Genomic DNA, 57,671 nt, shown 5'->3' on the forward strand with positions numbered 1-57,671 from the left:
AGGGCACCCCCTCAGAACCCAAAGTGCACCCCCGCACGACCTGAAATCCTTCCGGGCGCACCGCAGTGCGCCATCGCGCCCGCCCAGCACCCTTTTCCGAGGGCACCCCCGCCCGACCTCAAACATTTCCGGGCGCACCGCCGGGCTCGCCGAAGTGCGTCATCGCGCCCGTCGGAAGACCGCAACCTCCAAGAACCCAACGGAAAGCCACCCGCATCGAGAAGCCCGGCTCAAAAGCCCAACCCTTTCAAGCCCCTTCCGGCACAAGGACGCCCACCGGGCACCCTCACCCCGCGGGAGCGAAAAGCGTTTCCTGGGCCGCCTCCATCGCCGTGATCACCGCACCGCGCAGAATCGCGCCGCCTTCGACCGCGGTGGGGACGACGTCCGTCCGCAGCGGGGAGAGCGTGGCGAGCCGTTCGCCGACCAGTACGGCCAGGCGCTCGCCGCCGGCTTCGCCGATCTCGCCGGCCAGGACGACCCGCCCGGGGTCGAGGACGGCGCAGACGGCGGCCGCTCCTATGGCGATGCGCAGGGCGAGTTCGGACAGGAAGGCCGTCCCGGCGGGCCCGGCGGTAAGGGCCGCGCGGACCATCGAGGCGGCGGCGGCCGCGTCGCCCGCGGGGTCGGGGGCGAAGCCGTTTGCGGCGGCGAGCGCGCAGACCGCCTCGCTGGCCACGAGCCCGTGGTAGCCGTCGTCGCAGTCGGCGGCGTTGGGCAGGTCGCCGCTCCGGGAGACGGGCAGGTAGCCGACCTCGCCGGCGCCGCCGGAATTGCCACGGCGCAGCCGCCCGTCGAGGACGACGCCGGCGCCGACCCCGCCGCCGATCCACAGCAGGACGAAGGTGTCGCCCTCGTCCGCGCCGCGGGCCGCCCGGATCCGCTGCTCGGCGACGGCCGCCAGGTTGACCTCGTTCTCCAGCAGCACCGGCACCCGCAGCCGGTGCCGTACCTCGTCGACCAGGTCGGCGTGCCAGCGGGGCAGCAGGCCGGCCGGGCGCAGCCGGCCGGTGGCGGGGTCGATCAGGCCGGGCGCGCCGCAGGCGACGGTGTGCAGGGGGACGTCGCCCGCGGCCCGCCGGGCCTCGCCGAGCACGCGCAGGCCGGACTCCACGACGCCGGCCGGGTCGGCACCCTCGGGGACCCGCACCGAGGAGCGGGCGACGGTACGGCCGAGGAGGTCGGCGATCTCCACGCCGATGCTCCCGACGCGTACATCGAGCCCGGCGACGTACGCTCGATGAGCGACGATGCCGTAGACCCGGGCGTTGGGACCGCGCCGGTCCTCGCCCGACTCGCCGACCACCTCGATCAGCCCGGAGACCTGGAGGCGTTCGACCAGGTCGGCCACGCTCGGCCGGGACATGCCGGTGAGTTCCTTCAACTGCCCAGCGGTGAGCGGCCCTTCCTCCTGGAGCAGGCGCAGGGCGAGCCGGTCGTTGATGGCGCGGGCGGTACGCGGTGACGCTCCCCGGCCGGGACGCTCACGGGTGACGGTCATGCGGTGATCCTCCCAGACCGCGCCGGGCGGACGCGGTCGACCGTCATCAGGGTCACGGTAAAAACCCCTAACTTTCAGGCAGGCTTCCTGTTAGTTTACCGGGCATGAGTCCGCACAGTGCCGGCGCCGCCGACGCGCCCGTCTTCGACGTCCGCCGCGCCCACCTCGCCCTGGCCGCGGCCTTCGCCGTGCACGGTTCGGTGACCGGCACGTTCGCCACGCGCATTCCGTGGCTCAAGGACCATCTGGGGCTCGGCGCGGGCGCGCTGGGGCTGGCCCTGGCCTGCCCCGCGATCGGCTCGTCGCTGATGATGCCGCTGGCCGGCCGGCTGATGCACCGGTTCGGCTCGCGCACCGCGATGCGGCTGCTGCTGAGCATGTGGTGCGCGGTGCTGGCGCTGCCCGCACTGGCGCCGGGCCTGCCGTGGCTGTGCCTGAGCCTGCTGGCGTTCGGCGCCAGCGCCGGGATGGCGGACGTGGTGATGAACGCCATGGGCGTCGCCGTCGAGGAGCGCAAGGGCAAGTCGATCATGTCCGGGCTGCACGGCATGTGGAGCGTGGGCACGCTGGTCGGCGCGGCGATCGGCGTGCCGGCCGCGCACGCCGGGCTGGACGGCCGGATCCACCTGGCGTCCATGGCGGCGCTGCTGGTGGTGCTGGCCGTACTGGTCTGCTCGCGCGTGCCGGACCTGCACCCCTCCCCCGGCGAGGCCGCGCCGCCGCGGTTCGCGCTGCCGCCGCGGGCGGCACTGGTGATCGGCGCGGTCGGCTTCTGCGCGGTGTTCGCCGAGGGCGGCAGCGCCGACTGGTGCGCGGTCTACCTGCGGGACGTCGCGCACGCCTCGCCGGCGATCGCGGCCGTGGCGTACACCGCGTTCTCCTGCACCATGGCCGGCGCCCGGCTGATGGGCGACTTCGTCGTACGCCGGTTCGGCGCGGCGCGCACCCTGCGGGTGGGCGGGACGATCGCCGCCACGGGCGGCCTGCTGGTGGTGCTGGCCCGCACCCCGGTCCCGGCCATCGCGGGCTTCGCGCTGCTGGGGGTCGGGATATCCGTCACCGTGCCGCTGTGCTTCGCCGCCGCGGGGCGGCGCGGACCGGTGCCGAGCCAGGCGATAGCGGGCGTGGCCACGGTGACGTACACCTCCGGCCTGGTCGCCCCGGCGGCCATCGGCGGCATCGCCGGCGCCAGCTCCCTGACCGCGTCCTTCTGCCTGGTCACCGTGCTGACCCTGGGCCTGGTCCTGGGTGCGGGTGTGGTCGATCCGAGCCGGGGCGAGGTGGCCGGTGCCAAGGCCGCGGTGCCCTCGGGTGTCCCGGCGGCGAGCACCGGCACACCGGCGGAATGACGGAGTCCGCCCGGCCTCGCCCGCGCCACCGGCGCCGGGCACGCCGAAGGGCGGACTCGGGAACGAAGAAAGGTCCGGCGGGCGCGCACGGGGGAATCGAGCCCGCCGGACCGTGTCTCCACGTTAGCGTTCCCTCACGCGGAGTGGAGTACGAACCCGGCCATTTCATCTCGCGGGATTACGCCATGGCACAGGCGCGCCGCCGTCCCGGTGTCCTGCGACGGACGCTCTGACGTCGGGACCCGGCCGCCGGCGGGCAGGTCGGGGGGCGGGTCAGCGTACCGTCAGGTCCTGCAGGCCCACCACGCGCAGCAGTTGGAGCCGCTCGTGGGCGTCCGTGCCGGGCCGGGCGGTGTAGATGATCAACCGCTGGTCGTGCTCGGCGCTCAGCAGCACCTCGCAGTCCAGTTCGAGGTGACCCACCACCGGGTGGCGGAACCGCTTGGTGTCCATCCGACGCACGGCGACCACGTGTTCGTCCCACAGCCGCGCGAAGTCCGGGCTCGTCGCCCGCAGTTCGGCCACCAGCGCGGCCGGGCGCGGGTCGTCCGGGCGGGCGGCCTGCAGGGCGCGCAGGTTCGCCACGTGCGCGCGCATCAGCGGTTCGCGGTCCTCGGGATAGAACACCTCGCGGGCCGCGGGGTCGGTGAACATCCGCCGGACCACGTTGCGCATGGCCGGCGGCCGGGCGGAGAAGTCGCCGAGCAGGGCCGCCGCCATGGTGTTCTGCGCGAGGACGTCACCGAAGTCGCTGAGCACCTGGGCGGGCGTGTCGTGCAGCCGGTCCAGCACCAGCAGCAGTCCGGGCCGGACGTGACCGCTCCCGGCGCCGGTGCGGCTCGGCGGCTCCTCGCCGGACAGGTGGAACAGGTGGTCCCGCTCGTCCTCGGTCAGCCGCAGGGCCCGGGCCAGCGCGGTGAGCATCTGCCGCGAGGGGCGCGGGCCGCGGGACTGCTCCAGCCGCGTGTAGTAGTCCACCGACATGCCCGCGAGCTGGGCCACCTCCTCCCGGCGCAGCCCGGGGGTACGCCGCCGGGCCCCCTCGGCCAGGCCCACATCGGCGGGGGCCAGGCGGGTCCGGCAGCGGCGCAGGAAATCGGCGAGTTCAAGGCGATTCACACCCTCCAGCATGCGGCCGGACCGGCCCCGTATCCAGGGAGTGGCACTCCCCGGATCAGCGGGTCTCTGCCGCTTCCTGGCCGGCCCGCGCAGCCTGGACCACGGGCCGCCCGGAGCAGGAGGCGGCACGACACCTACCCGTACGGAGAAGGAGCGCGGGCATGAGGATTCTGGTCACAGGGGCGACGGGACAGGTCGGACGCAGGTTCGTCCCCCGGCTGCTGCGGCGGGCGGTCGCGGCGAGCGGGGGCGGCAGCGTACGCGTGCTGGTGCGCGACGCGGCGCGGGCCGAGCCGTTCGCGGAGCTCGGCGCCGAGGTGATGGAAGGCGACCTGCGGGACGGCAAGGCGGTGCGGGCCGCGGTCGAGGGGATGGACGCGGTGGTCAATGTCGCCGCCGCCTTCCGCGGGGTGGCGGGCGACGAGACCTGGGCGGTGTGCCGCGACGCGGCCGTGGAGCTCGGCGAGGCCGCCCTGGAGGCGGGCGTGGGCCGCTTCGTGCAGGTGAGCACCACCTTGGTGTACGGCGCGGGGTACGGCCGCCCGGCCGTCGAGGACGACGAGCCCAAGCCGCTGGACACCCGGGGCGATTACCCCGCGGCCAAGCTGGCGGCCGAGCGGCACCTGCTGGGCCTGCACCGCGAGCGCGGCTTCGACGTGCGGGTGGCACGCCTGGCGTTCGTCTACGGCGAGGGCGACCCGCACCTGGCCCAGTCGCTGCGCTGGGCCGGGACCTGGGCCGCACACCACCGGCTCCACCTGGTCCACCACGCCGACGTCGCCCAGGGCGTGCTGCGGGTGCTGCTCGCGGACGGCATCGCCGGCCGGATCTACAACATCGCCGACGACGCGCCGGCCACCGCGGTCGAACTCCACCAACTGGCAGGCGTCGAACCCCCGGCGGACGCGCCCGGCCGTCCGCTGCCCGACCCGTGGGAGGGCATCGCCTCCACCCTCCGGCTGCGCGACGAACTGGGCTTCCGCCCGCTCTACCCGTCGGTGTGGACGGCGCGGGACGCGGGAGTGCTGTGACGGCCTGACCCGCGGGTCCGGGCGGGGTCAGTCCTCCGGCAGGCGGACCGGGGCGATCTCGTCGTAGGCGTCGCCCGGGCCGGGGTTGAGGGGGTCGGTGGTGCCGCCGAGGTGGTGCATGACGCCCCACACCGCGTTGAGGGCGGTCTGCACGGCGCCCTCGGCCCACCCGGCGGTCCAGGAGATGTCGTCGCCGGCCAGGAACAGCCCGCGCCGGCCGGCGGGCAGCGCGTCCTGCATGAAGTGGGTGAACAGCCGCCGCTGGTAGCGGTAGTGGCCGGGCAGGTTGGCCTTGAAGGCGCCCATGAAGTAGGGCTCGTTCTCCCAGGAGACCGTGACCGGGTTGCCGATGACGTGCCGGCGGATGTCCACCCCGGGGTAGATCTCACCGAGCGAGGCCAGCATGACCTCCATCCGCTCGTGGGCGCTCAGTGGCAGCCACTTGAGGCTGTCGTCGGACCAGGTGTACGACAGGCAGATCGCGGCGGGCCGGTCCGGGCCGTTCTCCAGCAGATAGGTGCCGCGGGTCATCCGGTCGGTGAGCGTCATCGACATCAGGTCGCGGCCGGTGCGCGGGTCCGTGTCCCGCCAGAACGGCCGGTCGACCGGGACGAACAGCTTGCTGGACGCCATGTAGTGGGTGCGTTCGATGGCCGTCCAGTGGTCGATCGGGAAGAGCGAGTCGTCGCAGGCGATCTTGGACAGCAGCATCCAGCTCTGCGCGGTGAAGACCGCGGCCCGGTACGTACGGATGTCGCCGGTGGCGTCCGTGACGGTGATCCGGTCGCCGGCGGTGCGGTGCAGGCCGGTGACCGCCGGGCGGTGCCGCCCCTCGTGCAGGGAGCGCAGCGAGGTGCCGCGCGGCCAGTGCACGAGCTTGTCCGGTTCGCGTTCCCACAGCCGCAGCGGGAGTTGCTGGCTGCCGCCGACGATGCCGCGGTGCTCGTCGTCGGCACCGGTGTAGACCACCCGCAGGATCTCCAGGATGGAGTTGGGGAAGTCGGTGTCCCAGCCGCCGGTGCCGAAGCCGACCTGGCCGAATATCTCCCGGTGCCGGAAGGAGGCGAAGGCCGGGGAGGCGCACAGGAAGCCGTAGAAGGTCTGGTTGTCCAGCTTCTCCACCAGGTCCGACCAGATCGCGCGGATCGCCGGCACGTCGCGCTCGCGCAGGGCGCGCTGCATCCGCGAGAAGTCCGCGCCCTCCTCCAGGCAGGCGTTCCAGGCGTCCATCACCTGGCGGTAGACGTCGGGCAGGTCGTCCAGGGTGGTGGCGTAGTGGCTGACGCCCTTGAGGTCGATCACCGTGGACGGGGTGACCGGGGCCAGCGGGTTGGGGAACGGCTCGGTGCGCAGCCCCACCAGGTCCACGTAGTGCTGGAAGGCGGTGGACGACGGCGGGAAGCGCATCGCGCCGAGTTCCGCGGTCAGTTCCGGGTCGCAGCCGTCGAAGCCGACCGTGCGCAGCCGGCCGCCGATCCGGTCGGCCTCGTAGACCACCGGCCGCAGTCCCATCCGCATCAGTTCGTACGCGGCCACGATCCCGGACAGCCCGCCGCCGATGACCGCGACCTCGGTACCGTGCTCGGTGGGCGGCACCGCGCCCAGCCCCGCCGGGTGGGCGAGGAAGTCGTCGTAGGGGAACGGGAAGTCCGGCCCGACCATGGTGATCGGCGGCTCGTGCCGTGCCTGCTCGTGCTGCTCGTCGTGGACGGCGGTGGGCACGGACGTCATGGCTCTCCTGCGGTACGGGGTCGTGCGGGGATACGGGGAGCGGGCGTAAAGGGGGTCGCGGGCGCCGGGGTCAGCCGAGGGCGCGGTACAACTCCGGGCGGCGGTCGGTCAGGTACGGGTTCGCCGCGCGGACGGTCCGGGTCAGTGCCGGGTCCACGTCGGCGACCAGCAGTTCGGCGCCCGCGCCGGCCCGGACCCGGGCGATGCCGTCGGGCCCGGCCAGGCAGCTCAGCCCGGCGAAGTCCCACTCCCCCTCCGGGCCGCACCTGTTGACGTACGCGATGTACAGGCCGTTCTCGTACGCCCGGGTGGGCACGAGGGTGAGCGGCACGAACTCCTGCGGCCGCATCAGCGCGGTGGGCACCAGCAGCAGTTCGGTGCCGGCCAGGGCGTGCGCCCGTACCGGCTCGGGGAACTCCACGTCGTAGCAGATCAGCAGGCCCAGCCGGACACCGTCCAGGGTCGCCTGGACGACCGTGGTGTCGCCCGGGGTGAACGCCTCGCGCTCGTAGGGGCCGTACAGGTGGGTCTTGCGGTAGTCGGCCAGCACGGCGCCGTCCGGGCCGACCAGCCGTACCGTGTTGAACACGTCGTCGCCGGCCCGCTCCGGCCACCCGTACGCGATGGCGATGCCGTGCCGTGCGGCGATCCCGGCGATCCGCTCCGCCGTCGGCCCGTCCGCCGGCTCCGCGGCCCGCGCCGCCCCGGCCGCGCCCAGCGCGTACCCGGTCACGAACATCTCGCTGGTCACCAGCAGCCGCGCACCGCGCTCGGCGGCCCGCCCTGCTGCCTCCGCCAGCACCTCCACACTGTGCGCCACGCTCTCCGGCACCCCGGCCGGCCCTTGCAGCAGGGCAGTGCGCAACGCCGTCATGAAGCCTCTTTCGCCTGGTCAACCGGTATGCGAGCGACTTCATCGAAGGTAAGGCCGCCCGCGACCGGCGGACAAGACGCCTTCATTGCGTCCGCGGCCCCGATTCATTGCGTCGTACGAGGCCGCGACGGCGATTCATTGCGCACCCAGCGCCCCACCCGGGGCGCGGGCGTTTTCGGACGGCTCAGGGGCGGTCCTCCGGCTTGGTCTCGGAGCCCTCGGGGTGCTGCTCCTCCGGCGGGCGGCGGGTCCGTCCGGGCGCGATCCGTTCGGCGTCGCCGCCCGAGCCCACGGCGAAGGTCGCGCTGCCGGGCGAGCGGTCGGCAGGCGGCGTCGCGGGCCCGGGTTCGCTCCCCGTCTCGTCGGCAGCCTTGCGCTCGATTCCGCCGCCCGTGGCCGCCTGCTCCGCCGTCCCCCGCGTGTTACGACCGGGAGCGTCGCGGGTGCTGCAGGTGCCGGACCAGTTGATCCCCTCCGGGTCGCTGCCGGCCTTCGGTCCCTTGTCACGGCGGGGTTCCGCCTGCGCGCCGGAGCCGGTGCCGGTGTTCGGGCTCCGGGCGCCGCTGGGGCCGGCCGCCGTGCCGCTGCCGGCCCTCGGGCCCTGGTCGCTGCCGGCCGGCGGGGCCTCCGTGCCCGTGCCGGCTTCCGGGACCTGGCCACCGGGCTCCGCCTCCGTACCGGTACCGGTTTCCGGACCCTTGTCGCCACCGGCCTGCCGAGGCTCGACGCCGGGCGTCGTCCCGGTCGCGGGCTGCGGTTCGCCGGGGCCGCCGCCGGTCCCCACGCCCGCCTCGCTGCCGGACATCCCCTGCTCCGGGCCCTTCCCGGTATCCCCCTCGGTGCCGGCCGCGCGCCCGGGTGCGCCCGCCGCGCCGACGCCCTCGGAGTCCGCCGGGGCCTGCTCGCGCGTCTCCAGCCCGTAGTAGCCGTACAGCCGCCGCTCCTGGTCGGCCGACAGGTGCCCTTGATCGTCCAGCGCCACCGTGGGCGCGCTCTTCACCTTCCCCTTGTTGAACGGCACCTCCAGGTGATCCTCGACCAGCCGGGCCCCGCCGATCGGCACGAACGTCTCATGGGTGCCGAAGAAGCCCGCCCGCACCGTGACCCACACCGGCTCCCCCGTCACGTCGTCCAGATACATGTGCTTGGCCGGCCCGATCTTCCGCCCCTGCGGGTCGTACACCGGATGCCCCACGATCCGGGGTATCTGCTCGCGCGTGATCATGTCGCCTCCTAGGCCGCAGCTGCCTCCGGCCTCACCCGCCCCCCTAACCGCCGACCGACGGTACAAAACCTGACATTCACGACCAATTGAAGGTGAGGGGAGGGGGGACGCGCCCCGTCAGGGGCGCGAGGCTGCGATTGATATGCGGCTGGCGCCGCGTGGGCGCGAGCAACCACAACGGCGCGGCACCCGGCAACGTACGAGTCGTCCCGAGCCGGTTGCCGCCCCCGGCGTGGGGGCGCGCCCCGTCAGGGGCCGCAGGCCCTGGCACCGGACGGGGGCGCCCCGCAGGGGCGCGGGGAACTGCGCGACCAGCCACAACGGCGCCGCACCCGGCAACGCACAGCCCCACCCGAGCTGGAAGCCGCAAGAGCCCAACCCGGCACAAGCAAGCTCACCCGGGAGAACCCGCACCGTACCGCCGCACCAAAGGCGAAAGCACAAGCACCGACTTCGTCCTGGTCACGAACGGCTCTCCGGCGATCCGCTCGAGCACCTGCTCGAAATGCCGCACGTCGGCCGCGAAGACCTGCACGACCGCGTCGGCCTCACCGGTCACCGTGGAGGCGGCGGCGACCTCGGGGTAGCGGGCGAGCCCGCGCCGGATGTCGGAGGGCGAGGTGTTGTGCCGGCAGTAGAGCTCAACGAGCGCCTCGGTGTGCCAGCCGAGCGCGGCCGGGTCGACGCGGACGGTGAAGCCGGTGATCGCCCCGGCCGCCAGCAGCCGGTCCACCCGGCGCTTGACGGCGGGCGCGGACAGCCCGACCTCGGCCCCGATGTCGGCGTAGGAACGCCGGGCGTCGGCGGCGAGAGCCTGGACGATGCGTTCGTCGAGTTCGTTCAGCGGCACAGCGGGCGGGCCGCCCTTTCTGCTCGTACGGGGAAGGCGTGGGCCGCCGCGGACCGGCCGCGACGGCCCGAGGCTACCTCCCGCCGGGCCCGGATCAGGTCCAGCTCACGTGCAGCGGCTGGCCCTCGGCGTAACCGGCGGCGCTCTGCACACCCACCACCGCGCGCTCGGCGAACTGGTCCAGCGTCTCGGCGCCCGCGTAGGTGCACGAGCTGCGCACCCCGGCCACGATCGAGTCGATCAGGTCCTCCACGCCGGGCCGGACCGGGTCCAGGTACATCCGCGAGGTGGAGATGCCCTCCTCGAACAGCGCCTTGCGGGCCCGCTCGTACGCGGACTCCTCGCTGGTGCGGTTGCGCACCGCGCGGGCCGAGGCCATGCCGAAGGACTCCTTGTACAGCCGGCCGTCGGAGGCCTGCTGGAGGTCGCCGGGCGACTCGTGGGTCCCGGCGAACCAGGAGCCGATCATCACATTGGACGCGCCCGCGGCCAGGGCCATGGCGACGTCCCGGGGGTGGCGCACCCCGCCGTCGGCCCAGACGTGCTTGCCGTGCCGGCGGGCCTCGGCGGCGCACTCCAGGACGGCGGAGAACTGCGGGCGGCCCACCCCGGTCATCATCCGGGTGGTGCACATCGCGCCGGGCCCCACCCCGACCTTGACGATGTCGGCGCCGGCCTCGATCAGGTCGCGCACGCCCTCGGCGGACACCACGTTGCCCGCGACGACCGGCACCCGCGGGCCGAGCGCGCGCACCGCGCGGACCGCGCGGACCGCGGCGAGCATGCTGTCCTGGTGGCCGTGCGCGGTGTCCACCACCAGGGTGTCCACGCCTGCGTCGAGCAGCAGCTTGGTCCGGCCGGACACGTCGCCGTTGATGCCGACGGCGGCGGCGATCCGCAGCCGGCCGCGGTCGTCGACGGCCGGGTCGTACAGCGTGGCGCGCAGCGCGCCGGTACGGGTCAGGATGCCGGCCAGGCGGCCGTCCGCGTCCACGGCGGGGGCGAGCTTGCGGTGGGCCTCCTCCAGGACGTTGAAGGCGTCCCGCGGGTCGCTGGCCGCGTCGAGCAGCAGCAGATCGCGGGTCATGACCTCGGACAGCTGGGTGAAGCGGTCCACGCCGGTCAGGTCGGACTCGGTGACCACGCCGACCGGGCGGCCGTCCTCCACCACGACCCCGGCGCCGTGCGCCCGCTTGGGCAGCAGCGCGAGCGCGTCCGCGACGGTCTGGTGCGGGGCGAGGGTGATCGGGGTGTCGAGCACCAGGTGGCGCTGCTTGACCCAGCCGATCACCTCGGTGACCACGTCGATGGGGATGTCCTGCGGGATGACCGCGAGCCCGCCGCGGCGGGCCACCGTCTCGGCCATCCGGCGGCCGGCGATCGCGGTCATGTTGGCCACCACGACCGGGATGGTGGTGCCGGAGCCGTCCGGCGAGCGCAGGTCGACCGCGTGCCGGGAACCGACCCCGCTGCGGCTGGGGACCATGAAGACGTCGTCGTACGTCAGGTCGTACGGCGGCTGGACGTCGTTGAGGAAACGCATGTTGACTCTCTCACCTGCGGTAATACCGGACAGCGGGCGGGGAGTCAGCCGGCCGGTGTCAGACGGCCTCGCGTCGGTCGGACTGCGGCTCCTCCTCCCATGATCCCCGATCTCCGCCCGTTCCGGCCCGGCCGCGGCGCATGTCTGTGTCTTCGGCCGATTCCGGGCGCACGCCACCGTGGTTTCGGCCGAACGGCCGTACGCATCCGGCAGGGCCGGAAAGCGCCGGGAAGCGCCGGGGACGGCCGGGAAAGGCCGCCGCCCGGCCGGGGCCTCACGGCCCGGCCGGGTCCACGCGCTCCAGGGCCGGGCGGGCGGCCGGTTCGGTGGTACGCAGCAGGTGCTCGGCGGCGGCGATGTCGGTGACCAGGCTGGTGACCAGGCCGGAGCGCAGAACCGCGTCGATGGCGGCGGCTTTGCGCTTGCCGCCGGCGATGGCCAGCACCTCCGGGATGCGGCGCAGCCGGTCCGTGTCGATGGTGATGCACCGCTCCCCCAGGTCACGGCCGACCAGGCGGCCGCGGGCGTCGAAGAGGTGCGAGGACATCTCCGCGGCCGCGCCCAGCCCGGCGTAATGGGCGCGCTCCTCGTCGGTGAGGGCGTCGTGGACGGTGGAGATGCCCGCCTCCCAGGAGCCGACGGACACCACCGCGACGGTCACCTTGTCGAAGTAGCTCATGGCGGCGGCGATCTGGCTCTGCGCGCGCAGGGCCGCGGCGGTCGCCGGATCGGCGAGCACCATGGGCGCGTACAGCGGGTGCGCCTCGCCGCCGGAGACGGCCGCGGCGGTGCGTACCGCCTCCACCGAGCCGCGTTCGGCGGTGCCGACGTCGTACACGCCGGTGAGCTGCACCACCGTGCAGGGCGCGAGCCGTTCCAGGGCGTTGGCCATGGTGATGATGGACCGGCCCCAGGCCAGGCCCAGCACGTCGCCGTCGTTGACCAGCTCGCCCAGCAGCCCGGCGGCGACCGAGCCGAGGTTCTCCGGGTCGGGCGCGTCGGCCTGGTCGGCGGGTGTCTCGACGACGACGGCGTGCCGCAGCCCGTAGTGGGCGCGCAGCGCGTCGGAGCGCTCGGCGTCGAGTTCGGCCGGGACCCGGATCTCGATCCGTACGAGGTCCCGTTCCAGCGCGGTCTCCAGGACGCGGGCCACCTTGAACCGGCTGACCCCGAACTCCTCGGCGATCTGGATCTTGGACTTGCCCTCCAGGTAGAAGCGACGCGCCATCGCCGCCGCCTGGACCATCTCGCCGGGGCCCATGCGCACCTGAGTGCGGCCAGTGCTCACGTCACGTCTCCCCAGTTGCCGTCCGATCCGCCGCCAGCCCTCGCCGGCGGCACCGCCGCCCCCGCCACCGCGGGAGCCACCGCGGGCGCTCATCCTCGCAGACACCCGCGGTTACGGTCGGGTAACTTCATGCCCGCCGCCATGCCGTCGCTCATCGGCGTCCGCCGGCCGCGGCGGCCTGCTCGCGCAGCGACCGGACGGCCGCCGCGGGGTCGTCGGAGCCGTACACCGCCGAGCCTGCCACGAAGACGTCCGCGCCTGCCTCGGCGCACCGCTCGATGGTCTCGGCGGACACCCCGCCGTCCACCTGGAGCCACAGGTCAAGCCCGTACTTGTCGATCAGCGCCCGGGTCCGGCGGATCTTCGGCAGCATGACGTCGAGGAACGCCTGCCCGCCGAAGCCCGGCTCCACCGTCATGATCAGCAGCATGTCGAGTTCGCCCAGCAGGTCCTCGTACGGCTCTATCGGCGTGGCGGGCCGCAGCGCCATCGAGGCGCGGGCGCCCTTGGCGCGGATCTCCCGGGCGAGCCGGACCGGGGCCTGAGCGGCCTCGACGTGGAAGGTGACCGACCCGGCCCCGGCCTCCACGAAGGCCGGCGCCCAGCGGTCGGGCTGCTCGATCATGAGGTGGCAGTCCAGCGGGATGCCGGTCGCCTTGTGCAGTGCCTCGACCACCGGGACACCCAGCGTCAGGTTCGGTACGAAGTGGTTGTCCATGACGTCGACGTGGAGCCAGTCGGCGCCCTCCACCGCGGCGGCCTCATCGGCCAGCCGGGCGAAATCGGCGGACAAGATGCTCGGGCTGATCTGCACACTCATATGCCCAGCAAACCAGATTCCCGGCCGGTGTTGGGCATGCGCCCGGCCACGACCGGGTGCACGATCGGCCACGGTCCGGCACACTGCCGGTTGCCGCTCGGCGCGGCGTGGGACACCAGGGAAGTACAGGGGGCATCACCGGCGGATCCGGGGGACGCATCATGGCGGGCGGAACACGAGGCGTGGCGCACCTGGTGTGCGGGCGGCGCGGCAAGTGGGTGGTGCTCGTCGTCTGGGTGATCGTGCTGGTCGCGCTCTCCCCGCTGGCGCAGAAACTCAGCGGGGCGGAGAAGAACGACTCGGCGAGCTGGCTGCCCGGCAACGCGGAGTCCACCAAGGTGCTCGAACTGCAGAAGAGCTTCGTGCCGGAGACCGCGCCCGCGGTGATCGTCTACAGCCGCCCGTCCGGCCTGACCCCCGCGGACCGGGCCGCCGTGCGGCGGAACGCGACCGCGGTGCGGGGCACCACCGCCCACGGCATCATCGGCGCCCGCACGGTCGGCCCGCTGTTCAACCGGCCGGCCGCCCCGCAGGCCGCCCTGATCGTCGTGCCGATCACCGTGAACAGGAGCGGCTGGAACTCGGTGTCGGACGCGGTCGACCTGCTCCGGGGCATCACGGGGACGAACGTGGCCGGGATGACGGTGCACATCACCGGTCCCGGCGGCTTCGCGGCGGACTCCAACAACGCCTTCAAGGGCATCGACGGCACCCTGCTGCTGTCCGCGCTGGGCGTGGTCGTGGTGATCCTGCTGATCACCTACCGCAGCCCGAGCCTGTTCGTGCTGCCGGTGATCGCCGTGGTCGGCGCGCTGTTCAGCGCCGAGGCGGTGGTCTACCTGCTGGCCCGGTACGCCGGTCTGGTGGTCAACGCGCAGAGCGCCGGCATCCTCACCGTCCTGGTGTTCGGCGCCGGTACGGACTACGCGCTGCTGCTGGTGGCCCGCTACCGGGAGGAGCTGCGGCGGCACGAGGACCGGCACGAGGCGATGGCGCTCGCCCTGCACCGCGCCGGCCCCGCCGTGATCGCCAGCGCCGCCACGGTGGCACTGAGCATGCTGTGCCTGCTGGCCGCGGACATGAACTCCACCTCCGGGCTCGGCCCGGTCGCCGCGGTCGGCGTCACCGTCGGCCTGATCGCGATGATCACGCTCTTCCCAGCGCTGCTGGTGATCTTCGGCCGCTGGGTGTTCTGGCCGGTGATCCCGCACGTGGGCACCCCCGATCCGACCCGGACCGGGCTGTGGTCGCGGATCGGGCGGCGGATCGGCAACCGGCCGCGCACCGTGTGGGTGAGCACCGTGGTGGTCCTCGGCGCGCTCGGCTGCGGCCTGCTCGCGCTCAGCGCCAACGGGCTGTCCCAGGCGGACAGCTTCACCAACCACCCCGACTCGGTGGCCGGGCAGCGGGTCCAGGACACGTACTTCCCGGGCGGCGGCGGCCAGCCCATGGTGGTCGTCGCGAATGCGGGCACGGCGGCCCGGGTGCGGTCGTCGCTGGCCGCGCTGCCGGGGGTCGTTCCGGCCTCGGTCGGCACGCCGCCCGGCGTGACCCCGGTACGCGGCGGCAAGGTCTATCTGGAGGCGACGCTCACCGACCGGCCGGACAGTACCGCCGCCAAGGCCACGGTGGACCGGGCCCGTACCGCCCTGCACGCCATCCCCGGGGCCGACGCGAAGGTCGGCGGCGGGACGGCCGTACTCAAGGACACGGCCGCCGCCTCCGCCCGGGACGACAAACTGCTCATCCCGTTGATCCTGGTGGTGGTGCTGCTCATCCTCGGGGTGCTGCTGCGGGCGGTGGTCGCGCCGCTCGTGCTCATCGCCACCGTCGTGCTGTCGTTCGCGGCCGCGCTCGGGGTGAGCGCGCTGGCCTTCGAGCACGTCTTCCACTTCAAGGGCGAGGACACCGCGTTCCCGCTGTTCGTCTTCGTCTTCCTGGTCGCGCTCGGCATCGACTACAACATCTTCCTGATGACGCGGATCCGTGAGGAGAGCCGGCTGCACGGGACGCGGGACGGGGTGCGGATCGGGCTGGCGGCGACCGGCGGGGTGATCACGTCCGCGGGGCTCGTGCTGGCCGGTACGTTCGCCGCGCTCGGCACGCTTCCGGTGGTGGGGTTCGCCGAGATCGGGTTCGCCGTCGCCTTCGGGGTGCTGCTCGACACCTTTGTCGTCCGCTCGGTTCTGGTCTCGGCGATCACCTTCGACCTCGGTGACCGGGTGTGGTGGCCCAGCCGGCTCGGGCAGCCCGGGCATCCGCCGCGGGTGCGGACGGGTGGCGGGACCGGGGAGGACGCGCGGGTCGAGCCGCACTGAGCGGTGGCCGCTGCACGCGTGCGGACGGCCCGCCGGGGATCCCGGCGGGCCGTCCTGTCAAGCGTGTTCAGTCGTCGTCGACCGGTGTTCGGGTCAGCCGTCGGTGTCGAGCCCCGGGATGGCGGCGCCGGGCACCTGGCCGGGAGCGTAGATCTCGGGGTCGCCCGGGTACGGCTTGGTCCACCCGTACGACTCGTACCACTCGAGCCGCTTCATCTGCTCGGGAGCCGCGGTGTCGGGCTTGGCGTTCGGCCCGGTGAAGGGCTGCTGCGCCTTCCACGCCTGCCACTGGGCCGCCACCTGCTGCTCGGCCGCCGGCGCCTTCGCCGTGGTCGGCGCGGGTGCGGCGGTCGGGTCCTGCGGCGCCGGGGTGTCCTCGCCGCAGGACGGCGGGGTGGACAGGCCCAGGGTCAGCGAGGTCCGGTTGGGCTTCGCGGTGAACGGCGTGTCATCGGGCGTGCTGGTGAACGCCTGGGTCATCGGGGTGGCCGCGGCGTCCATCTGGTTCATCGGGTGGATCCCGAGGATCTGCTCGATGGTGCGGACCATGTTGATCTGCGTGTAGTAGTGGCTGTCGACCGTGCCGGTCCGCTGCGTCCAGGGGCTGATGACCTGGACCGGAGCACGGTGGCCGTCGACGTGGTCGACCCACTGCTGGGAGTCGTCCTCGACGACGAAGATCGCCGAGTCCTTCCAGTACTTGCTGTGCGAGATCTCGTCCACCATGCGGCCGACGGCGAGGTCGTTGTCGGCGACCTGGGCGGGCGCGGTGGTCGATCCGCCGGTGTGGTCGTTGGACAGCCAGAACATGTTCAGGTTCGCGGGACCGTTCTTCTCGAAGTCCTGCTGCCAGATCTGCTCCTTGTAGATGTCCGGCACGCTGGTGTCGAACTGCGGGAAGCCCTGCACCGACACCTTGTTCAGGGACGGGATGTCCGAACCGACCTTGATCGGGTAGGCGGTCTGCGCACCGGTGGCCCGCATGTTCTTGGTGTCGCAGTACAGGTTCTGCCACGACGCGCCGGCCGGCTTGGTCTCCGAGGACTGGAACTCGCCGAAGTCCTTCACCGACTTGCCCGCGGCCTGCGCACCGCTCCAGATGAAGCCGGAGGACTGGTGGCCCAGGACGTCGTTCTCGGTGTCGTAACTGCGGGTGTACTCACCGGCCGAGGACTCGGTGTACTCCGGGTCGTCGGACTGCATCAGCCAGTTGTGGCCTTCGGCGGAGTTCGTCGCCGGGTCGTAGAAGTTGTTGTACAGGCCGAACTGCTGCGCCAGCGCGTGCTGGTTCGGCGTCACGTTGTCGTTGTAGACCTCCAGCCTCGGGTCGCCGCCGGGGCCGCCCTGCTGCATGTCGCCGAAGATCTGGTCGTAGGTGACGTTCTCCTTGACGATCAGGAAGACGTGCTTGATCGTCGAGGGGTCGCCGATCTGCACCGGGACCGGCACGGGCTTCTTGTTGCTGTGCCCTTGGCCGCCCGCGATCTTGACCGAGCCCTTGGTCCAGCCGTTCAGCTTGAAGACCTCGGCCGTGTCGGCCCGGATGGTCTTGTCGTCCGGCAGTTGGAACGTCTCCACGCTGGACGTGGTGTCGTGGGTGCCGTGGTACCAGGCCGGCGGCGGGTAGTTGACCGGGCTGCGGGCGTCGATGCCCCGGGTGTTGGAGACCACCACGTTCTTGCCGACGGTGGTCACCTCCGCCGGGAAGTACCCCGTCGGGAGCAGGCCGACGTAGGACGCGGGCTGCTGCGCGGACTTGTACCTGTAGACGGCGACGGCATTGGCCCGGCCCAGCGTCACCAGCAGGTGGCCGTCGTCGGTCAGCGTCACCGCGTCGGGCTCGTAACCGACCGACGCCTCCGGCCACGGCTGGGTGGCGATGGTCTGGACGACCTTGTCCTTCTTGGTGTCGATGACCGACACCTCGTTGCTGGCGGTGTTGGTGACGAACACCGTCCCGTTCTTGGCGTAGACGGCGGTCGGGTGCAGGCCGACGTTGATGGTGCCCACGGCGGCGGACGGCTGGGCCAAGTCGATGACGCTGACCGTGCCCGTGGTGGCGGCGCCCGTGTCCGGGTCGGCCGGCACGTCGGTGCCGTACGAGTTCATGGTGGTCTCGCCCGGCTTGGCCGGACGCCCGCCCTCGTTGCTGACGTACAGCTTGCTGCCGACCTGGACCATGCCGCGCGGGGCGGTACCGGTGGTCCAGCTCCGCTTGACGGTGCCGGTCGCGGTGTCGATGGCCACCACGCGGTTCTGGCCGTTGACCGCGGCGAACAGGGTGGAGCCGTCCGCGGAGAAGACGGCCGCGCCGGTCAGGGCCTGCTTGGAGCCGTCCGCCGGAATCGTGACGTCCTGGGGGTCGGCCACGGAGCCGTCGGCGTTCACGGTGAACTTGGTGAAGCCGTTGGCGCGGCTCAGCCAGAGCTGCTTGCCGTCGGGCGAGTAGACGGGGCCTTCCTGGCCGATGTCGTTCCCGCTGATCTTCAGGTCCACCCCGGAGTGGGTGCCGATGTACTGCTGGACCTTGTTGTTCCCCAGGTCCACCATCACCAGCGACACGCCGTACGAGTCGGTGACCGCGGCGGCCATGTGCGTGCCGTCCTGGCTCACCGTGGACGACATGATCTTGCCGGTGTTGATGACCAGGCTGCTGCCGATGGGGTCGATGTGCTGGTCGTCGGCCAGGGTCAGGCCGTTGGCGGTGGTCTGGCCGACCTGCTCGAAGCCGAACTGCTGCGTCGAGGCCACAGCGGTGCCCGTGACCGCCAGGGCGACCGTGATACCCGCCGTGACCAGACCGGTCCGCCGGCCGGCCTGTCGGCCGAAAAGGCTGATCCGGTCGTTCTCGACACGTCGTCTGCGACGCGCTACGTGCATGAAGCTGTCCCTTCGCGAGCGCGGCCACGCCCTCGCAACTCAGGGCGGTCCCGCGTGCCCTGACTGCGCGTGGTGCGTGCATGGATCTCTTCCCGTGCGTTGACTCGCGGAAGAACCTAGGCATGGCACATGACGCGGCCAGCGGCCCGCAGTGAACGTTCATGCAACGCGAAACGACCGTTGCTCGCAGCGACTATTCCGGCATCGCCGACCGGAATTGCCGGCAGCCCGAGGCGGCACGTAACGCCTGGTCACATGGTGTCGGCGCGCGCGAATTCCGCACCCGGCGCAGCGGTGTCGACAATTCCCGGAAAACAGCCGCACCCGACTCCGACGCACTGCCGGGCATTACCGCCCTCGCCGATGTTCCCTCAAGGGACGACCGCATCAAGATGTCGTCAGGGAAATCGGCCCGACGGCTGCGCGGGACAGCCGACGGGCCGTCAGGCGGTGCGGCGGAGCAGGGCGAGATACATCGCGTCGGTGGAGTGGAGGTGGGGCCAGAGCTGGATGTCGGGGCCGGAGCCGAGGTGCGGGAGGGCGGGGAGGAGGGGGCGGGCGTCGATGGGGGTGGCGGCCGGGGCGTTCGGGGAGTCGAGGACGTCCTCGACGACGGCGCGGGTTTCGGCGAGGTGCGGGGAGCAGGTGGCATAGGCGACCACGCCACCGACGCGGACGGCGTTGAGGGCCTCGGTGAGCAGGGCGCGCTGGAGGGGAGCGAAGGCGGCGAGGTCTTCGGGGCGGCGGCGCCAGCGGGCCTCGGGGCGGCGGCGCAGGGCACCCAGGCCGCTGCAGGGGACGTCGACCAGGACGCGGTCGAAGGAGCCGGGGGCCCACGCCGGGCGGGTGCCGTCGGCCACGACGACCTGGTGGGGGCCGGGGTTGCCGGACAGGGCGCGGGCGACCAGGCGGGCGCGGTGGGGCTGCTTCTCGGCGGCGACGAGTTCGGCGCCGCGGCCGGCGGCGAGTGCGGCCAGGAGAGCGGCCTTGCCGCCGGGGCCGGCGCAGCCGTCGAGCCAGCGGCGGTCGGGGCCGTCCAGCGGGGCCGCGGCCAGGGCGAGCGCGACGAGCTGGCTGCCCTCGTCCTGCACGCCGGCCCGGCCCTCGCGTACCGCGTCGACCGCCGCCGGATCGCCGCCCTCGGCGAGTCGCAGGGCGTACGGCGACCAGCGGCCGGGCAGGACCGCGCCCGCGGGCAGCGATTCCTCGATCTCCGCCGGGGTGGCGCGGCCGGGCCGGGCCACCAGCGTCACTTCCGGCCGTTCGTTGTCGGCCGCGAGCAGGTCCTCGATGCCGGCCCGGTCGCCGCCGAGGGCGTCCCACAGCGCGGACACCACCCAGCGCGGGTGGGAGTGCACCACCGCGAGATGGTCCTCGGGGTCCTCGTCCCATGGCGGGGCGACCTCGCCGAGCCATTCGGTCAGGTCGCGCGCCGCGACCTTGCGCAGCACCGCGTTGACGAAACGGGCCCGCCCGTCGCCCAGGACGACCCGGGCGAGTTCCACGGTGGCCGACACCGCGGCGTGGCTGGGGATACGGGTACCGAGCAACTGGTGCGCGCCGAGGGACAGCACGTCCAGCACCGGCGGGTCCACCTCGCGCAGCGGCCGGTCCACGCAGGCGGCGATCACCGCGTCGTACGTGCCCTGGCGGCGCAGGGTGCCGTACACCAGCTCGGTCGCCAGGGCCGCGTCCCGCCGGTCGAAGCGCTCGCCCTTGCGGACCGCCTCCTCCTCGGCGGCCCGCAGCAGCCCGGGCAGCACCAGGTTGGCGTACGCGTCGCGCTCCGCCACCGCCCGCAGCGCCTCGAACGCCAGGATCCGCACCGGGTCCTTGCGCGGCCTGCGGTACGGCTTGCCCTGGGAACGGCCGTGGTGCTGCTCTTTGACGTCTTTCACGGTGGGAATGTGCTCCGGATCGCGTGGGGACGGCGGTACGTACGACCGCTCCAGCGTACGGCGGCGCCGCCCGGACTCGAACGGACGGCCGTACAGGGCCTGATCATCGGTGCCCGGGCGGGGCGGCTGAAGGCGTCGGTGGGCTGTCGCGGGGCGGCCCGGGGGTCACTCCCCGCCGGCGCCGAGGCGTACGCCCGCGTCGAGGCGGACACCGCGCGCCCAGGCCGCCGCGGGCATCCGCTTCTTGCCGACCGCCTGGACCTCGCCGAGTTCCACCGCGTGGCTGCCGGTGCCGGCCAGGACCGCGTTCTTGGTGACGTCGAGTTCGCCGGGGGCGAGGTCGGTGCGGTCCGGGACGAGACGGACCGGGCCGAGCTTGAGGCGTTCGCCGCCGATCAGCGTCCAGGCGCCGGGGGCGGGGGTGCAGCCGCGGATCAGCCGGTCGACGCGCAGCGCGGGAGCGGTCCAGTCGACGGCCGCGTCCTCGACGTTGATCTTGGGGGCGAGGGTGATGCCGTCGGTGGGCTGCGGGCGCGGCACCAGGGTGCCGTCCTCGATGCCGTCCATGGTGGCGGACAGCAGCCGGGCGCCGCTGCGGGAGAGGCGTTCCAGCAGGTCGCCGCTGGTGTCGGCGGGCCGGATCTCCTCGGTGACCACGCCGTAGACCGGCCCGGAGTCCAGGCCCTGTTCGATGAGGAAGGTGCTGGCGCCGGTGACCTCGTCGCCGGCGGTGACCGCGTGCTGCACGGGCGCGGCGCCGCGCCAGGCGGGCAGCAGCGAGAAGTGCAGGTTCACCCAGCCGTGCCGGGGCACGTCGAGCGCGACCTTGGGCAGCAGCGCGCCGTAGGCGACCACCGGGCAGCAGTCGGGGGCGATCTCCCGCAGCCGGGCGAGGAAGTCCTCGTCGCGGGGGCGCTGCGGCTTGAGCACCTCGATGCCGGCCTCCGCCGCGCGCCGGCCGACCGGGCTCGCGGCCATCCGCCGGCCGCGGCCGGCGGTCGCGTCGGGCCGGGTGACCACGGCGACCACCTCGTGCCGGTCGGAGTCGAGCAGGGTCTCCAGTGCGGGTACGGCGGCCTCGGGGGTGCCGGCGAAGACGAGCCTCATCGTGCGGGGTGCTGCCTCTCGGTGGGCGGGTGTGCGCTGGGTGGGCGGGCGGCGGGCCGCGGCTCGGGGGCGCGGTGAACGCGGGGGGGTGCGGCGCCGGGGCTACAGGGCGCGGCCGAAGGTGTCGTGCGGGGAGACCTTGACCTGGGTCGGCGCCTGGTCGGCCCAGTCGGCCTCGCGGATCGCGCGGATCGCGGCCTTGCGCTGCTCGGCGTCGAGCCGGTCGATGAAGATGATGCCGTCCAGGTGGTCGGTCTCGTGCTGGATGCAGCGGGCCAGGCGCTGGGTGCCCTCGACGGTGATCGGGTCGCCGTACATGTTGAAGCCTCGGGCGACGACACCGAACGCGCGCAGGCAGTCGTACGTCAGGCCGGGCAGCGACAGGCAGCCCTCGGGGCCGTCCTGCTCCTCCTCGCTGAGGGTGAGTTCGGGGTTGATCAGGTGGCCGAGTACGCCGTCCACGTTGTACGTGAACACCCGCAGGGAGACGCCCAGTTGCGGCGCGGCGAGGCCCGCACCGGGGGCCGCCTGCATGGTCTCGGTCAAGTCGTTGACCAAGGTGCGCAGTTCGGCGTCGAAGGTGGTGACCGGCTGCGCCTTCATGCGCAGCACAGGGTCGCCGAACAGGCGGATGGGCTTGACGGACACGTAGCGTCTCCTGGGTGCGGTCGGCGGGAGCATCAATTCTAGGGCGTGCCCGGGGCCGTCCGGGGCGGGTACGGCTCGGGCACAGGGCCGGTACATGGCGGTACGCGGCTGGTACGGGGCTGGTACCGGGCGGCGCGGGGCGCGGGGGCACGCGAGCGGGCGCGCGCCCCCTGGGAGGTGGCCGCACTCCGCGGGGCGTGACCCAGCGGGGTCGTGACGCGTTGGTCAAGTGAGTTTGACTCGTTTGACCGTTTGGCTCCTTGTGACGCCGGTTGGAAAGGCTTGTTGGATGCCCGACCACGCAACCCCCGATGCCCAGGCACGGGCAAGCCTGCACCTGCTGGTGCGGGACATCGAAAGAGTCCGCCGCCAGGTGGACGCGCTGCGTACGCTCACCGCGCAGCTCGGCAACGTGTACCGGCCGCGCCGCGCCGGGCCCGCCGCCGGTTTCGTCGTCTACGGCCGCGCGCCCGCGCCCACCGTGCGGCTCGCCCAGGAGCTGCGCGACAGCGTGGAGACCCTGGTCACGGCCGCGGTGGAGTTCGACCGCTCGCTCGGCTTCTCCTGGGACGCGGTGGGCTCCGCCCTGGGCGTCACCAAGCAGGCGGTGCACCGCCGCTACGGGGGCCGGCGCGCCGGTGCGGCGGCCCCGGCCGACGAGGACGGCACGGTCCCCCGCCCGGCCACGGTGCCGGCGGCCCGCCCGATGCCCGAGGCGCGTCCGCTGCCGGACGCCCGGCCGCGGCCCGAGGCCCGCGTGCTGCCCGACGTCCGCACCGCGCCCGGGGCCCCTTCGCTGCCGGCGCCGCGCAACGGCTGACCGAGGCGGAAGCCGGGCCCGCGTCGGCCGGCCCGGCCCGGCTCAGCCCGGTTCAGCCCGGCTCAGCCGATGTCCGGGGGGTCCATCCGGACCAGGACGGGTTCGGCGCCACCGCGGGTGGCCCGCAGGACCTGGGCCTCCTTGAGCGCGGCGGCCAGCGCGGCGCCGTTCCCCGGGGGCACCCGCAGCAGGAGGCGCTGGCGGGGCTCCTCGCGGTCCGCGCCGGGAGCGGTCGAGCGCCGGGCGCGGGCGGGCTGCGGCAGCGGGACCGGTCCCAGCACGTCGGTGGCCGGCGGCAGCCGTACGGTGTCGGCCATGTCGGCCAGTGCCCCGGGCGAGCCGGTGACCGAGGCCATACGGGACACCGGCGGGAAGCGGAGTTCGGCGCGTTCGGCCAGCTCCCGGCGGGCGTGACCGGCCGGGTCCCAGCGGACCAGGGCCTGGACCGGCCGCAGGGTCGGTTCGGCGAGCACCACCACGGTGCCGCCCTGGTCGGCGGGCCGTACCAGGGCCGCGGCCAGGGCCCAGCGGCGCAGGGCCTCCTCCCCCGCCCGCAGATCGGGCCGGTTGAGCAGGGCCCAGCCGTCCAGCAGCAGGGCGGCGGCGTAGCCCTCGTCGGCCACCGGTTCGGCGCCCGGAGTGGCGATGACCAGCGCCGGGGCGGCGCCGACCGTGGCGAGTACGGTGTCCCGGCCGGAGGTGCGCACCGGCACCCGCGGAAAGGCCCGGCCCAGTTCCTCGGCGGTGCGCCGGGCCCCGACCACCCGCGCCCGCAGCCGGGTGCCGGCGCAGTTCGGGCAGGACCAGTCGACGGCCGGCCGGCCGCACCAGCCGCAGGCCGGGCTGCCCTGCTGGTCGGGCAGTTCCAGCGGCCCGGCGCAGGTGGCGCAGCGGGCCGGTTCGCGGCAGTGGTCGCAGGCGAGCCTGGGTACGTAGCCGCGCCGCGGGACCTGGACCAGGACCGGGCCGCGGGCGAGCGCGTCCCGGGTGACCTGCCAGGCCACCGAGGGCAGCCGGGCGGCCCGGGCGGCCTCGTCCCGGGCCTGGTCGGCGTCGCCGACGGTACGGATCAGGGGCGCGGCGGCCCGTACCTCCTCGCGGGGGGCGGCCAGCGGGAGTGCCCAGCCGCTGTCCACGAGCTGGGCGCCCTCCACGGTGGTGGTGATCCCGCCGAGCAGGAAGGCGGTCTGCTCCTGGCGGGCGCGCAGCAGCAGGACGTCCCTGGCGTGCGGCTGCGGTGCGTGCGGCTCGGCGTGGCTGGAGTCGCCGTCGTCCCACAGGGCCACCAGGCCGAGGTCGGCGACCGGGGCGAACATCGCGGCGCGGGTGCCGACCACCGCCCGGACCGAGCCGCGGCTGACCGCGAGCCATCTGCGGTACCGCTCCTCGGGGCCGGCGTCGGCGGTGAGCACCACATGGTGGCCCTCGCCGATGAGCGCGGTCAGGGCGGCGTCCACCCGGGCGGCGGCCCGGCCGTCGGGCACCACCGCCAGCGCGCCCCGGCCGGCGGCGAGCGCGGTGGCCATGGCGGCGGCCAGCTCCTGCGGCCAGTGCGGGCCGGGCAGGGCGAGCCAGACCGCGCGGGGTGCGTCGCCGCGGGCGAGGGCCTGGAGGAAGGCGGGGCCGGTTGCGTAACGCGTCCAGGTGCCGGGCGGCGGCGCGGCGGGGGCGGGCAGCGGGTCCGGGGACGGGTCGCGTTCGGCCCGGGCCATCCGGGGCGGGACCGCGAGCTGCACGACGTCCGCGAGGGCGCCCGCGTAACGGTCGGCGACCTGGCGGCACAGATTCAGCAGGCCGGGGCCGAGGACCGGCTCGGCGGACAGCACCTGTGCCAGCGGCGCCAGCGGGCCGTGGAAGTCGGTGTCGGCCCGGCGCTCCACCACGAAGCCGTCGTGCAGGGTGCCGCCTTCGCGGCGGCCGCCGACCACCCGGGCGCCGAACCGTACGCGGACCCGCACGCCCGGGCGGGCGTCGGCGTCCATGGCCGCGGGCACGGCGTAGTCGAAGTACTGGTCCAGGTGCAACAGCCCCTTGTCCACCAGCACCCGCGCCACTGGCAGCCCCTCGGCAAGAGCCGCACCCCGCCACGTCCGGGGCTTCGCCCGCGGCCCCTTGGACTTACGCGCGCTTTCCTTGATGAGCGCGAGCTGCTCCGCCCCCTTCGATGGCTCCCCGAATCCGTTCTCGCTCACCCTTACTTCCTACCAGGTGGGTCCGACGAGGGTGCGGCTCGCCTGAGCGATGGGCGGCAACCAGCTCGGGAGGGTGCGTTCGTTGCCGGGTGCCGCGCCGTCGTGGCTGGTCGCGCAGTTCCCCGCGCCCCTAAAAAAGTGCGGGTACTCCGCAGGCGACGGCGTACCCGCACCAATCAGGGGCGCGGGGAACTGCGCGAGCAACCGACTCGGACCGCAAGGTCCGGAGAAGACAGCAAGGGGCAGCCCGGACGGTTCCGGGCCACCCCTCAGACGCTGAGTGCTGTAAGGGGACGCGAGCCCCTACAGGCCGGCGGCAGCCTTGAGCGCGGGCACGCGGTCCGTGCGCTCCCAGGTGAATTCGGGGAGCTCGCGGCCGAAGTGACCGTAGGCCGCGGTCTTGGCGTAGATCGGCCGAAGAAGATCGAGGTCACGGATGATCGCGGCCGGGCGAAGGTCGAACACCTCACCGATGGCCTGCTCGATCTTCTCGACGTCGACGGTTTCCGTACCGAAAGTCTCGACAAAGAGGCCGACGGGCTCGGCCTTGCCGATGGCGTAGGCGACCTGGACCTCGCAGCGGGCGGCGAGGCCGGCGGCGACGACGTTCTTGGCGACCCAGCGCATGGCGTAGGCGGCGGAGCGGTCCACCTTGGACGGGTCCTTGCCGGAGAAGGCGCCGCCACCGTGCCGGGCCATGCCTCCGTACGTGTCGATGATGATCTTGCGGCCGGTCAGGCCCGCGTCGCCCATCGGGCCGCCGATCTCGAACCGGCCGGTGGGGTTGACCAGGAGCCGGTAGCCCTCGGTGTCGAGCTTGATGCCGTCCTCGAGGAGGGCCTTGAGCTCGACCTCGACCACGAATTCGCGGATGTCGGGGGCGAGCAGCGAGTCCAGGTCGATGTCGGAGGCGTGCTGGGTGGAGACCACGACGGTGTCCAGCCGGACCGCCTTGTCGCCGTCGTACTCGACGGTGACCTGAGTCTTGCCGTCCGGGCGCAGGTAGGGGATGGTGCCGTTCTTGCGCACCTCGGTGAGCCGCCGGGACAGGCGGTGGGCCAGGGTGATCGGCAGCGGCATCAGCTCGGGGGTCTCGTCCGAGGCGTAGCCGAACATCAGGCCCTGGTCGCCGGCGCCCTGGCGGCCGATCTCGTCCTCGGCGGAGTCCGTGCCGGCCACGCGCTTCTCGTAGGCGGTGTCCACGCCCTGGGCGATGTCGGGCGACTGCGAGCCGATGGACACCGAGACGCCGCAGGAGGCCCCGTCGAAGCCCTTCTTCGACGAGTCGTACCCAATGTCCAGGATCTTGTTGCGCACCAGGGAGGCGATGTCCGCGTAGGCGGCGGTGGTGACCTCGCCCGCGATATGGACCTGGCCGGTGGTGATCAGCGTCTCGACGGCGACGCGGGAGGTCGGGTCGGCCTCCAGAAGGGCGTCGAGAATCGTGTCGCTGATCTGGTCAGCGATCTTGTCTGGGTGACCCTCGGTGACGGACTCCGAGGTGAACAGGCGGCGGGACACATCGCTCCCTGGGGTTGCAGCGGCTGCTGGCTGAAAGGTGTCGGAGCACGCGGGGCTGCGCCCAGCACTCCGCGGCCAGTTTATCCTTCGGGTCGGCCGGACGGGCACGACATCTCGCTCTTTGGATATGGCATGGCCTGGGTCACTGTGTCCGACCGTCCGATCATCACATCCGGTCACCTCCCCCGCAGGGGGGATCGGATGCTGTGACCAGGAACACCTGGTCATCCGGGTGGTGACTTGTGCTCCTTTGGAGTGACTTCAGGCCAGCCGGGTGACGACCAGGTCCCAGATCCGGTCGGCGAGCGCCTCCTTGGGTCCGTACGGCACCGCTGTCTCACTGCCGTCCGCGCCGAGGATCACCGCCTCGTTCTCCTCGCTGCCGAAGGCCCGGTGCTCGCCGACCTCGTTGACCACCAGCAGGTCGCAGCCCTTGCGGACGAGCTTGGCGCGGCCGTTGGCCAGTACGTCGTCGGTCTCGGCGGCGAAGCCGACCACGACCTGGCCGGGGCGCGGCCGGGCGGCCGACAGTTCGGCGAGGATGTCGGGGTTGCGGACCAGGGCGAGCGGGGCCGGGTCGGCGCCCTCCTGCTTCTTGATCTTGCCGGTGGCGTAGACGGCGGGGCGGAAGTCGGCGACGGCGGCGGCCATCACCACCGCGTCCGCGTCGGCTGCGGCCTTGAGCACCGCCTCCCGGAGCTGCTCGGCGGTGCCGGCGGTGCGCAGGTCGGCGCCGGCCGGGTCGGGCAGCGCGGTGTTGGCCGCGATCAGGGTGACCCGGGCGCCGCGGGCGACGGCGGTACGGGCCAGCGCGTAGCCCTGCTTGCCGGAGGAGCGGTTGCCCAGGTAGCGGACCGGGTCCAGCGGCTCGCGGGTGCCGCCGGCGCTGATCACCACGTGCCGGCCGGCCAGGTCGGCCGGCTGCGGGCCGCGGGCCAGCATCCGGCGGCACACCTCGAAGATGTCCGCGGGGTCGGGCAGCCGGCCCTTGCCGCTGTCGGCCCCGGTGAGCCGGCCGACCGCGGGCTCGATCACCACGGCGCCGCGGCGGCGCAGGGTGGCCACGTTCTCCCGGGTGGCCGGGTGTTCCCACATCTCGGTGTGCATGGCGGGGGCGAAGACCACCGGGCAGCGGGCGGTGAGCAGGGTGTTGGTGAGCAGGTCGTCGGCGAGGCCGTGGGCGGCCTTGGCGAGCAGGTCGGCGGTGGCCGGGGCGACCACGACCAGGTCGGCGCCCTGGCCGATGCGCACGTGCGGCACCTGGTGGACGTCGTCCCAGACCCGGGTGCTGACCGGGTTGCCGGACAGCGCGGACCAGGTGGCCTCGCCGACGAAGTGCAGCGCGGACTCGGTGGGCACCACGCGGACGTCGTGCCCGGACTCGGTCAGCCGGCGCAGCAGCTCGCACGCCTTGTACGCGGCGATGCCGCCGCTCACCCCCAGTACGACCTGTGGCCTGGCCATCGTCTCTCCCGCGGCTGTCGGTGACCGGTCCCGGGCCGGGACCGCCGGTGCATCCCCCATGACATGCATCCCCCATGACACACCACGGGCCCGGCGCCTGCGGCGCCGGGCCCGTGGTCGGCCGGATCGGTGAGCTGTCCACCGAGGGTCACTGCGTCGGCGGGGCCTCGATGGCCTCGGAGGTCAGCAGACCCGCGTTGATCTCGCGCAGCGCGATCGACAGCGGCTTCTCGTGGACGTGGGTGTCCACCAGCGGGCCGACATACTCCAGCAGACCCTCACCGAGCTGGGAGTAGTACGCGTTGATCTGGCGGGCGCGCTTGGCCGCGTAGATCACCAGGCTGTACTTGGAGTCCGTGGCCTCCAGCAGCTCGTCGATCGGCGGGTTGATGATGCCCTCGGGCGTGGTGATGGAAGAGGACACGCTCTACCTACCCCTACTTGTGGACGACAGGTGATTGCTGACACGTCCACTCGCGCGGCGGCCCGCCCCTGCGGGGGGCGGCACGGGTACGAGTGGATCAGTCAATCTGCATCAAGGCTAGCAGTTCGTGCGCTACCGCCTCGACGGAGGTGTTGACAAGGGTTTCGTCGAACTCGGACTCGGCGGCCAGCTCGACCCGTGCGGTGGCGAGGCGTTCCTCGATCACCTCGGGCGACTCGGTGCCCCGGCCGGTGAGCCGGCGCACCAGTTCCTCCCAGCTCGGCGGGGCCAGGAACACCAGCCGGGCCTCGGGCATGGTCTGGCGCACCTGCCGGGCGCCCTGCAGGTCGATCTCCAGCAGGACCGGCTCCCCCGCGGCGAGCTTGTCGAGCACGGCCCGGCGCGGGGTGCCGTAGCGGTTGCCGGCGAACTGGGCCCATTCCAGGAGTTCGCCATTGGCGACCAGCTTGTCGAATTCGTCGTCGTCGACGAAGAAGTACTGCACGCCGTGCTGTTCGCCGGGCCGGGGCCGGCGGGTGGTCGCCGAGACCGAGAGCCAGACCTCGGGATGCACGGTGCGCAGGTGGGCGACGACCGTGCTCTTGCCGACCCCCGAGGGGCCGGAGAGCACGGTCAGCCGCGGGCGTCTGACCGGGTGGGCCGGGGAAGCCCCCTGCGAAGCGAGGGGACTGGTCGCCCCCCGGGAGACTGCAGAGCTCATGGAGCGATTATCCCTGGTTCCGGGGCGTGCCGGGACCGTGGGCCCGGCACGCCGGAGGGATCTCAGGCGGCCGTGCCGCCGAACTCGCGTTCCAGGGACGCGATCTGGTTCGACCCCAGGCCGCGCACCCGGCGGCTCTCGGAGATGCCGAGCCGCTCCATGATCTGCTTGGCGCGCACCTTGCCGACGCCGGGGAGGGATTCCAGCAGGGCGGAGACCTTCATCTTGCCGATGACGTCGTTCTCCTGGCCCTGCTTGATGACCTCGTGCAGGGAAGCGCCGGAGTGCTTGAGCCGGTTCTTGACCTCGGCGCGCTCCCGGCGAGCCGCAGCGGCCTTTTCGAGCGCGGCAGCGCGCTGTTCAGGGGTAAGGGGCGGAAGAGCCACGCCTACGTCACCTCGGAAGTAGAGCAATCGGATATGGACCGTGTGGAACTTGAGCCGCCCCGCGTCAGCGGGACGACCAGCGGCGCCTGTGGACGGCCGCTGTAGTCGGAGACTAGCGGTCCGAACGGCTCAAGTCAGCGAGAACAGTCGAAAAGTCCTGGTCAGCCTTGATCCGAGGGGATAATTGGGGCAAAGCGGAACAGGTTTCGGGCTCATTGCGGTCGGTTGTTGAATCCGGCCCTTTTCCTGGCCGTTTTCCCGTCGTATTACCGGAGGGGATTGCCGGTGGCTTTCCCCGCCCCGGCGACCGCCGCGCGTACCCGATCCGCATATGCCACTGCCGCATTCCGCAGAGCCGCCGGATCGGGACCGTGCCGCAGTACGTCCCGACTGACGCTCGGCAACGCATTGGCCAATGCCGGGCCGAACAGCGCCGGCAGATCCTCCGGGGTCGCGCCCTGCGCGCCGACGCCCGGGGCCAGCAGCGGGCCGCCCACCCGCAGGTCAACGCCGGCCTCGGCCAGGGTGGCGCCGACCACCGCGCCGACCGGGCCCAGCGGATCGGCGCCCGCGTTCTCCTCGGCGATGTGGTCCAGGATCACCTGCGCGACCTGCCGGCCGTCCGGCGTCACCGCCCGCTGTACCTCGGCGCCCTCCGGGTTGGAGGTCAGGGCCAGCACGAACACCCCGCTGCCCGCGGCCCGGGCCGCCGCCAGGGCCGGCCGCAGCGAGCCGAAGCCGAGGAAGGGGCTGACCGTGACCGCGTCGCTGAACAGCGGGGCGTCCCGGTCCAGGTAGGTCGCGGCGTAGGCGGCCATGGTGGAGCCGATGTCGCCGCGCTTGGCGTCCATCAGCACCAGCGCGCCCGCCTCCCGGGCCGCGGCCACCGCCCGTTCCAGCACCGCGACGCCGCGCGAGCCGAAGCGCTCGAAGAACGCCGACTGCGGCTTGAGCACCGCGACCCGGTCGGCCAGCGCCTCCACCACGGTCATCGCGAACCGCTCCAGGCCGGCCGGGTCGTCGGCCAGCCCCCAGGCGGTCAGCAGCGAGGCGTGCGGGTCCAGCCCGACGCACAGCGGCCCGCGGGTGTCCATGGCCCGGCGCAGCCGGGCCCCGAACGGCTCGGGGGCGGCGTCGCCGGGAGCCGTGGCAGCCGAAGGTGTTGTTGGGCTGCTCATACGGCGGCCTTCCGGGTGTCGGCGCCGACCGCGTCGGCGAGGGTGGCGTACGGGCTCGCGTCCAGCCTGGCGGCCAGGCCCTTGTGGACCGCGCGCATCCACAGCGGCCCGCGGTAGATGAAGGCGCTGTAGCCCTGGACCAGGCTCGCGCCGGCCAGGATCCGCCGCCAGGCGTCCTCTGCGTCCTCGATGCCGCCGACGCCGACCAGGGTGATCCGGTCGCCGACCCGTTCGTACAGCCGCCGCAGCACCTCGATCGAGCGGTCCTTCAGCGGCGCCCCGGACAGCCCGCCGGTCTGGCCGGTCAGGTCGGGGGCGGCGGTCAGGCCCAGGCCCTCGCGGGCGATCGTGGTGTTGGTCGCGATGATGCCGTCCAGGCCCAGTTCCAGGGCGAGGTCGGCGACCGCGTCCACGTCCTCGTCGGCGAGGTCGGGGGCGATCTTGACCAGCAGCGGCACCCGGCGGTCGGGCACCGCGCGGTCGGCGGCCTCGCGCACCGCGGTCAGCAGCGGCCGCAGCGCCGAGGTCGCCTGGAGGTCGCGCAGGCCCGGGGTGTTGGGCGAGGAGACGTTGACGACCAGGTAGTCGGCGTGGGCGGCCAGCCGCTCGGCCGAGGTGACGTAGTCCGCGACAGCGTCCTGTTCGGGTACGGCCTTGGTCTTGCCGATGTTGACGCCGAGCGTGGTGCGGAAGGCCGGGCGGCGGGCGGCGAGCCGGGCCGCGACCGCCGCCGAGCCGTCGTTGTTGAACCCCATCCGGTTGATCAGGGCCCGGTCGGGGACCAGCCGGAACAGCCGGGGCGTGGGGTTGCCGGGCTGCGCCCGGCCGGTGACGGTGCCGATCTCGACGTGGTCGAAGCCGAGCATCGCCAGCCCGTCGATCCCGGTGGCGTTCTTGTCGAAACCGGCCGCCAGGCCGAACGGCCCGGGCATGGTCAGCCCCAGCGCCCGGGTGCGCAGCCGCGGGTACCGGGGCGCCAGCACGGCGAAGGCCAGGGCGCGCAGGCCCGGGACGCGGGCGGCCAGCCGGATCCAGCCGAACGCCAGCCGGTGCGCCCGCTCGGGGTCCATCCGGCGGAAGAAGAGCCGGAAGAAGACCTGGTACACGCTCAGCCCTCCCGCGCCGCGGTGAGGAAGCGGGCGTGCTCCTGGAGGGAGCGCACCCCTATGTCGCCGCGGGTGAGGGCGTCGACGCCCTGCACGGCGGCGGCCAGCGCCTGCACGGTGGTCAGGCACGGCACTCCGCGGGCCACGGCGGCGGTACGGATGTCGTACCCGTCGAGCCGGCCGCCGGTGCCGAACGGGGTGTTGACGATCAGGTCGACCTCGCCCTCGTGGATGAGGGTGACCACGGTGGGCTCGCCGTCCGGGCCGACGCCCTCGCTCTGCTTGCGCACCACCCGGGCCTGGATGCCGTGCCGGCGCAGCATCTCGGCGGTGCCGGAGGTGGCCAGCAGCTCGAAGCCGTGCTCGATCAGGGCGCGGGCGGGGAAGATCAGCGCCCGCTTGTCGCGGTTGGCGACCGACACGAAGGCCCGGCCCTTGGTGGGCAGCGCGCCGTAGGCCGCGGACTGCGACTTGGCGTAGGCGGTGCCGAAGACCGCGTCGATGCCCATGACCTCGCCGGTGGAGCGCATCTCCGGGCCGAGGACGGTGTCCACGCCGCGGCCCTGCGGGTCGCGGAACCGGCTCCAGGGCAGCACGGCTTCCTTCACCGAGATCGGCGCGTCCAGCGGCAGGGTGCCGCCGTCGCCGGCCGCCGGCAGCAGGCCCTCGGCGCGCAGTTCGGCGATGGTGGCGCCCAGCGAGATCCGGGCGGCGGCCTTGGCCAGCGGCACCGCGGTGGCCTTGGAGGTGAACGGCACGGTGCGCGAGGCGCGCGGGTTGGCCTCCAGCACGTAGAGGATGTCCCCGGCCAGCGCGAACTGGATGTTGATCAGGCCGCGTACGCCCACTCCGCGGGCGATCGCCTCGGTGGAGGCCCGCAGCCGCTTGATGTCGTGGCCGCCCAGGGTGATCGGGGGCAGCGCGCACGCCGAGTCGCCGGAGTGGATGCCGGCCTCCTCGATGTGCTCCATCACTCCGCCGAGGTACAGGTCCTCGCCGTCGAAGAGGGCGTCCACGTCGATCTCGATCGCGTCGTCGAGGAACCGGTCGACCAGCACCGGGCGGTTCGGGGAGATCTCGGTGGACTCCGCGATGTACGACGCCAGGCGCGCCTCGTCGTAGACGATCTCCATGCCGCGCCCGCCGAGCACGTAACTGGGCCGGACCAGCACCGGGTAGCCGATCTCGTCGGCGATGGCCTTGGCCTCGGGGAAGGAGGTCGCGGTGCCGTGCTTGGGCGCGGGCAGGCCGGCCTCGGCGAGCACCCGGCCGAAGGCGCCGCGGTCCTCGGCGAGGTGGATGGCCTCGGGCGAGGTGCCGACCACCGGCACGCCGTTGTCCTTCAGCGCCTGGGCCAGGCCCAGCGGGGTCTGGCCGCCGAGCTGGACCACGACGCCGGCCACCGGGCCGGCCTGGGACTCGGCGTGCACGATCTCCAGGACGTCCTCGAGGGTGAGCGGCTCGAAGTACAGCCGGTCGGAGGTGTCGTAGTCGGTGGAGACCGTCTCGGGGTTGCAGTTGACCATCACGGTCTCGTACCCGGCGTCGTGCAGCGCGAAGGAGGCGTGCACGCAGGAGTAGTCGAACTCGATGCCCTGGCCGATCCGGTTGGGGCCGGAGCCGAGGATGATCACGGCGGGCCGCTCGCGCGGGGCGACCTCGGTCTCCTCGTCGTAGGAGGAGTAGAAGTACGGCGTGCGGGCGGCGAATTCGGCGGCGCAGGTGTCCACCGTCTTGTAGACCGGGCGGATGCCGAGGGTGTGCCGCACCTCGCGGACCACGTCCTCGCGCAGGCCGCGGATGCCGGCGATCTGCGCGTCGGAGAAGCCGTGCCGCTTGGCCTCGGCGAGCAGGCCGGGGTCGAGCCGGTCGGCGGCGGCGAGGTCGTCCGCCAATTCCTTGATCAGGAAGAGCTGGTCGGTGAACCAGGGGTCGATGGCGGTGGCGGCGACGACCTCCTCGGCGGTGGCGCCGGCCCGGATGGCGGCCATCACGGTGTTGATCCGGCCGTCGGTGGGGATCGCGGCGCGCTCCAGCAGTTCGGCGCGGTCGCCGGGGGCCGAGGTGAAGTCGAACTGCGAGCCCTTCTTTTCCAGCGAGCGCAGGGCCTTCTGCAGGGCCTCGGTGAAGTTGCGGCCGATCGCCATGGCCTCGCCGACCGACTTCATGGTGGTGGTCAGGCGCGCGTCGGCGGCCGGGAACTTCTCGAACGCGAACCTGGGCACCTTGACCACGACGTAGTCGAGGGTGGGCTCGAAGGACGCCGGGGTCTGCTCGGTGATGTCGTTGGGGATCTCGTCCAGGGTGTAGCCGACCGCGAGCCGGGCGGCGATCTTGGCGATCGGGAAGCCGGTCGCCTTGGACGCGAGCGCCGAGGAGCGGGAGACCCGCGGGTTCATCTCGATGACGATGACCCGGCCGTCGGCGGGGTTCACGGCGAACTGGATGTTGCAGCCGCCGGTGTCCACCCCGACTTCGCGGATGACCTCGATGCCGATGTCGCGCAGCACCTGGTACTCGCGGTCGGTGAGCGTCATCGCCGGCGCGACGGTGATGGAGTCGCCGGTGTGCACGCCCATGGGGTCGAGGTTCTCGATGGAGCAGACGACCACGACGTTGTCGTGCTTGTCGCGCATCAGCTCCAGCTCGTACTCCTTCCAGCCGAGGATGGACTCCTCCAGGAGCACCTCGGTGGTCGGCGACAGGGCCAGGCCCTGGCCGGCGATGCGGCGCAGCTCGTCCTCGTCGTGGGCGAAGCCGGAGCCGGCGCCGCCCATGGTGAAGGACGGGCGGACCACCACCGGGTAGCCGCCGAGGATGTCCACGCCGGCCAGCACATCGGCCATGGAGTGGCAGATCACCGAGCGGGCGGACTCGCCGTGGCCGATGCGCTCGCGCACCGCGGCGACGACGCCCTTGAACCGGTCGCGGTCCTCGCCCTTGTGGATGGCGTCCACGTTGGCGCCGATCAGCTCCACGCCGTAGCGGGTCAGGACACCGCCCTCGTGCAGGGCGATCGCGGTGTTGAGCGCGGTCTGGCCGCCCAGCGTGGGCAGCAGGGCGTCGGGGCGCTCCTTGGCGATGATCTTCTCGACGAACTCCGGGGTGATCGGCTCGACATAGGTGGCGTCGGCGATCTCCGGGTCGGTCATGATCGTGGCCGGGTTGGAGTTGACCAGGATCACCCGCAGGCCCTCGGCCTTGAGGACCCGGCACGCCTGGGTGCCGGAGTAGTCGAACTCTGCGGCCTGGCCGATGACGATCGGGCCGGAGCCGATGACCAGGACGGACTGGATATCGGTGCGCTTAGGCACGCTGGCCCTCCATGAGCGAGGCGAAGCGGTCGAACAGGTAGGCGGCGTCGTGCGGACCGGCCGCCGCCTCGGGGTGGTACTGGACGCTGAAGGCCGGCCGGTCGAGCAGCCGCAGCCCCTCGACGACGCCGTCGTTCAGGCACACGTGGCTGACCTCGGCGCGGCCGTACGGGGTGTCGCTGACCCGGTCCAGCGGGGCGTCCACGGCGAAGCCGTGGTTGTGCGCGGTGACCTCGACCTTGCCGGTGGCGCGGTCCTGCACCGGCTGGTTGATGCCGCGGTGGCCGTACTTGAGCTTGTAGGTGCCGAAGCCCAGGGCGCGGCCGAGGAGCTGGTTGCCGAAGCAGATGCCGAACAGCGGGGTGCCGCGGTCCAGCACCTGGCGGATCACGGTGAGGTCGGCGGTGGCCGGGTCGCCCGGGCCGTTGGACAGGAACACCCCGTCGGGCGCCTTGGCGTACACCTCGTCCGCGGTCGCGGTGGCGGGCAGGACGTGCACCTCGATGCCGCGCTCGGCCATCCGGTGCGGGGTCATGCCCTTGATGCCGAGGTCGAGGGCGACCACGGTGAACCGCCGGGTGCCGATGGCGGGGACGGTGTACGGCTCGGTCGTGGCGACCTCGGCGGACAGGTCGGCGCCGGTCATCTCCGGGGCGCTGCGCACCCGGCTCAGCAGGGCGGCGTCGTCGGCCAGGGCGGCGCCGGAGAAGATGCCGACCCGCATCGCGCCGCGTTCGCGCAGGTGGCGGGTGAGGGCGCGGGTGTCGATGCCGCTGATGCCGACCACGCCCTGGGCGGTGAGCTCGTCGTCCAGGGAGCGGCGGGAGCGCCAGTTGGACGGCACGCGGGCGGGGTCGCGCACCACGTAGCCGGCCACCCAGATGCGGGAGGACTCGGGGTCCTCGTCGTTGACGCCGGTGTTGCCGACGTGCGGGGCGGTCATGACGACCACCTGGCGGTGGTACGAGGGGTCGGTCAGCGTCTCCTGGTAGCCGGTCATGCCGGTGGAGAAGACGGCCTCGCCGAGGGTCTCCCCCACCGCTCCGTAGGCCCGGCCGCGGAAGGTGCGGCCGTCCTCCAGGACGAGTACGGCTGGCCCGGCGGCCGCCCGGGTGGAGGTGGTCATGGTGCGCCTTCCTTGTTGTGCTGGTCGGCGAGCGCCGCGGCGCGCTCGGGGTCGCGCGGTGCGGGCGGCTGCCTGCGGTCGGTGGCGGCGACCGCGAGGTCGCCGGTGGTGCCTTCGGCGGCGGCCCCGGAGCCGGTGGCCTCGGAAGCGGTGGCGCCGGTCAGGGCGTCGATCCGGGCCACCCAGGCCGGGTGGTCGGCGGCGTGCTCGCCGCGGAAACCGGAGTCGATCAGGGTGCCGCCGTGCTCCCAGGTGACCACCAGCAGGCCGCCCTCGGGCAGTACCTTGCCCGCGATCGCCCGGTCCAGCCGCGCCCCGCGCAGGGCGGCGACGGGCACGAAGAAGCCGGGGGCGCCGATGCGGTCCACGTCCAGGCCCCGCTCGGTCAGCGTGAGGCGGACCTTGCTGCGTACGCCCAGGCCGTGCGCCACGATCCGGTCCAGCCACTGCCCGGCGGTGGTGCTGCCGTGGTAGCGGCCGTCCAGGACCAGGAGTTCGGCGCCGGGGTCGGCGGGGGCCTGCGGGAGGGCGGGCAGGCCGCCCTGGAGGGTGCGGCGCCACTGCCAGCCCTGCCGCATCAGCCAGTAGATCAGGCCGACCACCAGGGCCAGGCCCACGATCCAGCCGATCCGGTCGGTCCAGTCGGTCACCTTCGCGGAGTGCTTGCCGCTCTCGGCGAGGGCGGCGGCGAGGACCGCCGGAGGAGTCGGAGCAGTCGCAGGTGTCACGTGAGCTTCCCGTCCATGACCGTGGCGTGGCCCCGCAGGAAGGTGGCGATCACCCGGCCCGGCAGCTCGCGGCCCTCGTACGGCGTGTTGCGGCTGCGGGAGGCGAAGTCCGCGGGGTTGACGACCCCACGGTATGCCGGGTCGAGCAGCACCAGGTTGGCGGGCTCGCCGGGGGCCACCGGGCGGCCGTGGCCGGCCAGCCGGCCGATCGCGGCGGGCCGGGCGGACATCCGGTCGGCGACGCCGGTCCAGTCCAGCAGCCCGGTGTCGACCATGGTGTGCTGCACCACCGACAGCGCGGTCTCCAGGCCGACCATGCCCATGGCCGCGGCCGCCCACTCGCAGTCCTTGTCCTCGTGCGGGTGCGGGGCGTGGTCGGTGGCGACGCAGTCGATGGTGCCGTCGGCCAGTGCCTCGCGCAGCGCGACCACGTCCGCCTCGGTGCGCAGCGGCGGGTTGACCTTGTAGACCGGGTTGTACGTACGGACCAGCTCGTCGGTGAGCAGCAGGTGGTGCGGGGTGACCTCGGCGGTGACCGCCCAGCCCTTGGACTTGGCCCAGCGGACGATCTCCACCGAGCCGGCCGTGGACAGGTGGCAGATGTGCACCCGGGAGCCGACGTGTGCGGCCAGCAGCACGTCACGGGCGATCACCGACTCCTCGGCGACCGCGGGCCAGCCGGTCAGGCCCAGCTCGCCGGAGACCGTGCCCTCGTTCATCTGGGCGCCCTCGGTCAGCCGCGGCTCCTGGGCGTGCTGGGCGACAACGCCGTCGAACGCCTTCACGTACTCCAGCGCCCGGCGCATGATCACCGCGTCGTCCACGCACTTGCCGTCGTCGGAGAACACCCGCACCTGGGCCGCGGAGTCGGCCATCGCGCCCAGCTCGGCGAGCTGCCGGCCCGCCAGGCCCACGGTGACGGCGCCGACCGGCTGCACGTCGCAGTAGCCGGACTCCCGGCCGAGCCGCCAGACCTGCTCGACCACGCCCGCGGTGTCGGCCACCGGGAAGGTGTTGGCCATGGCGTGCACCGCGGTGTAGCCGCCGATCGCGGCGGCCCGGGTGCCGGTCAGCACCGTCTCGGAGTCCTCGCGGCCCGGCTCGCGCAGGTGGGTGTGCAGGTCGACCAGGCCGGGCAGCAGCACCAGGCCGTCCGCCTCGACCACCGCCGCCCCGGCCGCGTCCAGCCGCGCGCCCACCTCGGCGATCCTGCCGCCGCTGACGAGCACGTCCTGCGGGCGGCCGCCGAGGACCTTCGCCCCGCGGATGAGGGTCTTGCTGTCGGTCACTTGCTCTCCTGGGTGCGCGGGGCGTGGGTGTCGGGGGTGAGGGCGGCGTCGGTACGGGGCGCGTCGTCGGCGGGTGCGCCGTTACGTACTTCGGTGCGCGTGTCGGTGCCGGCGGACAGGGCGGGCTCGGAGCCGCCGAGCATCAGGTAGAGCACGGCCATCCGGGTGCTGACACCGTTGGCGACCTGCTCGACCGCGGTGCAGCGCGGGGAGTCGGCGACCTCGGCGGTGATCTCCATGCCGCGGTTCATCGGCCCGGGGTGCATCACGATGGCGTGCTCGGGCAGCGCGGCCATCCGGATGCCGTCCAGGCCGTAGCGGCGCGCGTACTCCCGCTCGGTGGGGAAGAACGCGGCGTTCATCCGCTCCCGCTGCACCCGCAGCATCATCACCGCGTCGGACTTGGCGAGCACCGCGTCGAGGTCGTAGCTCACCTCGCACGGCCAGTGCTCGACGCCGATGGGCAGCAGGGTGGGCGGGGCGACCAGGGTGACCTGGGCGCCCAGGGTGGTGAGCAGCAGCACGTTGGACCGGGCGACCCGGCTGTGCAGCACGTCGCCGACCACGGTGATCCGCCGGCCGGACAGGTCCCGGCCGGGCCCGGACAGGTGGCGGCGCATGGTGAAGGCGTCCAGCAGCGCCTGGGTGGGGTGCTCGTGGGTGCCGTCGCCGGCGTTGACGACCGAGGCGTTGATCCAGCCGGAGGTGGCCAGCCGGTGCGGGGCGCCGGACGAGTAGTGACGGACCACCACCGCGTCTGCGCCCATGGCCTCCAGGGTGAGGGCGGTGTCCTTCAGCGACTCGCCCTTGGAGACGGAGGAGCCCTTCGCCGAGAAGTTGATCACGTCGGCGGACAGCCGCTTGGCGGCGGCCTCGAAGGAGATGCGGGTGCGGGTGGAGTCCTCGAAGAACAGGTTGACGACGGTACGGCCGCGCAGGGTGGGCAGTTTCTTGATCGGCCGGTCGGCGACGCGGGCCATTTCCTCGGCGGTGTCGAGGACGAGGAGGGCGTCGTCACGGGTGAGGTCGGCGGCCGAGATCAGGTGGCGCTTCATCGGGGTCACTCCGGTGTGCGGTGGGGCGGGCCGGCGGGGCGCGCCGGGGTGGCGAGGGCACGCGGACGTACCGGACCGGCAGCCGGTCCGGTACGCGGGTGCGCTACGCGTCCGCCGGCCGGCCCGGGGCGCGGCCGGCACGGTCGGCCGCGGCGCCCAGCAGGACGCTGTCGCGGCCGTCCTCCTCGGTGAGCAGGACCTTCACGGTCTCGCGCAGCGAGGTGGGCAGGTTCTTGCCGACGTAGTCGGCCCGGATGGGCAGCTCGCGGTGGCCGCGGTCGACCAGCACGGCGAGCTGCACCGCGCGCGGGCGGCCGATGTCGTTCAGGGCGTCCAGGGCGGCGCGGATGGTGCGGCCGGAGAAGAGCACGTCGTCGACGAGGACGACCAGCCGGCCGTCGATGCCCTCGGCGGGGATCTCGGTACGGGCCAGCGCGCGCGGCGGGTGCAGCCGCAGGTCGTCGCGGTACATCGTGATGTCGAGTGAACCCACCGGGGTGATCCGGCCGGTGATCCCGGCGAGCTTTTCGGCCAGCCGGCGGGCCAGGAAGACCCCGCGGGTCGGAATGCCGAGCAGCACCACGTCGTCGGCGCCCTTGGCGCGTTCGACGATCTCGTGGGCGATCCGGGTGAGCACCCGGGCGATGTCCGGCGCTTCGAGCACCGGGCGGGCGGCGGCGGGCGCGGAAGGCGCCGCCAGGGTGTCGCGGTCGTCGACCATGGGTCGGGGACCTCCTTCCCCGCCTCACGGGACGGGCATTAAAGGACGTCTGGGGTACGGCCCAACCGTATCAGGTGACACAGACCGCCCAGGTCAGGGACCCGTCGGACCCGTTCGGCTTGACGAGCACGGATTACGCTGCGTAACCTCACAGTGAGTCACCGAGTTTCCGTCCGGGGAGCCATATGTCCAGCGATTACGCCAAACAGCTCGGAGCCAAGCTCCGAGCCATCCGCACGCAGCAGGGTCTGTCCCTGCACGGCGTCGAGGAGAAGTCCCAGGGCCGCTGGAAGGCAGTGGTCGTGGGCTCCTACGAGCGCGGTGACCGCGCCGTGACCGTGCAGCGACTGGCCGAGCTGGCCGACTTCTACGGGGTGCCGGTCCAGGAGCTGCTTCCGGGCACCACGCCCGGCGGCGCCGCCGAGCCCCCGCCGAAGCTGGTCCTCGACCTGGAGCGACTGTCCCAGGTCCCGCCGGAGAAGGCCGGCCCACTCCAGCGCTACGCGGCCACCATCCAGAGCCAGCGCGGGGACTACAACGGCAAGGTGCTCTCGATCCGCCAGGACGATCTGCGCACGCTCGCCGTGATCTACGACCAGTCGCCGTCGGTCCTCACCGAGCACCTCATCTCGTGGGGCGTCCTCGATGCGGATGCGCGCCGCGCGGTTCAGCAGCACGAAGAGAACGCCTGAGCAGAAACGTCCCACCGGGCGGTGGGGTGACCCTCGGGTTCCACCCGACCGCCCGGGCCCAATACGTCCGGCGGCTCGCCGGGAGGAGTCAGGGGCGCGGGGAACTGCGCGCGCAACCGGCCACAGGCCGGTGGTCCGGAGACGGCAGCAACTGCCCCTTTCGGACGGCGGCGACGTGCAGCCCGTCGTGGGCTGGTCGCGCAGTTCCCCGCGCCCCTTTGGGGCGCTCTCGGCGAACCGTCCCGCCGTCAGGCGGAGGTCACCGGAACGTAGCCCGTAGGCCGGGCCGTGAACGTACCCCTCCCCCGGGTGCGACTACGAAGTGCACTGGCCCAGCCGAAAAGGCCGGACACGGGCATCCGGGCGGTGAGCACACCCGTATTCCCCACCGTCCGTGAACCGGTGACCCGGCCGCGGCGTGCGGCCAGATCACCGAGAACCGCACCGACGGAGTCACCGGGGACGGTGACGACCACCTCGGCCACCGGCTCCAGCAGCACCATTGCGGAGGCCCGAAGAGCCGCCCGCAGGGCCAGACGTCCGGCGGTGCGGAAGGCGAGGTCGGAGGAGTCCTTGGGGTGGGTCGCCCCGTCGGTCAGCGTGACCCGCACGCCGGTCACGGGGTGACCGCCCAGCGGCCCCTCGGCCAGCGCGTCCCGGCAGCCGTTCTCGAACGCGGCGACGTACTCCCGCGGTATCTGTGCGCCGGTTACGGCCGACCGGAACACGAAGCCGTCGCCGCCGTCGCCGTCCTCGCCGGTGTTGCCCGGGAGGGGCGCAACATCGAGGACGACCCGGGCGAACTGTCCGGCGCCGCCGTCCTGCTTGACGTGCCGGTATTCCAGTCCGGTCACTCCGCGCACCACGGTTTCGCGGTAGGCGACCTGGGGGCGGCCCACGGCGATCTCGATGCCGTGCGCGCGCCGGATCCGTTCCACCGTGACCTCCAGATGCAGTTCGCCCATTCCTGCCAGCACGGTCTGGCCGGTCTCCGGATCGGTGCCGACGTGCAGTGACGGGTCCTCCTCGACCGCCCGGGCCAGCGCCACCGCCAGCCGGCCGGGGTCGGCGGCGCGTACCGCCTCCACCGCGACCGAGACCACCGGCCGCGCGGCCCGCGGCGGCTCCAGCACCAGCGGGGCGCCGGGGGCGCACAGCGTGGCGCCGGTCCGGGCCGCCTTCGGGCCGGCCACCGCCACGATGTCCCCGGCCACCGCCAGGTCCAGTTCGGTGTGGCGGTCGGCCTGCACCCGCAGGATGCGGGCGATCCGCTCGGTCCGCCCGGTGCCCGCGTCCAGCACGGTGTCGCCCTTGCGCAGGGTGCCGGAGTAGACCCGCAGGCAGGTCAGCCGGCCGGTGGGGGCCGCCAGCACCTTGAACACCAGGGCGGCGAACGGCCCCGCCGGGTCAGCCGGCCGCTCCTGCTCGCCCGCGTCCGAGCCGCCGCGCGAGGCGACCGCCCGGCCGCGTACGGCGGGCACGTCCAGTGGAGCGGGCAGGTAGGCGACCACCGCGTCCAGCAGGGGTTCGACGCCGCGGTTGCGGTACGCCGAGCCGCACAGGACCACCACGACCTCGCCTGCCCGGGTCAGGTCACGCAGGGCCGCTTCGAGGACCGGCGCGGACAGATCGGCGCGCACGCAGTACTCCTCGAGCGCGGCCGGGTGCCGTTCGGCGACCTGCTCCACCAGCAGAGCGCGCCGGCGTGCCACCTCCTCCCGCAGGTCGGCGGGCACCGGACCCTCGGCGGGAGCGGCACCGTCACCGGACCAGGCCAGTGCGCGCGGCCTGACCAGGTCGACCACGCCGGTGAAGCCGTCCTCGCGGCCGACCGGCAGCTGCACGGCCAGCGGCACCGCGCCCAGCCGGTCCCGGATCGCGGCGACCGTACCGTCCAGGTCGGCGCCGGCCCGGTCCATCTTGTTGACGAACGCGATCCGCGGCACCCGGTGCCGGTCGGCCTGCCGCCACACCGACTCGCTCTGCGGCTCCACCCCCGCCACGGCGTCGAACACCACGACGGCGCCGTCCAGCACGCGCAGGCTGCGCTCCACCTCGTCGGCGAAGTCGACGTGTCCGGGCGTGTCGATGAGGTTGATCCGGTGCCCGGCCCAGTCGCAGCTCACCGCGGCGGCGGAGATGGTGATCCCGCGCTCGCGCTCCTGCGGGTCGAAGTCCGTGACGGTGGTCCCGTCGTGGACCTCGCCGCGTTTGTGGGTGGCGCCGGTCAGGTGGAGAACACGCTCGGTGACGGTCGTCTTGCCCGCGTCGACATGGGCAAGGATGCCCAGGTTGCGCACGGTGGACAGGGAACGTGCGGTCGTCCCGCCGACGGCAGGCGTGGCGAAGGGGACGTCAAGAGGTCTGCTGCGCACGGCCGGTGGCCTTTCTGGGGGTACCTCCCGGGCCGAAGAGGCTCTTGGGGAGGTCCGGAAGCGGGCGGCGCGATTGCCCGGGACAGCGACGACCGCCGTTTCCGGCAGGGCACGGCGTACGGTCCGGCGGCGGTGGCCGGGCCGTAGGGAACCTGCTCAGAACATCGGTCGGGACTGCCGCGTCACGGGGTCCGGTGCCGGCCGCGCAGCGGGCACCGGAGCCACCCGGACACCAGGATCACCTGGTGTCCGGAAGAGGGGACGGCGGCGGAGGTGCGGTGTCGCACGGCCGTTCTCCCCTCGGTCGACGCGGCTACGCGTGGCGCGTGCCGTCGGGACGAGGGTAGTGAAGGGGGTTCGCGTGCGGCATCCGGTTTTCCGAGGAGGCCGGGTGGGGGTGGGGTGCCGCCCTGCGGACGGCGGTTCGCCGGGAGCGCCCCGCAGGGGCGCGGGGTCCCCCAGACTCCGTCCGGGGTGCCCCCAGCGCGAGCAACCACTGACGGCCGGTGGCCCGGACACGACAGCAATTGCCCCTTTGGGCCGGTGGCGACCCGCGCCACGGATGTGGCTGAGCGCGCCCACGCGGCCCCAACCGCACATCAAGCACAGCCCCGCGCCCCTGACTGCTCCCGGCGAACCGCCGTCCGTAGGGCTCAGCCCCCGTACAGCCTCGACACCACCTCGGGCAGCAAGCGTTCGGCAAGGGCAGGCGGCAGGGCCTGGAGCGTGGCCAGGACCGGAGCCATCCGGGCCGGCATCGTGCCGTCGGGGGCCAGGCCGGCCGCGGTGAGGGCGAGGTCGACCTCGTGCGGGCCGAGGGTGTCGGGGTCCAGGCCTGCGGCCAGCGCGGCCAGGGCGGGGTCGACGGTGGCGGGGCCGACCGCCCGGGCGCGGTCGGCGGCCGCGGCGATCTCGGCCAGGAGCAGGGAGATCCGTTGCTCGTCGGCCACCGCCGCGGTGACGGTGAGGTGGACGTTGGCCGGTGAGTCGCCCCAGGCGGGCTGCGGTTGGAGGTACCAGCCGCGCTGCCGGGTCTCGTCGGCGAGCACGAAGGGATCGAGGCCGGGGTCCGTACTGGCCACCGCGAGCAGGGAGGCGTCGGGCGAGCCGAGGACGGTGAGGCCGGGTATCCGGCCGATGCCGTCGGCCAGTTGACGGGACGCCAGGTGGACCCGGCGGGACAACTCGGTGTAGCCGTCGGTGCCGATGCGGTGCAGCACCACCCAGGCGGCGGCGAGCGGAGCGGCCGACTTCGTGCCCTGCAAGGTGGTGTTGACGACCGGATAGCCGGGCCAGGAGGCGTGCGCGAACCAGCCGTGGCGGCGCAGTTCGGCGTCCCGGAACAGCAGGACGGACGCGCCCTTGGGGGTGTACGCGTACTTGTGCAGGTCCACCGACAGCGAGGTGACGCCGGGTACGCCGAGGTCGAAGGCGGGCGGCGCGGGCAGGTCGCCGGCCGCGCGCAGGTGGCCGAGGTACCAGCCGCCGATGCAGGCGTCGACGTGGCAGAGCACTCCGCGCCCGGCTGCCGCGGCGGCCACTTCCGGCACCGGATCGACCACGCCGTGCGCGTACGAGGGCGCCGAGACGACCACCAGCGCGGTGCGTTCGGTGAGCGCGGCGGCCACGTCGGCGGCCCGGACCCGGAAGGTGCGGTCCACCGGGACCGTGACCGGGGTCAGGCCGAAGAGGCGGGCCGCCTTGTGGAAGGCGGCGTGCGCGGTGACCGGGAGGACGATCTCGGGCGCGGTGACGCCCCGGGTCCGGGCGGCGTGCTCGCGCGCGGTGAGCACGGCCAGCAGGCAGCTCTCGGTACCGCCGCTGGTGAAGGTGCCCACGACCTCGGTCCGGCCGCCGCCGAGCAGTGCCGCGGCCCGGCCGACCACCTCGTTCTCCAGGGTCACCACGCTGGGGAAGGCGGTCATGTCCAGGCCGTTGACGCCGGCGACGGCCGCTGCCGCGTCGGCGGCGAGCTCGTCCAGGCCGGCCAGCCCGGAGTCGTACACGTACGCCATGGTCCGTCCGCCGTGCACCGGCAGGTCGGTGCCGCGCAGTGCGGTCAGTCGCCGGATCAGGGCCTGCGGATCGTGCTCGGCGGACGGCATGGACGGAATCTAGGCGCGCCGCCGCGCCCGCACCAGGCCCGGGCGGACACGCGTGCTCGGGAGCCTCGGGCAAGCCCCGGGCCGCCGTACCCGCGCCGGGCGGGGGGCCGTACACGCACCGGGCGGGGGGCCGTACACGCACCGGGCCCGGGAGCAGAGGTGCGGTGACCTCTGGTCCCGGGCCCGGGCACGGTGTGCGCGGCGCGCCCCGTCTCAGCGCTTCAGCGTGGGCTTGAGCTCCATCAGCCGGCCGAGCAGGCCGTTGACGAAGGACGGCGACTCGTCGGTGGAGAACTCCTTGGCGAGCTGCACCGCCTCGTCCAGCACCACCGCGTCCGGGACGTCGTCCTCCCAGATCAGCTCGTACGCGCCGAGGCGCAGCACGTTGCGGTCCACGACCGGCATCCGGTCCAGGGTCCAGCCGACCGCGTAGCCGGACAGCAGTTCGTCGATGCGCTCGGCGTGCGCCTGGTAGCCCTCGACGAGCTGCATGGTGTACTCGGTGACCGGCGGCTGCCGGTCGTCGGTCCGGGCGAGCCGGATCCAGTCCGCCATGACGGTCTTGGGCTCGGCGCCCCGCTGCTCCGCCTCGAACAGGATCTGGAATGCACGCTTGCGGGCCTTGTTCCGGGCAGCCACGGTTAGCTGTTCACCCGGCCGAGGTAGTCGCCCGTGCGGGTGTCGACCTTGACCTTTTCACCCGTGGTGATGAAGAGCGGGACACCGATCTCGTGGCCGGTCTCCAGGCGGGCGGGCTTGGAGCCGCCGGTGGAGCGGTCGCCCTGCACGCCGGGCTCGGTGTACTCGATGACCAGCTCGACGGAGGCGGGCAGTTCGATGTAGAGCGGCGCGCCCTCGTACATCGCGACGACGGCCTCGAAACCCTCGAGCAGGTAGTGGGCGGCGTCGCCGACCACCTCGGGGGTGACGTTGATCTGGTCGTACGTCTCGGTGTCCATGAAGACGAAGTCGGTGCCGTCCTTGTAGGAGAACTGCATGCCGCGCTTGTCGACGTTGGCGGTCTCCACCTTCACGCCCGCGTTGAAGGTCCGGTCCACGACCTTCCCGGACAGCACGTGCTTCAGCTTGGTGCGCACGAAGGCGGGGCCCTTGCCGGGCTTGACGTGCTGGAACTCGACCACGGTCCAGAGCTGGTCGCCGTCGAGCTTGAGCACGAGGCCGTTCTTGAGGTCGTTCGTGGTGGCCACGGTTGCGGAATCTCCTGAAGTGCTGCTTCGGGACCCAGGGACGATCGGCGCCCGTCACAGCGCGAGCAGTTCCTTGGTCGTGATGGTGAGTAGCTCGGGCCCGCCGTCCGCCGTGGGACGTACGACGAGTGTGTCGTCGATGCGGACACCGCCGCGGCCCGGAAGGTGGACTCCCGGTTCGACGGTGACCGGCACGCAAGCGTCCAGTTTACCCATGGCCGCGGGGGACAACTGAGGGTCCTCGTCGATTTCGAGGCCCACGCCGTGCCCGGTCCAGGGCGCCAGGCCCTCGGTGTGCCCGGCCGCGGTGAGCGGCTGGCGGGTCGCCCGGTCGACGTCCCGGCAGGCCACGCCCGGTGCCAGTCTCTCACGACCGGCCCGCTGGGCGTCGAAGACCAGCTCGTACAGTTCGATCTGCCAGGCCGCCGGGGCGGTGCCGATGACGAAGGTACGGCCGACCTCGCAGCGGTAGCCGCGGTAGCACGCGCCCAGGCGGACGGTGAGGAAGTCGCCCTCCTCCACCCGGCGGTCGGTGGGCACGTGGCGGGCGGTGCCGGAGTGCGGGCCGGTGCCGACGGAGGTGCGGAAGGCCGGGCCGTCGGCGCCGTGGTCGACCAGGCGGCGTTCCAGTTCCAGCGCGAGGTGCCGTTCGGTGCGGCCGACCAGGATGGATTCGAGCAGCTCGCCGAGGGCTGTGTCGGCGATCTCGGCGGCGATGCGCAGGGCGGCGATCTCGTGCTCGTCCTTGATCAGGCGGAGCTGTTCGACGGCGGCGCCGAGGTCGGTGAGCGGCAGGCCCTCGGTGACCGAGGACACGGCGCGGTGGCGGGTGACGGTCAGGTGGTGCTCCTCCACGGCCAGTGAGTCGGCCTGCCGCTCGCGTGCCAGGTCCGCCGCGGCCACCGCCGCGTCGCCCTCCGGGGAGGGCAGCACCACCGAGCGCAGGTCGTCCGGGCCGCCCTCGCCGTCGTCCGGCGGGGGGCGCAGGTGCACCAGCACGTCCTCGGCGCCCGGCCCGACCAGCAGGGCGGCTCCGGGCGGCGCCGCTCCGGTCAGGTACCGCACATTGGCCGGGCGGGTCACCAGCGCAGCGGCCACCCCGGTCGCGGCGCACCGCTCGCGCAGCCGCTCCCTGCGGGTCGCATGCACTTCCGCCATGCGGCGAGCTTAGGTCGCGGGCGGCCTGCGCGCCCCTTTTGCGCGTCCGCCTCCGGCGGGGTCCGCCGGGCCGCGGCCGTCGCCGGCCGGGGCACTCTCACAAGGCGCGCAGGCCCCGGTCGGCGAAGGCGATCAGCCACTCGAAGCTCTCGTCGACGTCGGCGCTCCACTGGAAGCCGCCTCCCGACTGCAGGGTGGCGAACCCGTGGCAGAGGCTGCGGAGCATGCGCAGGGCGTGGTCCACGTCGGACCGCTCGATCTCGTAGCCGCGCAGGACCGCCGTGAAGGAGCCGAGCAGCCGCAGGCTCGCGGTGGCGATCGGGTCGTCGGGGGCCAGCGGTTCGACGCCGATCGTGGCGGCGTACCGGCCGGGATGCTCCAGGACGAAGGTGCGGAAGGCGCGCATCGCGGCGGCGAGGGCGTCCCGGCCGGCGTAGCCCTGGACGGCGGCTCCGACGGCGTCGCCGGCTTCGCTCAGGGCCAGGGCGGCGATGCGCCGGTTGAGGTCGTCCTGGCCGTTCACGTGCTTGTACAGGGACGGGGTGCGTACGCCGAGGCGTTCGGCGAGCAGTCCCATGGTCAGGCCGGGCAGGCCCACCTCGTCGGCGAGGGCGGCGCCGGCCGCGGCCACGGCCGCCGGGTCCAGGCCGGCCCTAGGCACGGGCGGCGTCCGACCGGAGGAAGTCCAGCACGAGCGAGGCCACCGCGTCGGGGAACTGGTGGTGCGGGTAGTGTCCGGCGCCCTCGATCATCTCCAGGCGGCCGAGGCCGGACGGCAGGGCGTCGACGATCGCGGTGCCCTCGGCGTGCGGGTCGGCCCAGTCGGGGTCGAGCGTGCCTTCGACCACCAGGACCGGGCAGCGGACGTTGCCGAGCTGGGCGTCGGCGTCGGCCGGGGTGCCGCGGCCCATGCTCTGCAGGGCCTTCATCCGGCCCGGCTCGTGCAGCAGGGTGTCGAAGCGACCCAGCCGTTCGGTCCAGTCGGCGGGCTTCGGGCCGGGGTAGGCCACGTCGATGTACGAGAGCCACAGTCGCGCGCTGCCGAAGATGCCCGCGCCGAACAGCCGCAGCATGCCCCGCCGCAGGCGCTTGACCCGCAGGTCGCCGAGGCGGAACAGCTGCTTGCGGGTGAACGGCGCCAGCTCGACGACCGCGGTGATCAGCGCGGGTTCCTGGGCCGCGGCGATGGTGGCGGCGCCGCCGGAGATCGAGTGGCCGACGAGTACGGCCGGGCCGCCCAGGTGGCGGATCACGGCGAGCAGGTCGCCGGCGATGGCGGTACGGCTCCAGGCCGGCCAGTCGACGCTGGACTGGCCGCAGCCGCGCAGGTCGACCGCGGCGACCCGGTAGCCCGCCGCGACCAGCTGCGGGATCACCCCGCGGTACGCGGCGCGGCTGTCGCCCATGCCGTGCGCGAGAACGATCAGCGGGCCGGAACCCGCCACTTCGTATGCGATGGTGCCGCCGTCGACGGCAAGGTACTCGGTCATGGCATCTCCCAGGTCCGGCTAATTGCGTTAGCTAAAAGCTAATCCCATTAACCAGACCTGTCAACGCTTCGGGTCACCAGGTCGGCGACCCCTGGAGCGTGCGGGTGAGGACGCGGTCGAGGGCTGCCGCCGCGGCGGGGACGTCGAGGTGGGAGTTGTCGATGATGGGCAGGCCGGAGCCGTACCAGCCGGCCATGCGGCCGTGGATGCGGGCGACCTCCTCGTCGGACAGCCGGCGGTTGCCGGTGCGTTCGGCGTTGCGGGTGAGGACGACGTCGAGGCCGGGGAGCAGGACCACGGGCAGGAGGCCGGGGCCGACATGGCGCTTCCAGCCGCCGAGGCCGACCGCCGGGCGGTCGGGGAATACGGCGTCGTCGATGATGCAGGACACGCCGTTGGCCAGGAAGTTGCGGGCGGCGAAGCCGCAGGTGCGGCGGGCCAGCCGGTACTGCGCCTCGGAGTGCTCGTTCCAGCCGGCCTGGGGGTCGGCGAAGCCGGACCGTACCCATTCGCGGACGTCGTCGAGGCTGATGTGGGCGGTGGGGGTGCCGCGGTGCTCGGCCCAGTGCCGGGCGATGGTGGTCTTGCCTGCGCCGGCCGCACCGATCAGGAGGACCGCGATCGGCCCCGGGGCGGCCGGGGCCCCGGCGGGTACGGCGCCCCCGGGCGGGACGGGGGCCGGCAGTGGGAAGTGCCCGGTGTTGGCGCCGGGCACCGGCCCGGGGCCCGGCGGCTGCGGCGCCCCCACAGCGTGGTGCGTCAAGGCCACTCCATCCCGTACGGAGGTTCAAGCGTCACGACCGGCCGGTAACGAACCGCTCGACACGGAACGGTACCGCCCCCCGGGGCCTGCCGGGTAAACGCCTGAGCCGCACCACCGGTGCCCGCCCCGCACCGATCGCCTGGTCACAGCGTCAGAGAGCGACAAGGCGGCCGGGGTCAGGGGGTCACTCGATCTCCTCGGCCAAGGCCCGCAGCGCCAGCCGGTAGGAGCCGATGCCGAACCCGGCGATCGTGCCCGAGGCGACCGCGGCCACCACCGAGGTGTGGCGGAAGGTCTCCCGGGCGTAGGGGTTGGAGATGTGCACCTCGATCAGGGGCGCGGTGCGCTGGGCGACCGCGTCCCGCATGCCGTACGAGTAGTGGGTGAACGCACCGGGGTTGAGCACCACCGGAAAGCGGCCGTCGGCGGCCTCGTGCAGCCAGCGGATGAGTTCGCCCTCGTCATTGGTCTCGCGCACCTCGACGTCGAAGCCGAGTTCCGCGCCGAGCTTGGTGCACGCCTCGACCAGCCCGGTGTACGAGGTCGAACCGTAGACGTCGGGCTCGCGCGAGCCGAGCCGGCCCAGGTTGGGGCCGTTGAGCACCAGGACGCGGCGGGTCACGCGGACACCTCCCCGTACGCGGCGAGCAGCACGGCCGGGTCGGGGCTCTCCAGGACGGCGGGGCGGGCCAGGCCGTCCAGGACGATGAAGCGCAGCCGGTCGCCGCGGGACTTCTTGTCGACCTTCATGGTCTCCAGCAGCCGGGGCCACTGGTCGCCGCGGTAGGTCAGCGGCAGCCCGACCGACTCCAGGACGGCGCGGTGCCGGTCGGCGGTCGCGTCGTCGAGCCGCCCGGCCAGCCGGCCGAGTTCCGCCGCGAAGGCCATGCCGACGGAGACGGCGGCGCCGTGCCGCCACGTGTAGCGCTCGTTCTTCTCGATGGCGTGCGCGAGGGTGTGGCCGTAGTTGAGGATCTCGCGCAGGCCGGACTCCTTCAGGTCCGAGGAGACGACCTCGGCCTTCACCCGGATGGCGCGTTCGACCAGCTCGGCGGTGTGCGGGCCCTGCGGGGTGCGGGCCGCCTGCGGGTCGGCCTCGATCAGGCCGAGGATGGCCGGGTCGGCGATGAAGCCGGCCTTGATGACCTCGGCGAGCCCGCTGACGTAGTCGTGGACCGGCAGCGACTCCAGCGCGGTCAGGTCGCACAGCACCCCGGCGGGCGGGTGGAAGGAGCCGACCAGGTTCTTGCCCTCGGCGGTGTTGATGCCGGTCTTGCCGCCGACCGCCGCGTCGACCATGCCGAGCAGCGTGGTGGGCACGGCGATCCAGCGCACCCCGCGCAGCCAGGTGGCGGCCACGAATCCGGCCAGGTCGGTGGTGGCGCCGCCGCCGACGCCGATGATCACGTCGCTGCGGGTGAAGCCGCTCTGCCCGAGCGCCTTCCAGCAGTAGGCGGCGACCTCGGCGGTCTTGGCCTCCTCGGCGTTGGGCACCTGCACGGCGATCGCCTGGTAGCCCTGCTCGGCCAGGTCCTCGCGGATGGCCTCGCCGGTGCCGGCCAGCGCCTCGGGGTGCACGACGGCCACCCGCCCGCGCTCCCCGCCCGCCGCGGCCGGCCCGTCGATGAGCCCGGGCAGCTCGCCGAGCAACTGGTGGCCGACGAGCACGTCGTACGCCGCGGTGCCCGCGGTCCCGCCGACCGGGATCCGGGTGGGGGTGGCGCTCGCGGACCAGGACTGGGTGTTCTCGCTCATGCGTCCTTCAGGTGGAGTGCGTCGAGTACGGCGTCGGCCACGTCCTGCGGGGTGCGGCCGTCGGTGGCGACCACCGCGCGGGCCACCTCGGTGTACAGCGGGCGGCGCTTGTCCATCAGCTCGCGCCAGGCCTGCCGGGGGTTGACGGCCAGCAGCGGGCGCGGCGCGTCCAGGCCGACCCGGCGGACGGCGTCGTGCAGGCCCACGTCGAGGAAGATCACCGGGAGTCCGGCGAGCAGCCCGCGGGTGCCCTCGTCCATGATCGCGCCGCCGCCGAGGGAGAGCACCCCGTCGTGCCCGGCGAGCGCGTCGCGCACGGCGGCCCGCTCCAGCTCGCGGAAGTGCGGCTCGCCCTCGTCGATGAAGATCTCCGGGATCGGCTTGCCGGCCACCGCCTCGATGTCGGCGTCGGTGTCCCGGTAGGTGGTCGCCAGCAGCCCGGCGACCAGTTGCCCGACCGTGGTCTTGCCCGCTCCGGGCGGCCCGATCAGGACGACGGCGGGGGGCCCGCCGGGGGCGTCGGCCGTACCCGATCCGGCCGCGGGGTTCGGGGCGGTCACCGGATCGCCAGGTTCTCGAGGTAACCGCGGACGTTGCGCCGGGTCTCGGTCACCGAGTCCCCGCCGAACTTCTCCGCGACCGCGTCGGCGAGCACCAGGGCGACCATCGCCTCGGCGACGATCCCGGCGGCGGGCACCGCGCACACGTCCGAGCGCTGGTGGTGCGCCTGGGCGGCCTCGCCGGTGGTGACGTCGACGGTGGCCAGCGCCCGCGGCACGGTGGCGATCGGCTTCATGGCGGCGCGCACCCGCAGCACCTCGCCGGTGGTCATGCCGCCCTCGGTGCCGCCGGAGCGGCCGGAGGCGCGGCGGATGCCGTCGGGGGTGGGCACGATCTCGTCGTGCGCCCTGGAGCCGGGTACCCGGGCGAGCTCGAAGCCGTCGCCGACCTCGACGCCCTTGATGGCCTGGATGCCCATGAGGGCGCCGGCCAGCCGGGCGTCCAGCCGCCGGTCCCAGTGGACGTGCGAGCCGAGGCCGACCGGCACGCCGTAGGCGAGCACCTCGACGACGCCGCCGAGGGTGTCGCCGTCCTTGTGGGCCTGGTCGATCTCGGCGACCATCGCCTTGCTCGCGTCGGTGTCCAGGCAGCGCACCGGGTCGGCGTCCAGCCGTTCCTGGTCGGCGGGCACCGGCACCACCCCGTACGGGGCCTTGGCGCCGCCGAGTTCCACCACGTGGGAGACGATCTCGATACCGGCGGTCTCGGCCAGGTACGAGCGGGCGACCGCGCCGAGCGCGACCCGGGCAGCGGTCTCGCGGGCGCTGGCCCGCTCCAGCACCGGGCGGGCCTCGTCCAAGCCGTACTTCTGCATGCCGGCCAGGTCCGCGTGGCCGGGCCGCGGCCGGGTCAGCGGCTCGTTGCGGGCCAGCCCGGCCAGGATCTCCGGGTCCACCGGGTCGGCGGCCATCACCTGTTCCCACTTGGGCCACTCGGTGTTGCCGACCATGACCGCCACCGGGCTGCCGAGGGAGCGCCCGTGCCGGACCCCGCCGAGGAAGGTGACCTCGTCGCGCTCGAACTTCATCCGTGCGCCGCGGCCGTAGCCCAGCCGCCGCCTCGCGAGTGCGTCCGCGACCAGCTCGGTCGTGACGGGCACGCCCGCGGGCAGCCCCTCCAGCGTCGCGACGAGTGCGGGGCCGTGCGATTCCCCTGCGGTCAGCCAGCGCAACCTGCTCAACGGTGCTCCCTCATTTTTTTGCCGGGTACGTACGCTCGCGTTTTTCCGGGGTACGTACGGCTCCGGTACCGCGTTTCCGATCCTCCCACGATCTGCCTTTCGGCTCCGCCGTGGTCCACGGGACGAAACGCACGGGGGTTCGCCGGGGAGAAGTCAGGGGCGCGGGGAACTGCGCGACAAGCCCATCACCGGGCCGCGGGTCGTCACCGGCCCGAAGGGGCAGTTGCTGTCGCATCCGGACCACCGGCCGGTGGCCGGCTGAGCGCGCAGTTCCCCGCGCCCCTTCGGGGCGCTTCCCGGCGAACCGCCCGCCGCCTAGGAGCGCAGCGCTGCCTCGCCCGCGGCACGCATTTCCTGGAGCGGGGCCGGGGTGCGGCCCGTGTGCTGCTCGACCTGGAGGACGGCCTGGTGGACGAGGAGGTCGAGGCCGCTCACTACGGGGGCACCGCCGGAGGCCCAAGCGGCGGCGAGGGGGGTGGGCCAGGGGTGGTAGAGGACGTCGAAGAGGGCGCCGGGGGTGGGGGGGACGGAGGGGGCGAGGTGGTCGGCGGCGCCGGCCGGGGTGGCGGCGACGACCAGGGGGGCGTGGAGCGCTTCGGGGGCGTCGGCCCAGTCGGCGATGCGGACGGCGACGCCGAGCCGTTCGCCCCACTGCCGCATCTGCGCGGCCCGCTCCGGCCCCCGTACGTACGCGGTCACCTCGCCGGTGCAGATCCGGGCCAGGGCGGCGAGCGCGGAGGAGGCGGTGGCGCCGGCGCCCAGGACCGCGGCGGAGGGCACCGAGGTGATGCCCCGCTCGCGCAGGGCGGCGAGCATTCCGGGGATGTCGGTGTTGTCACCGCCTCGGTGCCCGTCCGGGCCGAACACCACCGTGTTGACGGCCTCCACGGAGGCGGCCGTCTCGCTGATCTCGTCCAGCAGCGGGATCACCGCCCGCTTGAGCGGCATCGTCAGCGACAGGCCCGCCCACTGCACGGGGTCGAGCTTGTCGAGGAAGCCGGGCAGCGCCGCCTCGTCCACCTCGAACCGGTCGTACCGCCATCCCTCCAGACCCAGCGCGGCGTACGCGGCGCGATGCAGTACCGGGGAGAGCGAGTGGGCGATCGGCGACCCGAGCACGGCCGCACGGCGCGTGAACGGTTCTTCTGCGGTGGTGTCCAAGAGGGCGCTTCCTGCTGGTCCTTCTGGCGTGCGGTCAGCCGCTCACTGCGGCTTGTACTGGGCCTTGAGCTTGTTGAAGTCGGTGAGGTTGGTGGTGAACTGCGTGGTCTTCCCGTCGAGCGAGATGAAGTAGTACCACTGGCCGCCGTCCGGGTTCATGGCGGCCTTGAGCGCCTCGAGGCCGGGGTTGCCGATGGGTCCGGGCGGCAGGCCCTTGTAGTGGTACGTGTTGTACCGGTCGTCCAGCGCCTTCATCTTCGTGAGATTTATGTTCGTGGCGTTCTGGTTCTTGATGTAGTTGTACGTCGAGTCGAACTGGAGGAGGCCGTACGTCTCCGGATTGTTCGGGTTCATCCGGTTGTAGACGACCTTGGCCATCTTGCGGAAGTCGTCGGTGGTCTTGCCCTCGGCCTGGACGAGGCTGGCGACGGTGAGCAGTTGCAGCGGCGAGTTGAGGCCCTGCTTCTTCGCCTCGGCCGCCATGTCGAACTGGTCGAACTGCTTGTTGGCCTCGCCGACCATCTCGCGCAGCAGCGCCTCGGGCTTCATGCCCTTGGCCACGCTGTAGCGGGAGGGGAAGAGGAAACCCTCCAGCGGGTCCTTCACGTGGGAACTCGTGTCGGCCCAACTGGGCAGGCCGAGCTGCTTGACCTGCGCAAGGGCGGTCTTCCGGGTGGTGCCGGAGGCGAGGCCGAGCCGCTGGTCGATGAGCGTGTAGACCTGCGCGTCGCGCATGCCCTCGGTGACGATCATCGCGTTCTGCGACTTCGGATCCAGCATCATCGCCACCGCGTCGGCCGCGGACATCTCCTTGTGGAGCAGGAAGACGCCGGCCTGGATGGTGCGGCCCTTGGGGTTCTTGTTGGCCGCGGAGGTGAAGGCCTCCACGCTCTTGACCACATCGGCGTTCTTGAGGATGTTGCCCATGTTGGTCAGCGACGATCCGGCGGGCACCTGCACCTGGACGTCGCCGCTGCCCTGGCCGGAGTAGTCCGGGGCCGGGCCGAAGTGGCTCTCGTAGAAGTTGTAGCCGAAGTAGGCAGCGCCGCCGAGGCCGCCCGCCAGGATGACGGCCACCCCCAGGCAGGCGCATCCACTGCGGCGTTTCTTGGGCTTGCCGCCACCGGTGCGGCGGCCCGCGTCGGACGAGGAGTCGTCGTCGTCCTCGTCACGGCCGGCGAAGAAGGCGTGCTCGCGCGGGTCGCTCTCCTCTTCCTCGGGCTGCCAACTGCCGGTGCCGCCGGGCGAGTCGCGCAGTGGCTCGGCCGCCGGCTCCTGCGGCCGGCCCGCGGGTCCCTGGCCGGGTCCCATCGGCCGGCCCTGTCCCTGGCCCGGACCCATGCCGGGGCCGCCCTGCGGAACACCCTGGTGCAGGCCGGCCTGTTGCATGCCCTGTTGAGGCATTCCCGGCTGCTGCATTCCCGGCTGCGGCTGCCGGTACTGGGGCTGCTGCGGCGGCGGATATCCGCCCTGGCCGTAGAAGTCGTGGCTGCCGGTGCTGTACGGGTCCTGCGGCTGCTGGCCACCGTAGGGGTCCTGGTGGCCGTAGCCCGGGATCTGGTGGCCGCCGGTGTCGTAGCCCTCGTAACCGGGCTGCGGGTGCTGCTGCGGTGCTTCCGGGTACGGCGCCTGCTGCGGGTGCTGCTGGGGGTACTGCGCCTGCGGGTACTGCTGCTGACCCTGCTGGGGGTAGCCCTGCTGTGGATAGTGCGGTTGCTGACCGGCGTACGGGTCTTCCTGCCAGCCGGCCTGCTGCTGGGGGTGGTTCGGCTGCTGCTGGTGGTATCCCTGGCCCTGGTCGTACACGTCACCGAAGAGCGGGTCCTCGGGGTGCCACGGTTCCGAGCCGGTGCCCCGGCCATAGTCAGTCATCGGTCCCCTTGGTACGCGATCGGCAACTGGCCTGCCGACCTGCGATACGAGCGGTGCGGCAAGGCACCGCCGCCGTGTCGCGCGGAACGTTACCGTATCGCTATCGGCCGCTCGCTTCGACGCCCTCGCCCGGAGCTTTACCAGACACCCGTTCGGTCTCCAGGGCATTTTGCAGAATGATCACCGCGGCGGCCTGGTCGATCACGGAGCGTCCCTTTTTCGCCTTCACTCCGGACGCGCGCAGCCCCGCGGCGGCGGTGACGGTCGTCATCCGCTCGTCGACCAGGCGGACCGGCACCGGCGCGATGACTTTCGCCACATCGCGCGCGAAGGCGCGGGCCTTGGCCGCCGCCGGGCCCTCGGAGCCGTTCAGCGACCGGGGCAGGCCGACGACGACCTCGATCGGCTCGTACTCCTGGACCAGGGTGGCCAGCCGGCGCAGGGCGGCGGGCACGTCCCGGCCCGGGACGGTCTCCACGGGCGTGGCGAGGATCCCGTCGGGGTCGCACGAGGCGACCCCGATCCGGGCGTCCCCGACGTCCACGGCCAGCCGCCGGCCCCGCCGCATGGTCCGCTCCTGCTCCGGCTGCCGGTCGTCAGTCATGCCCGCACCCGTCATGCTCACGCGCGTCCGTCATGCCCGCTCGGCGACGAGACGGCGGACCGCCTCGACGGCCTCGGGCACGGCGGCCGCGTTCTGGCCGCCGCCCTGGGCGACGTCGTCCTTGCCGCCGCCCCCGCCGCCGAGCGTCTTGGCGGCGGTACGGACCAGCTCACCTGCCTTGATGCCGCGCTCGCGGGCCGCCTCGTTCGTGGCCACCACGGTCAGCGGCCGGCCGCCGGCCACCGTGAACAGCGCGACGACGGCCGGGCGTCCGCCGGCCTGGGCCCGCTGACGCACGTCCAGGACGAGCTTGCGCAGGTCGTCGGCGCTGGTGCCGTCCGGCACCGCGGCGGTGACCAGGGCGACGCCGTTGATGTCGGCGGCGGACTCCGCGAGGCCCGCGGCGGCCTGGAGGACCTTCTCGGCGCGGAACTTCTCGATCTCCTTCTCCGCGTCCCGCAGCCGGGACAGCACCCCGGCGATCTTGTCGGGCAGCTCCTCGGGGCGGCCCTTGACCAGG

48 protein-coding genes (1 of these 48 running past the window's edge) are annotated in these 57,671 nt (G+C 73.3%); 5 read left to right on the forward strand and 43 right to left on the reverse strand.

Going from position 1 to position 57,671, the window contains the following annotated elements:
- Nucleotides 1-286: 286 nt before the first annotated feature.
- Nucleotides 287-1,501: an ROK family transcriptional regulator gene (locus ITX44_RS35195; RefSeq protein WP_205363155.1), complete on the reverse strand. Its 1,215-nt coding sequence runs from the start codon at nt 1,499-1,501 to the stop codon at nt 287-289.
- 104 nt (nt 1,502-1,605) lie between these two features.
- Between ITX44_RS35195 and ITX44_RS35200 the strand changes: the two genes are divergently transcribed.
- Nucleotides 1,606-2,850, forward strand: coding sequence for an MFS transporter (locus ITX44_RS35200; RefSeq protein ID WP_205363157.1), 1,245 nt, complete (start codon nt 1,606-1,608; stop codon nt 2,848-2,850).
- A 273-nt stretch (nt 2,851-3,123) separates the two neighbouring features.
- Here the strand turns inward: ITX44_RS35200 and ITX44_RS35205 are convergent, their stop codons facing one another.
- A complete protein-coding gene (locus ITX44_RS35205) occupies nt 3,124-3,969 on the reverse strand; it encodes a helix-turn-helix transcriptional regulator (RefSeq protein WP_205363159.1) in 846 nt (281 codons plus the stop codon).
- Between the two features lie 161 nt (nt 3,970-4,130).
- Here ITX44_RS35205 and ITX44_RS35210 point away from each other — a divergent pair, with 161 nt between their 5' ends.
- Nucleotides 4,131-5,000: an NAD-dependent epimerase/dehydratase family protein gene (locus ITX44_RS35210; protein WP_205363161.1), complete on the forward strand. Its 870-nt coding sequence runs from the start codon at nt 4,131-4,133 to the stop codon at nt 4,998-5,000.
- 27 nt (nt 5,001-5,027) lie between these two features.
- Here the strand turns inward: ITX44_RS35210 and ITX44_RS35215 are convergent, their stop codons facing one another.
- The 7 genes from ITX44_RS35215 to rpe all read right to left on the reverse strand — a co-directional run bounded on the left by ITX44_RS35215 (nt 5,028) and on the right by rpe (nt 13,331).
- Nucleotides 5,028-6,731, reverse strand: coding sequence for a flavin monoamine oxidase family protein (locus ITX44_RS35215; RefSeq protein ID WP_205363162.1), 1,704 nt, complete (start codon nt 6,729-6,731; stop codon nt 5,028-5,030).
- A gap of 70 nt (nt 6,732-6,801) precedes the next feature.
- Nucleotides 6,802-7,605: a carbon-nitrogen hydrolase family protein gene (locus ITX44_RS35220; RefSeq protein WP_205363163.1), complete on the reverse strand. Its 804-nt coding sequence runs from the start codon at nt 7,603-7,605 to the stop codon at nt 6,802-6,804.
- A gap of 184 nt (nt 7,606-7,789) precedes the next feature.
- Entirely contained in the window at nt 7,790-8,830 is a 1,041-nt protein-coding gene (locus tag ITX44_RS35225; RefSeq protein WP_205363164.1) for a PRC-barrel domain-containing protein, read from the reverse strand.
- A 394-nt stretch (nt 8,831-9,224) separates the two neighbouring features.
- On the reverse strand, nt 9,225-9,680 hold the full coding sequence (locus tag ITX44_RS35230) for an Lrp/AsnC family transcriptional regulator (RefSeq protein WP_205363166.1): 456 nt from the start codon (nt 9,678-9,680) through the stop codon (nt 9,225-9,227).
- Nucleotides 9,681-9,774: 94 nt separating this feature from the next.
- On the reverse strand, nt 9,775-11,223 hold the full coding sequence (locus ITX44_RS35235; protein ID WP_205363168.1) for a GuaB1 family IMP dehydrogenase-related protein: 1,449 nt from the start codon (nt 11,221-11,223) through the stop codon (nt 9,775-9,777).
- Between the two features lie 274 nt (nt 11,224-11,497).
- Nucleotides 11,498-12,511, reverse strand: coding sequence for a sugar-binding transcriptional regulator (locus ITX44_RS35240; RefSeq protein ID WP_205363169.1), 1,014 nt, complete (start codon nt 12,509-12,511; stop codon nt 11,498-11,500).
- A gap of 151 nt (nt 12,512-12,662) precedes the next feature.
- Nucleotides 12,663-13,331 carry a ribulose-phosphate 3-epimerase gene (gene rpe, locus ITX44_RS35245; RefSeq protein WP_205363170.1) on the reverse strand — a complete coding sequence of 223 codons (669 nt, stop codon included), beginning with the start codon at nt 13,329-13,331 and terminating at the stop codon, nt 12,663-12,665.
- Nucleotides 13,332-13,492: 161 nt separating this feature from the next.
- Between rpe and ITX44_RS35250 the strand changes: the two genes are divergently transcribed.
- Nucleotides 13,493-15,649, forward strand: a complete 2,157-nt coding sequence (locus ITX44_RS35250; RefSeq protein WP_205363172.1) for an MMPL family transporter — start codon at nt 13,493-13,495, stop codon at nt 15,647-15,649.
- A gap of 93 nt (nt 15,650-15,742) precedes the next feature.
- Here the strand turns inward: ITX44_RS35250 and ITX44_RS35255 are convergent, their stop codons facing one another.
- The 4 genes from ITX44_RS35255 to def form a co-directional block, all read right to left on the reverse strand.
- Nucleotides 15,743-18,529, reverse strand: coding sequence for a bifunctional YncE family protein/alkaline phosphatase family protein (locus tag ITX44_RS35255; protein ID WP_205363173.1), 2,787 nt, complete (start codon nt 18,527-18,529; stop codon nt 15,743-15,745).
- Between the two features lie 443 nt (nt 18,530-18,972).
- The gene (locus ITX44_RS35260; protein ID WP_307795635.1) at nt 18,973-20,427 is read right to left on the reverse strand and encodes an RsmB/NOP family class I SAM-dependent RNA methyltransferase; all 1,455 of its coding nucleotides are present in this window, start codon (nt 20,425-20,427) and stop codon (nt 18,973-18,975) included.
- Between the two features lie 165 nt (nt 20,428-20,592).
- Entirely contained in the window at nt 20,593-21,534 is a 942-nt protein-coding gene (fmt, locus tag ITX44_RS35265) for a methionyl-tRNA formyltransferase (protein ID WP_205363174.1), read from the reverse strand.
- A 102-nt stretch (nt 21,535-21,636) separates the two neighbouring features.
- A complete protein-coding gene (gene def / locus ITX44_RS35270; RefSeq protein WP_205363175.1) occupies nt 21,637-22,182 on the reverse strand; it encodes a peptide deformylase in 546 nt (181 codons plus the stop codon).
- Nucleotides 22,183-22,471: 289 nt separating this feature from the next.
- Here def and ITX44_RS35275 point away from each other — a divergent pair, with 289 nt between their 5' ends.
- Nucleotides 22,472-23,002 carry a hypothetical protein gene (locus ITX44_RS35275; RefSeq protein WP_205363178.1) on the forward strand — a complete coding sequence of 177 codons (531 nt, stop codon included), beginning with the start codon at nt 22,472-22,474 and terminating at the stop codon, nt 23,000-23,002.
- A 62-nt stretch (nt 23,003-23,064) separates the two neighbouring features.
- Here ITX44_RS35275 and ITX44_RS35280 read toward each other — a convergent pair whose 3' ends face one another.
- The 14 genes from ITX44_RS35280 to pyrR all read right to left on the reverse strand — a co-directional run bounded on the left by ITX44_RS35280 (nt 23,065) and on the right by pyrR (nt 40,227).
- The gene (locus ITX44_RS35280) at nt 23,065-25,194 is read right to left on the reverse strand and encodes a primosomal protein N' (RefSeq protein WP_205363180.1); all 2,130 of its coding nucleotides are present in this window, start codon (nt 25,192-25,194) and stop codon (nt 23,065-23,067) included.
- Between the two features lie 303 nt (nt 25,195-25,497).
- Nucleotides 25,498-26,715, reverse strand: coding sequence for a methionine adenosyltransferase (gene metK, locus ITX44_RS35285; protein ID WP_205363181.1), 1,218 nt, complete (start codon nt 26,713-26,715; stop codon nt 25,498-25,500).
- A gap of 261 nt (nt 26,716-26,976) precedes the next feature.
- Nucleotides 26,977-28,179 (reverse strand): bifunctional phosphopantothenoylcysteine decarboxylase/phosphopantothenate--cysteine ligase CoaBC, encoded by a 1,203-nt coding sequence (gene coaBC, locus ITX44_RS35290; protein ID WP_205363182.1) that lies wholly within the window; start codon nt 28,177-28,179, stop codon nt 26,977-26,979.
- A gap of 148 nt (nt 28,180-28,327) precedes the next feature.
- Nucleotides 28,328-28,603, reverse strand: coding sequence for a DNA-directed RNA polymerase subunit omega (rpoZ, locus tag ITX44_RS35295; protein ID WP_205363183.1), 276 nt, complete (start codon nt 28,601-28,603; stop codon nt 28,328-28,330).
- Nucleotides 28,604-28,700: 97 nt separating this feature from the next.
- Nucleotides 28,701-29,324 carry a guanylate kinase gene (gmk, locus tag ITX44_RS35300; protein ID WP_205363184.1) on the reverse strand — a complete coding sequence of 208 codons (624 nt, stop codon included), beginning with the start codon at nt 29,322-29,324 and terminating at the stop codon, nt 28,701-28,703.
- A gap of 62 nt (nt 29,325-29,386) precedes the next feature.
- Complete coding sequence (locus ITX44_RS35305) at nt 29,387-29,710, reverse strand: integration host factor (protein WP_031515413.1); 324 nt, start codon at nt 29,708-29,710, stop codon at nt 29,387-29,389.
- 266 nt (nt 29,711-29,976) lie between these two features.
- Nucleotides 29,977-30,888 (reverse strand): orotidine-5'-phosphate decarboxylase, encoded by a 912-nt coding sequence (pyrF, locus tag ITX44_RS35310; RefSeq protein WP_205363185.1) that lies wholly within the window; start codon nt 30,886-30,888, stop codon nt 29,977-29,979.
- Entirely contained in the window at nt 30,885-31,994 is a 1,110-nt protein-coding gene (locus ITX44_RS35315; RefSeq protein ID WP_205363186.1) for a quinone-dependent dihydroorotate dehydrogenase, read from the reverse strand. The genes pyrF and ITX44_RS35315 overlap by 4 nt, the downstream gene beginning before the upstream one ends.
- Nucleotides 31,995-31,996: 2 nt before the next feature.
- Nucleotides 31,997-35,308 carry a carbamoyl-phosphate synthase large subunit gene (gene carB, locus ITX44_RS35320; protein WP_205363190.1) on the reverse strand — a complete coding sequence of 1,104 codons (3,312 nt, stop codon included), beginning with the start codon at nt 35,306-35,308 and terminating at the stop codon, nt 31,997-31,999.
- Nucleotides 35,301-36,434 (reverse strand): glutamine-hydrolyzing carbamoyl-phosphate synthase small subunit, encoded by a 1,134-nt coding sequence (gene carA, locus ITX44_RS35325; RefSeq protein WP_205363192.1) that lies wholly within the window; start codon nt 36,432-36,434, stop codon nt 35,301-35,303. The genes carB and carA overlap by 8 nt, the downstream gene beginning before the upstream one ends.
- Entirely contained in the window at nt 36,431-37,162 is a 732-nt protein-coding gene (locus ITX44_RS35330; RefSeq protein WP_443609565.1) for a PH-like domain-containing protein, read from the reverse strand. The genes carA and ITX44_RS35330 overlap by 4 nt, the downstream gene beginning before the upstream one ends.
- Nucleotides 37,159-38,451, reverse strand: coding sequence for a dihydroorotase (locus tag ITX44_RS35335; RefSeq protein ID WP_205363193.1), 1,293 nt, complete (start codon nt 38,449-38,451; stop codon nt 37,159-37,161). Before ITX44_RS35335 ends, ITX44_RS35330 begins: the two co-directional genes overlap by 4 nt.
- Nucleotides 38,448-39,506 (reverse strand): aspartate carbamoyltransferase catalytic subunit, encoded by a 1,059-nt coding sequence (locus ITX44_RS35340; protein ID WP_205363194.1) that lies wholly within the window; start codon nt 39,504-39,506, stop codon nt 38,448-38,450. The genes ITX44_RS35335 and ITX44_RS35340 overlap by 4 nt, the downstream gene beginning before the upstream one ends.
- A gap of 103 nt (nt 39,507-39,609) precedes the next feature.
- The gene (gene pyrR / locus ITX44_RS35345; RefSeq protein ID WP_205363195.1) at nt 39,610-40,227 is read right to left on the reverse strand and encodes a bifunctional pyr operon transcriptional regulator/uracil phosphoribosyltransferase PyrR; all 618 of its coding nucleotides are present in this window, start codon (nt 40,225-40,227) and stop codon (nt 39,610-39,612) included.
- A gap of 185 nt (nt 40,228-40,412) precedes the next feature.
- On the opposite strand from pyrR, the gene bldD reads away from it, so the two are divergent.
- Nucleotides 40,413-40,919, forward strand: coding sequence for a transcriptional regulator BldD (gene bldD, locus ITX44_RS35350; RefSeq protein WP_205363197.1), 507 nt, complete (start codon nt 40,413-40,415; stop codon nt 40,917-40,919).
- A gap of 248 nt (nt 40,920-41,167) precedes the next feature.
- Here the strand turns inward: bldD and fusA are convergent, their stop codons facing one another.
- From fusA to alaS, 16 genes are all read right to left on the reverse strand, one after another.
- Nucleotides 41,168-43,228 (reverse strand): elongation factor G, encoded by a 2,061-nt coding sequence (fusA, locus tag ITX44_RS35355; RefSeq protein WP_236062279.1) that lies wholly within the window; start codon nt 43,226-43,228, stop codon nt 41,168-41,170.
- Nucleotides 43,229-43,947: 719 nt separating this feature from the next.
- A complete protein-coding gene (locus tag ITX44_RS35360) occupies nt 43,948-45,399 on the reverse strand; it encodes a pyridoxal phosphate-dependent decarboxylase family protein (RefSeq protein WP_205363200.1) in 1,452 nt (483 codons plus the stop codon).
- A gap of 213 nt (nt 45,400-45,612) precedes the next feature.
- Complete coding sequence (gene nusB, locus ITX44_RS35365; RefSeq protein WP_205363201.1) at nt 45,613-46,038, reverse strand: transcription antitermination factor NusB; 426 nt, start codon at nt 46,036-46,038, stop codon at nt 45,613-45,615.
- Nucleotides 46,039-46,040: 2 nt separating this feature from the next.
- On the reverse strand, nt 46,041-46,607 hold the full coding sequence (gene efp / locus ITX44_RS35370; protein ID WP_205363202.1) for an elongation factor P: 567 nt from the start codon (nt 46,605-46,607) through the stop codon (nt 46,041-46,043).
- Between the two features lie 54 nt (nt 46,608-46,661).
- Nucleotides 46,662-47,765 (reverse strand): aminopeptidase P family protein, encoded by a 1,104-nt coding sequence (locus tag ITX44_RS35375; protein ID WP_205363203.1) that lies wholly within the window; start codon nt 47,763-47,765, stop codon nt 46,662-46,664.
- Nucleotides 47,766-47,862: 97 nt separating this feature from the next.
- The gene (locus ITX44_RS35380; protein ID WP_205363308.1) at nt 47,863-48,396 is read right to left on the reverse strand and encodes a TetR-like C-terminal domain-containing protein; all 534 of its coding nucleotides are present in this window, start codon (nt 48,394-48,396) and stop codon (nt 47,863-47,865) included.
- 22 nt (nt 48,397-48,418) lie between these two features.
- On the reverse strand, nt 48,419-49,255 hold the full coding sequence (locus tag ITX44_RS35385) for an alpha/beta fold hydrolase (protein ID WP_205363204.1): 837 nt from the start codon (nt 49,253-49,255) through the stop codon (nt 48,419-48,421).
- 73 nt (nt 49,256-49,328) lie between these two features.
- Nucleotides 49,329-50,018: an AAA family ATPase gene (locus tag ITX44_RS35390; RefSeq protein WP_236062264.1), complete on the reverse strand. Its 690-nt coding sequence runs from the start codon at nt 50,016-50,018 to the stop codon at nt 49,329-49,331.
- Between the two features lie 184 nt (nt 50,019-50,202).
- Nucleotides 50,203-50,640 (reverse strand): type II 3-dehydroquinate dehydratase, encoded by a 438-nt coding sequence (gene aroQ / locus ITX44_RS35395; RefSeq protein ID WP_205363206.1) that lies wholly within the window; start codon nt 50,638-50,640, stop codon nt 50,203-50,205.
- Nucleotides 50,637-51,773 carry a 3-dehydroquinate synthase gene (aroB, locus tag ITX44_RS35400; protein ID WP_205363208.1) on the reverse strand — a complete coding sequence of 379 codons (1,137 nt, stop codon included), beginning with the start codon at nt 51,771-51,773 and terminating at the stop codon, nt 50,637-50,639. Before aroB ends, aroQ begins: the two co-directional genes overlap by 4 nt.
- Complete coding sequence (locus tag ITX44_RS35405) at nt 51,770-52,333, reverse strand: shikimate kinase (RefSeq protein WP_205363209.1); 564 nt, start codon at nt 52,331-52,333, stop codon at nt 51,770-51,772. Before ITX44_RS35405 ends, aroB begins: the two co-directional genes overlap by 4 nt.
- Nucleotides 52,330-53,514: a chorismate synthase gene (gene aroC / locus ITX44_RS35410; protein WP_205363210.1), complete on the reverse strand. Its 1,185-nt coding sequence runs from the start codon at nt 53,512-53,514 to the stop codon at nt 52,330-52,332. Before aroC ends, ITX44_RS35405 begins: the two co-directional genes overlap by 4 nt.
- A 315-nt stretch (nt 53,515-53,829) precedes the next feature.
- The gene (locus ITX44_RS35415; RefSeq protein ID WP_205363211.1) at nt 53,830-54,675 is read right to left on the reverse strand and encodes a shikimate dehydrogenase; all 846 of its coding nucleotides are present in this window, start codon (nt 54,673-54,675) and stop codon (nt 53,830-53,832) included.
- Between the two features lie 42 nt (nt 54,676-54,717).
- Entirely contained in the window at nt 54,718-56,547 is a 1,830-nt protein-coding gene (mltG, locus tag ITX44_RS35420) for an endolytic transglycosylase MltG (protein WP_205363212.1), read from the reverse strand.
- A 100-nt stretch (nt 56,548-56,647) separates the two neighbouring features.
- A complete protein-coding gene (ruvX, locus tag ITX44_RS35425; protein ID WP_205363213.1) occupies nt 56,648-57,151 on the reverse strand; it encodes a Holliday junction resolvase RuvX in 504 nt (167 codons plus the stop codon).
- 30 nt (nt 57,152-57,181) lie between these two features.
- Nucleotides 57,182-57,671, reverse strand: the 3' portion of a protein-coding gene (gene alaS, locus ITX44_RS35430) for an alanine--tRNA ligase (protein WP_205363214.1). 2,183 nt of this gene lie beyond the right edge of the window; 490 of the gene's 2,673 nt are visible here — the last part of the coding sequence; its start codon lies off the right edge, out of view; its stop codon occupies nt 57,182-57,184.

Source organism: Actinacidiphila acididurans (assembly GCF_016918855.1).
Taxonomy (GTDB): Bacteria; Actinomycetota; Actinomycetes; order Streptomycetales; family Streptomycetaceae; genus Actinacidiphila; species Actinacidiphila acididurans.

Coding starts and splice junctions, on each gene's coding strand:
- ITX44_RS35195 (WP_205363155.1), bottom strand. CDS start 1,501: ATGACCGTCACCCGTGAGCGTCCCGGCCGGGGAGCGTCACCGCGTACC.
- ITX44_RS35200 (WP_205363157.1), top strand. CDS start 1,606: ATGAGTCCGCACAGTGCCGGCGCCGCCGACGCGCCCGTCTTCGACGTC.
- ITX44_RS35210 (WP_205363161.1), top strand. CDS start 4,131: ATGAGGATTCTGGTCACAGGGGCGACGGGACAGGTCGGACGCAGGTTC.
- ITX44_RS35215 (WP_205363162.1), bottom strand. CDS start 6,731: ATGACGTCCGTGCCCACCGCCGTCCACGACGAGCAGCACGAGCAGGCA.
- ITX44_RS35220 (WP_205363163.1), bottom strand. CDS start 7,605: ATGACGGCGTTGCGCACTGCCCTGCTGCAAGGGCCGGCCGGGGTGCCG.
- ITX44_RS35225 (WP_205363164.1), bottom strand. CDS start 8,830: ATGATCACGCGCGAGCAGATACCCCGGATCGTGGGGCATCCGGTGTAC.
- ITX44_RS35235 (WP_205363168.1), bottom strand. CDS start 11,223: ATGCGTTTCCTCAACGACGTCCAGCCGCCGTACGACCTGACGTACGAC.
- rpe (WP_205363170.1), bottom strand. CDS start 13,331: ATGAGTGTGCAGATCAGCCCGAGCATCTTGTCCGCCGATTTCGCCCGG.
- ITX44_RS35250 (WP_205363172.1), top strand. CDS start 13,493: ATGGCGGGCGGAACACGAGGCGTGGCGCACCTGGTGTGCGGGCGGCGC.
- ITX44_RS35255 (WP_205363173.1), bottom strand. CDS start 18,529: ATGCACGTAGCGCGTCGCAGACGACGTGTCGAGAACGACCGGATCAGC.
- fmt (WP_205363174.1), bottom strand. CDS start 21,534: ATGAGGCTCGTCTTCGCCGGCACCCCCGAGGCCGCCGTACCCGCACTG.
- ITX44_RS35275 (WP_205363178.1), top strand. CDS start 22,472: ATGCCCGACCACGCAACCCCCGATGCCCAGGCACGGGCAAGCCTGCAC.
- coaBC (WP_205363182.1), bottom strand. CDS start 28,179: ATGGCCAGGCCACAGGTCGTACTGGGGGTGAGCGGCGGCATCGCCGCG.
- gmk (WP_205363184.1), bottom strand. CDS start 29,324: ATGAGCTCTGCAGTCTCCCGGGGGGCGACCAGTCCCCTCGCTTCGCAG.
- pyrF (WP_205363185.1), bottom strand. CDS start 30,888: ATGAGCAGCCCAACAACACCTTCGGCTGCCACGGCTCCCGGCGACGCC.
- carA (WP_205363192.1), bottom strand. CDS start 36,434: ATGACCACCTCCACCCGGGCGGCCGCCGGGCCAGCCGTACTCGTCCTG.
- ITX44_RS35340 (WP_205363194.1), bottom strand. CDS start 39,506: ATGAAGCGCCACCTGATCTCGGCCGCCGACCTCACCCGTGACGACGCC.
- pyrR (WP_205363195.1), bottom strand. CDS start 40,227: ATGGTCGACGACCGCGACACCCTGGCGGCGCCTTCCGCGCCCGCCGCC.
- bldD (WP_205363197.1), top strand. CDS start 40,413: ATGTCCAGCGATTACGCCAAACAGCTCGGAGCCAAGCTCCGAGCCATC.
- ITX44_RS35360 (WP_205363200.1), bottom strand. CDS start 45,399: ATGCCGTCCGCCGAGCACGATCCGCAGGCCCTGATCCGGCGACTGACC.
- ITX44_RS35375 (WP_205363203.1), bottom strand. CDS start 47,765: ATGGCGGAAGTGCATGCGACCCGCAGGGAGCGGCTGCGCGAGCGGTGC.
- ITX44_RS35385 (WP_205363204.1), bottom strand. CDS start 49,255: ATGACCGAGTACCTTGCCGTCGACGGCGGCACCATCGCATACGAAGTG.
- aroB (WP_205363208.1), bottom strand. CDS start 51,773: ATGAGCGAGAACACCCAGTCCTGGTCCGCGAGCGCCACCCCCACCCGG.
- mltG (WP_205363212.1), bottom strand. CDS start 56,547: ATGACTGACTATGGCCGGGGCACCGGCTCGGAACCGTGGCACCCCGAG.
- ruvX (WP_205363213.1), bottom strand. CDS start 57,151: ATGACTGACGACCGGCAGCCGGAGCAGGAGCGGACCATGCGGCGGGGC.